We start from the raw sequence: 57,671 nt of genomic DNA, 5'->3' as shown, positions 1-57,671 counted from the left end.
ATAAAAAAAGGGCCGGAAAATCCGGCCCTTAGTGTTTAGTCCTGACGAAAAAGTTAAGCGTAACCGTAGCTCATCAGACGCTGATAACGGCGGTTCAGCAGCTCTTCTTCGCTGAGCAGATCGAGGTCTGCCAGGTCTGCCAGCAGCTGCGCCTTCAGGCTCGCTGCCATCGCTTCCGGGTTGCGGTGAGCGCCGCCCAGCGGTTCCGGAACGATAGAATCGATCAGCTTCAGCTCTTTCAGACGCGGGGCGATAATGCCCATCGCTTCCGCAGCCAGCGGCGCTTTATCCGCGCTCTTCCACAGAATGGAGGCGCAGCCTTCCGGCGAAATGACCGAATAGGTGCTGTACTGGAGCATGTTGACCTTGTCGCCCACGCCGATCGCCAGCGCGCCGCCGGAGCCGCCTTCACCGATTACGGTGCAGATAACCGGCACGCTCAGACGCGACATCTCACGCAGGTTGCGGGCGATCGCTTCCGACTGGCCACGCTCTTCCGCGCCGACGCCCGGGTAGGCACCCGGGGTGTCGATAAAGGTGATGATCGGCATTTTAAACCGCTCAGCCATCTCCATCAGGCGTAGCGCTTTGCGGTAGCCTTCCGGCGCCGGCATCCCAAAGTTGCGGCGAATTTTCTCTTTGGTTTCACGACCTTTCTGGTGGCCGATGATCATCACCGGACGACCGTCAAGACGCGCGATACCGCCGACAATCGCTTTATCGTCAGCGAAGGCGCGGTCACCGGCCAGTTCGTCAAATTCGTCGAACGCCAGGCGGACATAATCCAGGGTGTAAGGACGGCGCGGGTGGCGCGCCAGTTGCGCAACCTGCCATGCACCGAGATCGGCGAAGATTTTGCGCGTCAGCTCTACGCTTTTCTCACGCAGACGATGCACTTCTTCGTCGATGTTAATATCCAGTTTCTCATCCTGACGGCTTACCGCAGTCAGGGAATCGATTTTCGCTTCCAGCTCTGCAATCGGCTGTTCAAAATCTAGGAAATTCAGACTCATAGTATTCCTGTATTAGTCAAACTCCAGTTCCACCTGCTCCGAGCCGATAAGGCCCCGCAGATCGTTAAGTAAACGATCGCTCGGAGAGACGCGCCATGTTGCGCCGAAACGCAACCGCGCGCGTGCATCCGCCCTCTGATAGTAGAGGTGCACTGGAATGGTTCCCGAACGGTGGGGTTCCAGAGACTGACGGAGTCGGTTTAAAAGCTGGTCATCAATTTGCCTGTCCGTCAGCGAGATAGCAAGCCCGCGAGCATATTTTTCCCGGGCTTCGTCAATGTCCATGACTTCACGGGCGGTCATTTTAAGCCCCCCGCTAAAGTCATCAAAGCTGACCTGTCCGCTGACGATAAGTATGCGGTCTTTTTCCAGCAACTGCTGATATTTATCCAGCGCGTCGGTGAATAACATCACTTCCAGCCGCCCGGAACGGTCATCCAGGGTACAGATGCCGATACGATTGCCGCGCTTGGTGACCATTACCCGCGCCGCAATCACCAGCCCCGCCGCCGTGGTGACTTTCCCACGTTCGGTCGGATGCATGTCTTTGAGCCTCACGCCGCCGACGTAGCGCTCAATCTCCTTCAGATACTGGTTAATCGGGTGTCCGGTGAGGTATAGCCCCAGGGTCTCCCTTTCACCATCCAGCACCACCTGCTCAGGCCATGGCTGGCAGCTGGCGTAGGATTGCTCAATTTGCTCGGGCTCTTCCGCCAGCACGCCGAACATATCAGCCTGGCCGATGGCCTCGGCTTTCGCGTGCTGGTCGGCGGCTTTCAACGCATCGCCCAGCGAATTCATCAGCGCCGCGCGATGTGGGCCGAGACGATCGAACGCCCCGGACATAATCAGCTTTTCCAGCACCCGACGGTTGAGCTTTTTAATATCGGTTCGCGCGCAGAGGTCGAACAGCTCGCGGAAATAGCCGCCATTGTTGCGCGCCTCAATAATCGCTTCGATCGGTCCTTCGCCGACGCCCTTGATGGCGCCAATGCCGTAGACGATCTCGCCATCGTCGTTGACGTGGAAATGGTACAGGCCGGAGTTAATATCCGGGGGCAGGATTTTTAGCCCCATTCGCCAGCACTCATCCACCAGGCCAACCACTTTCTCGGTGTTGTCCATATCGGCGGTCATCACCGCCGCCATAAACTCGGCCGGGTAGTGCGCCTTAAGCCACAGCGTCTGGTAGGAGACCAACGCGTAGGCGGCGGAGTGCGATTTGTTAAATCCGTAACCGGCGAATTTCTCCACCAGGTCGAAGATTTTCATCGCCAGTTCGCCGTCAATGCCGTTTTTCTTCGCCCCATCCTCAAAGATAGAACGCTGCTTGGCCATCTCCTCCGGCTTTTTCTTACCCATCGCACGACGCAGCATGTCCGCGCCGCCGAGGGTATATCCGGACAGCACCTGGGCAATCTGCATGACCTGTTCCTGATACAGGATGATGCCGTAGGTTGGCTCCAGCACCGGTTTCAGGCTTTCATGCTGCCACTGCACGTCCGGATAAGAGATCTCCTCGCGGCCATGCTTACGGTCGATAAAGTTATCTACCATCCCCGACTGCAGCGGGCCCGGGCGGAACAGAGCCACCAGCGCGATCATATCTTCGAAGCAGTCCGGCTGCAGGCGTTTAATCAGATCTTTCATGCCGCGCGATTCAAGCTGGAAGACCGCGGTGGTTTCCGAGCGCTGCAGCATGTCGAAGCTTTTCTTGTCATCCAGGGGGATGGCGGCGATATCCAGCGGCCCTTCGCCGTTCTTCTCACGGCGCTTGTTGATCATCTCCAGCGCCCAGTTAATGATAGTGAGCGTACGCAGACCGAGGAAGTCGAATTTCACCAGCCCGGCGTATTCCACGTCGTTCTTATCAAACTGGGTAACCGGATGCAGCCCCTGCTCATCGCAATACAGTGGCGCGAAATCGGTGATTTTGGTTGGAGCGATAACTACCCCACCGGCATGTTTACCGGCGTTTCGCGTCACCCCTTCCAGCTTACGCGCCATGTCGATCAGCGCTTTCACTTCCTCGTCCGCCTCGTAGATCTCCGGCAGCTGCGGCTCGGCCTCGAAGGCTTTCGCCAGCGTCATGCCCGGATCGGGCGGCACCAGCTTGGAGATACGATCGACAAATCCGTACGGGTGACCCAGCACGCGACCGACATCGCGGATGACCGCTTTCGCCGCCATGGTACCGAAGGTGATGATCTGCGATACCGCGTCGCGGCCGTACATATCCGCCACGTGCTCGATAACCTGGTCGCGTTTCTCCATGCAGAAGTCGACGTCGAAGTCGGGCATCGAGACACGTTCCGGGTTAAGGAAACGTTCGAACAGCAGGTCGAACTCCAGCGGGTCAAGATCGGTGATCTTCAGAGCATAGGCCACCAGCGAACCGGCGCCGGAACCGCGTCCCGGGCCAACCGGCACGCCGTTATCCTTCGACCACTGGATAAACTCCATCACAATCAGGAAGTAGCCCGGGAACCCCATCTGGTTGATAACCTGGAGTTCAATATCCAGACGCTGGTCATACTCCGGGCGCCTTTCAGCACGGACGGCAGGATCCGGGAAGAGGAATTCCAGCCGCTCTTCCAGACCCTCTTTCGATTTCATGACCAGGAAATCTTCCGTGGTCATATCGCCGGTCGGGAACTGCGGCAGGAAATATTCGCCAAGCCGCACGGTGACGTTGCAGCGCTTGGCAATTTCAACGCTGTTCGCCAGCGCTTCCGGAATATCGGCGAACAGCTCGCACATCTCTTCCTCGCTGCGCATATATTGCTGCGGCGAGTAGTTGCGCGGCCGTTTCGGGTCGTCGAGCGTAAAGCCGTCGTGGATCGCGACGCGGATTTCATGGGCGTCGAAATCGCTGGTGTCGAGAAAGCGGACATCGTTGGTCGCCACCACCGGCAGGCCGCGCGCTTCCGCCAGCGCCACGGCGGCGTGGAGATAGGCCTCTTCATCCTGTCGACCGGTACGGATCAGCTCCAGAAAATAGCGGTCCGGGAAATGCTCTTCGTAGAAGGCGACGCACTGTTCAACCAGCGGCATATTGCCGCGGATCAGGCTGACGCCGACGTCACCTTTCCGGCCGCCGGAGAGCAGAATCAGCCCTTCCTGATGTTCCACCAGCCAGTCGCGATCGATCCACGGCCCCAGGGCGCCGTAGCCGCGCTGATAGGCGCGGGAAATCAACAGGGTCAGGTTCTGGTAGCCGGTGTTGTTCGCCGCCAGCACGGTCAGCTCGGTAAATTCGTCGCCGAGCAGGTCGCACTGCACGTGAAAGTCGGCGCCGACGATCGGCTTAATCCCCGCGCCGTGTCCCGTCCCGTAGAACTTCACCAGTCCGCAGAGGTTGGTGAAATCGGTGATCGCCAGCGCTGGCATGCCAAGCGAGGCCGCCTTCTTCACCAGCGGCCCGGTCTTTGCCAGCCCATCGATCATGGAATAGTCGCTGTGCACCCGCAGGTGTACGAAACGTGGTTCAGCCATCTTTAGATCCCGGTGACTTAGTTGGACGCCAGGCCCAGGGCACGCTTCACCGGGCCAAAACTGCGCCGGTGATGCTCTGTTGCGCCGTGTTCCTGCAGCTTCTGCAGGTGAACAGCGGTGGGATAGCCTTTATGCTGGGCAAATCCGTAGTGGGGAAATGCGAGGTCCAGCGTGGCCATTTCGGCGTCACGAGTGACTTTTGCCAGAATAGACGCTGCGCTGATTTCTGCCACCCGGCTGTCGCCTTTCACCACCGCCTGGGAGGGCATCGGTAGCGACGGACAGCGGTTGCCATCGATCAGGACAAACTCAGGAACAATGCTCAGGCCGGCGACGGCGCGCTGCATCGCCAGCATAGTGGCATGCAGAATATTCAGCTCGTCGATTTCGTGCGGCTCGGCGCGCCCCAGGCTCCAGCACAGCGCTTTCTCTTTAATCTCATCGAACAGCGCCAGACGACGCTTCTCGCTGAGTTTTTTGGAATCATTCAGACCCACAATCGGCTTCGCCGGATCGAGGATCACCGCCGCGGTCACCACCGCGCCAACCAGGGGGCCACGCCCGACCTCATCGACGCCGGCAACCAGATGGGTATGCGGATAGACGAACTCCATCATTATTTTGCTAACTCCAGTACGGCGTCCGCCGCCTGCTCATCGGCGTTGCAGCGGATCTGCTGATGCAGGGCGCGGAACGTCTCATGCATCTCATGGCTGGTTTTGCCATCGGCCAGCAGCGGCTGCAGAGCGGCTGCCAGCGCCTGGGGCTCGCACTCATCCTGCAGCAGCTCTTTAACCAGTTCGCGACCGGCCAGCAGGTTCGGTAACGAGACGTAGTCGGTTTTTACCAACCGCTTCGCCAGCCAGAAGGTGAACGGCTTCATCCGGTAGCCAACCACCATCGGGCATTTCGCCAGCATACACTCCAGCGCTGCCGTCCCGGAGGCCAGCAGCGCGGCGTCGCTGGCGATCATCGCATCGCGCGCCTGACCGTCCAGCATATGCACGATCATATCCGGCGCCGTCGCAGCTTTAATACGCTCAAACTGCTCCTGCCGTTTAGCATTAACCAGCGGCACCACCACCTGCAGATCGGGATAGGTGGCGCGCAGAAGCTGCGCGGTTTTCAGGAAGTCGGCGCTAAGCATTTCGACTTCCGCGCCGCGGCTGCCGGGTAGCAGAGCGAGGCAGCGCACGCTGTGCGGGATCCCTAACCGGTCGCGCGCAGCGCCTTTGTCAGGATCCAGCGGCATCGCATCCGCCATGGTATGGCCAATAAAGCGGCAGGGGACGTTAAATTTGTCATAAAACGCTTTTTCGAAAGGCAGAAAGGCCAGCACCAGATCGGTGGATCTGCCGATTTTGAAAACGCGTTTTTGTCGCCAGGCCCAGACCGACGGGCTGACGTAGTGAATGGTTTTGATGCCCTGCTTTTTCAGATTTCCTTCGAGGGTGATATTAAAGTCAGGGGCGTCGATGCCGACGAAGACATCGGGACGCAGCTCGCCGAAGCGGCGGGTCAAATCGGCGCGAATATGGAGTAAGCGACGCAGGCGACCGAGCACTTCAACAATGCCCATCACCGCCAGCTCTTCCATTTCATACCAGGCTTCGCACCCTTCCGCCTGCATTAGCGGCCCCGCCACGCCGACAAAGCGCGCATTCGAGATGCGTGCTTTAAGCGCGCGGATGAGACCAGCGCCTAGAATATCGCCGGAGGTTTCTCCGGCGACCAGGGCAATCGTCAGGGGACGCTGTTCAGCCATTAACGAATCAAGCCGCGGGTAGAACGAGCGAAGAAATCGACAAACGGCTGAACCTCAGGATGCTGAGCAGCCAGTTCGGCGATTTCCGGCTTGGCTTCTTCCAGCGTTTTGCCGCTGCGGTACAGCAGTTTATACGCGTTGCGGATCGCGGTGATTGCTTCCCGGCTGAAGCCGCGGCGTTTCAGCCCTTCGATGTTAACGCCGAACGGCGTTGCATGGTTGCCCTGGGCAATGACGAACGGCGGAACGTCCTGCGCCACGCCGGAGCAGCCGCCAACCATAACGTGTGAGCCAATGACGCAGAACTGATGCACCGCCGTCATGCCGCCGATAATGACATAATCATCCAGCGAAACATGGCCCGCGAGCGTCGCGTTATTGGCCAGAATGCAGCGATCGCCAAGCGTACAATCGTGCGCCACGTGGGCGTTGATCATCAGCAGGTTATCGTTGCCCACCTTTGTTAATCCACCGCCCTGTACTGTGCCGCGATGAATGGTGACGCTTTCGCGAATGCGGTTGCGATCGCCAATTTCCACCCGGGTCGGTTCGCCAGCATATTTCAGATCCTGGTTAACTTCGCCGATGGAAGCGAACTGATAGATCTCATTGTCACGGCCGATTTTGGTGTGGCCGTTAACGACAACGTGAGACTTCAGCACGGTGCCTTCGCCGATTTCGACGTTAGCGCCAACAATACAAAACGGACCAATGTGGACGTTAGCGCCAATCACGGCGCCTTCTTCTACAATGGCGGTAGGATGAACAAAAGCGGTTTTATCAATCACGTATCAGGCCTCCCGGCTACGCGCACACATCATCGTCGCTTCGCAAACCACTTTACCGTCAACCAGCGCAACGCCTTTGAAACGGGTCAGGCCGCGGCGGGTTTTCTCGAAAGTGACTTCCATAATCATCTGATCGCCTGGTACTACCGGGCGTTTGAAGCGTGCTTCATCGATACCCGCGAAGTAGTACAGCTCGCCTGGTTCCAGTTTTCCGACGCTTTTGAACGCCAGAATCCCGGTGGCTTGCGCCATTGCTTCCAGAATCAGGACGCCCGGCAAAATCGGCTTACCAGGGAAGTGCCCCTGGAAAAACGGCTCGTTTACAGAAACATTTTTTACTGCGCGCAGAAAACGACCTTCTTCAAAATCCAGCACACGGTCTACCAGCAGGAACGGGTAACGGTGAGGCAGAAGTTCCAGAATCTCTTCAATGTGCAGAGTATGAGTGTCAGTAGTCAAAATACTCTTCCTGTCTAAATGTACTAAAAGGCAATAATAACACGGCCTGCGGCAATCTTTTAGCGAATGCAACAGGCCGGAAATGTCATGTGACCAAATGATGAATTAGTCTTGTTGATTAACCTTGCGCTCAATCGCTTTCAGGCGCTTGCTCATCTCGTCAATATTCATCACCAGCGCAGCGGTTTTACGCCACGCCTTGTTCGGCTGCAGCGGAATACCGGAGGAATATACGCCAGGTTCGCTGATAGGACGCATCACCATCCCCATCCCCGTGACGGTGACCTTATCGCAGATTTCCATATGGCCGTTAATCACGCTGGCGCCGCCAATCATGCAGTAGCGGCCAATTTTCAGGCTGCCCGCCATGATAACGCCGCCAGCGACCGCGGTATTGTCGCCAATCACCACGTTATGCGCAATCTGGCACTGGTTATCAATGATAACCCCGTTGCCAATCACGGTATCGTCCAGCGCACCACGGTCAATCGTGGTGCAGGCGCCAATCTCCACGCGATCGCCAATAATGACGCGACCCAGCTGCGGGATCTTTACCCAGTTACCGCGATCGTTAGCGTAGCCGAAGCCATCCGCGCCAATCACCGTGCTGGACTGAATCAGGCAATTCTCGCCGATCTCAATCTCATGGTAAACGGTCACATTAGCCCACAAACGCGAGCCGGCGCCTATTTTCGTATTTTTCCCAACGAAGCAGCCTGCGCCGATAACTACGTTATCGCCCAGCACTACGCCGGATTCGATAACCGCGTTGGCGCCGATGGCAACGTTGCTACCCAGCTTCGCCGACGGATCGATGACCGCGCTCGGCGCGATATCCTGAGCCGGCTGCGGCGTGGTATCAAGAATTTGAGCCATGCGCGCGTAGGTCAGGTAGGGGTTACGCACTACCAGCGCGGCGCTATGGGCAAAAGGTAAATCATCCTGCGTCATCACAACGGCAGAAGCCTGGCAAGCGGCCAGGTGCTCACGGTACTTAGGGTTGACCATGAAAGTGATTTGGCCCGTTTTCGCGCTCTGCATGGACGCAACGCCGGTGATGACGATATCGCCATCACCGTGTAATTCTGCATCCAACTGCTGCGCGAGATCAGCCAGTCGAATTGAAGGCATTACTTATTTAACCTGTTTCAGCACATCAGCGGTGATGTCTTTTACATCGCTGCTGTTATATGCAACGGCATTCGCGTCAACCACCAGATCGATGCTCTGATCTTTCGCTACGCTCTGTACGGCAGTCTGGATACGGGTAACCAGTTTGCCACGCTCTTCGTTGGAACGACGTGCGCGATCCTGTTCAAACGCCTGCGCTTTCTGGGAGAAGGTCTGGCGCTGAGCCATCACGTCTTTTTCCAGTTTGGTACGTTCGGCGCCCGGCTTCATGGACTGCAGACGCTGCATTTTGGATTGCAGGTCGCCTTCCATACGCTGCAGTTCGCTAGCGCGGCCTTTGAACTCGTTTTCCAGCGTGTTGGAAACGCCAGTTTTCTGGGCAACCTGTTGGAACAGGCTGTTCATGTTCACCAGGGCAATTTTATCTGCCGCCTGAGCGGAAGTTACCATTGCCAAACCCAGACCTGCAGCTAATAACCACTTTTTCACAATAAACTCCTTACCATCCCATGAGTACCCAGGGGTACCGTTATTTGCGTGGCGAGGCGATAAACGCGTTATCGCCTACAGTCAGCGCTATACTGCACTTGCATTCCGTTGCCGCCAACAATTACCAGGTTTTACCAATGTTAAACTGGAACTGTTCGGCTTTGTCTCCATCGTACTTTTTGAACGGTTGGGCGTAGGAGAAGACCAACGGCCCCAACGGCGACATCCACTGCACGGCAATACCCGCAGACATACGGATGTTGCTCGGATCGCTGTAATCCGGATAACCAGCGTACGCGCTCGAATCCCAGTGAGTATCCCATACGGTACCCATATCCCAGAAGACGGAAGTACGGACCGAGTTCGCATATTTGTCACTAATAAACGGCGTCGGGGTAATCAGCTCAAGGCTGGCCACCGCCATCGCGTTACCGCCCACCGCATCATCGGATTTACACGGTGCGGATTCGGTGCTCTTACATTCATTATCGTAACTATCGTCATCATCATGACGACTGCTTGCCGGGAAGTACACCGCCTTCGGACCAATGGTGTTCGACTGGAAGCCACGCACGGTGCTGGAACCACCGGCATAGAAGTTCTCATAGAACGGCATCTCTTTGCCGCCGATACCATCGCCATAACCAAAGCGCGTACGACCCAGTACTACCCACTGATGATCGTTGTCGATCGGCACGTAGGTCGCGGTATCCAGCGTCGCTTTGTAGTACTCGTTGTCTGAGCCCGGAATGGTCACCTTACCGTTCAGGTTGACGCGCGAACCTTCCGTTGGGAAGAAGCCGCGGTCAAGCTTGTTATAGGTCCAACCGTAGTTGAAGGTGAAGTCATTCGCACTGAACGAGTTCCGGTCGTTGGTGTTGTCCGGATACTGGCCCATCGAGTTAAGGTAACGCCACATTGCCACCTGCGGCTGCATATTGGACAGGGAGTTATGCACATAACCGACGCCGGCGCGCAGCGTGTTGTATTCGTTGACCGGGAAGCCCAGCGTAATGTCTGTACCATAGCTTTTGTTGGTATAGTCAGACAGATCCGCATCGTTCGCATCAAAGTCATTATAGAAGACACGACCGCCGAGGCTTACACCGTCTACGGTGAAGTACGGGTTGGTCACCGACAGCTCGGTATAGGTCTGGTAGTCGTTTTTGGTACCGTTGATCCCGACAGCATAGCCAGTACCTAACCAGTTATCCTGCTGAACGCCCGCCTGGAAGCTGACGCCGCTCTCGGTGCCGTAGCCGATACCGAAGTTGAAGCTACCGGTGTTACGCTCTTTCACCTTGTAGACAACGTCGACCTGGTCCGGGCTGCCCGGCACGCGCTGGGTATCAGTATCCACCGTTTCAAAGAAACCTAAACGGTTGAGACGGTCTTTACCCTGATCGACGAGGTCGCTGCCCAGCCATGCGCCTTCCATCTGGCGCATTTCGCGGCGCAGTACGGCATCTTTAGAGGTGTCGTTGCCTTCGAAGCGAATTTTACGCACGTAATAACGGTTGCCTGCGTCGACGTTAACGTGCAGCTTAACGGTTTTATCGCTGTCGTTGATCTCCGGCTGCGACTGCACGCGCGGATAGGCGTAACCATAACGACCCAACAATTTCTTGATGTCGTTTTCCATCTTGGTCACTTTCGCGCCGTTGTACAGTTCGCCTGGCTCAACTTTAGTCAGCGCTTCGATTTCCGCGGAATGGCCAGCGAGGTTGCCCGTCACCTGCACTCCGGAAAACTTGTACTGATCGCCTTCGGTGATGTTGACGGTGATGTAGATCCCTTTCTTATCCGGCGTCAGGCTGACTTGGGTAGAATCGATGTTGAAACGGGCATAGCCGCGATCCAGGTAGTAGCTGCGCAGGGTTTCAAGGTCGCCCGCTAGCTTCTGCTTCTGGTATTTACGGTCGCCGACCACGTTCCACCACGGCACCTCATCGCGCAACTGGAAGTGGGAGATCAGCTCATCGGTCGAAAACGCATGGTTGCCGACGATGTTGATCTGTTGAATTTTTGCGGAGACGCCTTCCTGGAAGACCAGCTTCAAATCGACACGGTTACGCGGCAGCGGCGTAACGACTGCTTTGACGCTGGCGCTGTATTTACCGACGCTGTAGTAGAAGTCTTCAAGACCCTTCTCGATATCCGCGATGGTCGTGCGGTCAAGCGACTCGCCCACCCGAACGCCTGAGGCCTCAAGGTTCTGCTTGAGCATGTCATCTTTCACCGACTTGTTGCCGGAGAAGGTGATGCTGGCGATCGTCGGACGCTCTTTCACCTGCACCAGCAGGGTATCACCATCGCGCAGGACGCGGACGTCCTCGAAGTTGCCAGTGGCAAACAGCGCGCGAATAGTGTTACTGATATCATCGTCGGTCACCGTATCGCCAGGACGCACTGGCATACTGAGGAGGGCCGCACCAACAGCGACACGCTGCAAGCCTTCGAAATGAATGTCCTTCACCACGAACCCTTCAGCACCGTATACAGTCGCGCTGCTAAACAGCAGCGACGCTATGAGCAACTTTTTCATCGCCATCGTTATTATGCGTTCTTCCTAACAAACTCTCTTATAACCGAGAGAAATCATTGAAAAGTGCAAGCCCCATTAACAGCACCAGCAGTATTGAGCCAATGCGATAACTAAAGTCTTGAACTCGCTCGGATACCGGCCCGCCCTTCAGCTTTTCAATCGCTAAAAACAGCAGATGTCCCCCATCCAGTACGGGTAGAGGGAACAGGTTGATGATTCCGAGGTTCACGCTAATCAGCGCCAGGAACATCAGATAATAAATCAACCCAAACTCCGCTGACATTCCAGCCCCCTGAGCGATAGAGATCGGCCCACTGAGGTTGTTCAGTTTGACATCACCGGTTATCAATTTACCCAGCATCCTGACCGTCAGCGACATCAGCTGCCAGGTTTTATCCGTGGCTTCAGCGATGGCGGCAAACGGTCCGTACTGACGTACTGTCTTGTATTCTTCAGGCAGCGGGATGACCTTTGGCACCACCCCTGCGAACCCTTCCGCCTTACCTTTCACCGTTTTCGCATCCGGCGTCAGGGTTAACGGCAGCGCACTCCCCTGCCGTTCAATCTCCAGCGCCAGCGCTTTGCCCGGATTATCGCGCACCAGATTAACAAACGTCATCCACTGCGTTAACGGTTGACCATCGACTTTAACGATCCGGTCGCCCGCTTGCAAACCCGCTTTCTGGGCTGCCGATCCCGCCTGAACCTCAGCCAGCACCGTATCAATCTGCGCGCTGCGCGGCTGGATCCCCAGCGAGGTCACGGGATCTTGCTTGTCTGGCTCAAACGACCAGTGCCGCAGATCGACGATTTTATCCTGGCGCTGATTGGTCCCGAAAGGGGCGACGGTAACTATTGTTTGCGGGTTGCCGATTTTGGCCACCAGCTGCAGACGCACCGCATCCCAATCAGGCGTTTCGATACCATCTATCGCTTTAAGTTCCGTTCCTTTTGCAATTTGTGCTTGCGCGGCAACCGAATTGGGCGTTATTTCACCCACCACCGGCCGCACGCCGGGAACGCCGATGATAAAGACCAGCCAGTAAGCAAAGATAGCGAAAATGAAGTTAGCGATGGGGCCGGCGGCAATAACCGCCGCACGCTGACCGACGGTTTTATTGTTGAAGGCATAATGACGCATCTCCGGCGCCACCGCTTCAACACGCTCATCCAGCATCTTGACGTAGCCGCCCAGTGGGATCAGGGCGATGACGAACTCTGTGCCCTGCTTATCCATCCGCCGCCACAGCGCTTTGCCGAAGCCGATAGAAAAACGCTCAACCCGGATACCGCAGCGGCGCGCCACCCAAAAATGGCCAAACTCATGCACCGTAATCAGTACGCCAAGCGCAATGATAAAAGCCGCCAGATTCCAGAGCACGCTCAGCATATAACCTTCCGTCAAATCGTCCTGAAGACCAACAGTAGCAGACAGGCGAAGACCGGTACCGCCGCCGTCAGGCTGTCGATACGATCGAGAATACCACCATGTCCGGGAATCAAGTGCCCGCTATCCTTAATGCCGGCCTCGCGCTTAAACATACTTTCCGTCAGGTCGCCCAGCACCGAAGCCAGGGCCGCCACCACCGAACAAACCAGCAGCACCGTCGGCGTGACGTCAAGATGGGCCCACACGCCGTAGGCCCAGGAAATCACTGCCGCGGTCAGCAAACCGCCAAAAAAGCCCTGCCAGGTTTTACCCGGTGAGACCTTCGGCGCCAGCTTGTGCTTGCCAAACATTTTACCAAACATATAGGCGCCAGAGTCTGCGCCCCACACCAGGATCATGACGTACAGCAGCCACAGCGCGCCGCTGTAGTGGTTATCGGCATAGTGCCAGGCGCGCAGCGCCAGCATGCCCCAGAAAAACGGGACGATGGTCAGGATGCCGAAGATGAGGCGCAGCACCTTTGAGTGGCGCCAGAATGCCGCCGACGCCGGGTATGAGAGCACCAGCAGTAACGCGACGATCCACCAGGCAAAAGAGGCCCATAGCGACCCTTCAACCATCGGTTGATGAACGTCATAATGGTATTCAGGCAGCAGAAAAAGCATCGCCGCCAGCAGAAGGCCGCACAGCACCGCCAGCCAAACCCGCTGCGACGTCGAGGTAAAACCGCTCAGTTGTCCCCACTCCCAGGCGGCGAGCATACAGACCACCAGGGTGACGATAGCAAAGCCCATCGGCGGCAATAAAAACAATGCCGCAATGACGATGGGGATTAAGACGAAAGCAGATATCAGGCGATACTTCAGCAAAAGTGCCCCCCATCAGGCATGACTGCCACCCGGCTCAGTGCCGCCGAAACGACGCTCTCGATTAACAAAGGCATGGAGTGCACCTTCAAAGTCCTGTTCAGCAAAATCGGGCCAAAGAACATCCGTAAAGTAAAGTTCGGCATAGGCAATTTGCCAAATCAGAAAGTTACTTATTCGGTGCTCTCCCCCGGTCCTAATAACTAAATCAACGGGAGCCAGTTCATGCATGCAGACCTGCTGACTCAGCATGTCTTCCGTGATCTGCTCAGGCAGCAGCGTCCCGTCCTGTACCTGTTTCGCCAGCAAACGAACGCCCTGGGTAATATCCCAGCGACCGCCGTAATTGGCTGCAATATTCAGCGTTAAGCCGGTATTGTTTGCGGTTAGCGCTTCCGCTTTGCGGATCCGCTCCTGCAGGCGCGCATTGAAGCGCGTGGTGTCGCCAATAATCCGCAGACGCACATTGTGTCGGTGCAGGCTTTTGACTTCGCTATCCAGCGCCCAGACGAACAGTTCCATCAGCGCACTGACTTCCTGAGCCGGACGGTTCCAGTTTTCGCTGCTGAACGCGTATAACGTTAACGCCTCAATCCCATTATTCGCCGCGAAGGAGACCGCGCGACGCACGGATTTCGCCCCGGCCTTATGCCCGAAAGCGCGAATTTTACCTTGCCGTTTCGCCCAACGGCCGTTGCCATCCATAATAATGGCGACATGACGGCAGCCATGGGTGGGCGATATTTCGCTGACAGTTTGATTAGCAGACAACATCACGCGTTTTAAGTCCATAATAAGGATTAACTAGCCACCAAACAGAGGCCACCGGGCCGCGCTGGATACGCATTTTTATCCGGTGCCGGGGCTGCAGCCAATCGCAGAGAACAACCAAAAGCTTTACGCAAAAAAGCCGTGTTTTGTCACGGCCACCGTAATCTTTAACAACAAAATGCAACGATCGGGTGGCGCAGACTATATCACCGAAGCCTTGCGCCCACAAATATCACCGCGTTACGCCTGCGCAACCAACCGCTGCAGCTGCTGGTGAGCGATTGCGCGCGCCTCGGCGTCGATAACCAGAACATCACCAATGCTTTGCGGCTCCTGCAGGTCCATCTTATCCAGCACCGCCAGGTTAATCGCCGCAATATCGGTAAAGCGGATATCGCCATGCAGAAACGCGGCAACCGACTCTTCATTAGCCGCATTCAGCGTCGTGGTCGCGGCCTGGCCGACGTCAAACGCGTCCATCGCCAGCTTCAGGCACGGATATCGCGTATAGTCCGGCGCGGAGAAGCTCAGATTGCTCAACTGACAGAAGTCCAGCGGTTTAACGCCGGAATTCAGTCGCTGCGGCCAGCCCATGGTATGGGCGATCGGCGTGCGCATATCCGGCTCCCCAAGCTGGGCCAGCACGCTGCCATCCTGATAGCGAACCATCGAGTGGATCACCGACTGCGGATGGATCAGCACTTCCATCTGCTGGGCCGAGGCGTTAAACAGCCAGCGCGCTTCAATATATTCCAGGCCTTTGTTCATCATCGTGGCCGAATCGACGGAGATCTTGCGCCCCATCGACCAGTTGGGATGACGGCAGGCCTGATCCGGGGTCATCGCCGCCAGTTCAGCCACGGCCGTCTCGCGGAAAGGCCCACCGGAGCCGGTCAGCAGGATTGACGAGACGCCATTCCGGGCAAGATCAGCGTATCCCAGATGCTGCTGAATTGTCTCCGGCATACTCTGAAAAATAGCGTTATGCTCACTATCGACCGGTAGCAATCGCGCCCCCGACTGTTGCACCGCCTCCATGAATAAGCGACCGCAGGTCACCAGCGATTCTTTATTCGCTAACAATACCGTTTTCCCGGCGCGGATCGCCGCCAGCGTCGGCACCAGTCCCGCCGCGCCGACGATTGCCGCCATGACCTGCTCGACCTCATCCAGCGCCGCGACCTCTGCCGCCGCCTGCTGGCCGCTCAGCACCTCGGTGCGACTGCCATGCTCATGCAGACGGGTGCGCAACCGCTCAGCGCTTTGCGCATCGTCCATCACCGCGTAACGGGGGGTAAATTCCAGGCATTGTTCAACCATACGGTCAACGTTTTTCCCCGCGACCAGCGCGGCGACGGAAAAGCGACCAGGGTTATGGCGCACCACGTCCAGCGTGCTACAGCCAATGGAGCCGGTCGAACCGAGAACGGTTAATTGCTTCATGAGACGTCCAGAAGAGTGGAAACAGAATAAAAAGCAAAACGCCGCCAGCAAGCCCCTACGCAGCAACTATCGGGGATGAGACGGCGGCATTAGGCCTTCAACTAAGCGCTAAAGGCTACAAGGCCAGCGGTCGCAACGCAATCCCGAGAATTGAGCGTACAGTCTTCTGTACGGCGTTTCAGATTTTACTCAGGCCAGAGCCTGTCTGGCCTGAGTAAGGGCAGAGCATTAGAACTGCATCAGTTCCGCTTCTTTGTCTGCCAGCGCCGCGTCAACTTTTTTGATGGCGGCGTCAGTCATTTTCTGCACGTCGTCCTGAGAACGGCGATCGTCATCTTCGCTGATCTCTTTTTCTTTCAGCAGCGCTTTGACTTTATCGTTGGCGTCACGGCGAACGTTACGCACGGCAACGCGCGCCTGCTCGGCTTCACCACGCACGATCTTGGTCAGATCTTTACGACGCTCTTCGGTCAGCGGCGGCAGCGGGACACGAATATCGCTGCCGGCAGAGCTTGGGTTCAGACCGAGGTCTGACGCCATGATCGCTTTTTCAACGGCCGCGGACATAGAACGGTCAAAGACGTTGATTTTCAGGGTACGGGAGTCTTCGACGGTGACGCTGGCCAGCTGGCGCAGCGGGGTCGGAGTACCGTAGTATTCAACAACAATCCCGTCCAGCAGGCTCGGAGAAGCACGACCCGTGCGAATTTTGCTGATTTGGTTTTTGAATGCTTCGACGCATTTTTCCATGCGGATTTCAGCATCTTTTCTGATATCGCTAATCACGTTACGAATCCTTGAAAGCTTGTCTCAGTCAGACCAGACGGGGCACCCGTCGGAAAATGAGCTAAGTATAGTCAGATTTAATGAAAATCACCGGGCAATATCCCCGCGAAAGTAAAGCGGAATATTACCCGGATTTGGCGCTGACGGGAATTATTCCGTGATCAATGTGCCTTCTTTTTCGCCCATCACCACGCGACGCAGGGCGCCAGGTTTGTTCATGTTGAAGACGCGAATCGGTAATTTATGGTCACGCGCCAGGGTGAAGGCCGCCAGATCCATGACTTTCAGCTCTTTTTCCAGAACTTCGCTGTAGGTCAGCTGATCGTACATGGTGGCAGAAGGATCTTTTGCCGGGTCAGCGGTGAATACGCCGTCAACCTTGGTGGCTTTCAGCACCACATCGGCTTCAATTTCGATACCGCGCAGGCAGGCTGCGGAATCGGTGGTAAAGAACGGGTTGCCGGTACCAGCGGAGAGGATCACTACGCGGTTGTTGCGCAGCAGGCTGATTGCCTCTGCCCAGCTGTAGTTGTCGCATACGCCGTTCAGCGGGATGGCGGACATCAGACGAGCGTTCACATAGGCGCGGTGGAGCGCATCACGCATTGCCAGGCCGTTCATGACCGTTGCCAGCATGCCCATGTGGTCGCCCACAACGCGGTTCATACCCGCTTTCGCCAGACCAGCACCACGGAACAGGTTACCGCCACCAATTACTACGCCAACCTGAATACCCAGCTCAACCAGCTCTTTGATCTCCTGAGCCATGCGGTCAAGTATGCTTGCATCAATACCGAAGCCTTCTGAGCCCTGCAGCGCTTCGCCACTTAATTTCAGCAGAATACGTTTGTAGACGGGTTTTGCATTGGTAGCCATGTTTCTTTCCTGAGACTGTCAACGAATGAGATGTGTTAATTCCGGCGACATTGTATGTCGCATTTCAGCGCGGCCACTATAAGCAGTTGGCTGAATTTACAAAATGGGCGCAAAAAGAAGCCGCCCTCAGGCGGCTTCCTTTTTTTAAAAATAGACTGCTTGGACATCGCAGCAACTTCTGCTGCAAAGTCAGTCTCAACTTTCTCAATGCCTTCGCCCACTTCAAAGCGGATGAAGCCAGTCACGTCAGCGTTGTGCTCTTTCAGCAGCTGGCCAACAGATTTGCTCGGCTCCATAACGAAAGGCTGACCAGTCAGAGAAACTTCGCCGGTGAATTTCTTCATGCGGCCTTCAACCATTTTCTCTGCGATTTCTTTCGGCTTACCGGACTGCATCGCGATGTCCAGCTGAACCTGGTACTCTTTCTCTACCACTTCAGCAGACACGTCTTCCGGCTTAACGAATTCCGGCTTGCTTGCAGCAACGTGCATTGCCAGCTGCTTAACCAGCTCTTCGTCAGCGCCTTTAGCGGCAACCAGAACGCCGATACGCGCACCGTGCTGGTAGCTGCCCAGAACGTCGCCTTCCAGAACAGCGATACGACGGATGTTGATGTTCTCGCCGATTTTAGCAACCAGCGCAACACGTTCTTCTTCGAACTGCGCTTTCAGAACTTCAACGTCGGAGATTTTACCTGCAACAGCGGCGTCCAGTACTTTGTCGGCAAATGCCTGGAAACCACCATCTTTAGCAACGAAGTCAGTCTGGCAGTTAACTTCCAGAATGTAACCGTAGTTGCCTTCGATTTTGGTTTTGATCACGCCGTCAGCAGCCACGTTGCCTGCTTTCTTCGCCGCTTTGATCGCGCCGGATTTACGCATGTTTTCGATTGCCAGCTCGATGTCGCCATTCGCTTCAGTCAGCGCTTTTTTGCAATCCATCATGCCTGCGCCAGTACGTTCGCGCAGCTCTTTTACCAGGGAAGCGGTAATTTCAGCCATTCTAAAATCCTCGGGAGATGTGGATACTGCCCGGCCAACGGCCAAACAGCGTAAATTGAAAAAAGGGGCCGATAATGGGCCCCTATTCATACACGGTACTAATAAGGGCTTAAACCTTATTATTCAGCTTCTACGAAGCTTTCTTCCGCCTGAGAAGCCAGGTCCTGAGAGCGACCTTCACGAACGGTAGCAGCAACAGCGCCCAGGTACAGGCTTACTGCGCGGATTGCATCGTCGTTACCCGGGATAACGAAGTCTACGCCGTCCGGATCAGAGTTGGTATCAACGATAGCAAATACCGGGATGCCCAGGTTGTTTGCTTCTTTGATAGCGATGTGCTCGTGGTCAGCGTCGATAACGAACAGTGCGTCCGGCAGGCCGCCCATATCTTTGATACCGCCCAGGCTGTTTTCCAGCTTGTCCAGCTCACGAGTGCGCATCAGCGCTTCTTTCTTGGTCAGCTTGTCGAAAGTACCGTCCTGGGACTGAGTTTCCAGGTCTTTCAGACGTTTGATGGACTGACGAACGGTTTTCCAGTTAGTCAGCATACCGCCCAGCCAGCGATGGTTCACGAAGAACTGATCGCAGCTCAGAGCAGCGTCTTTTACCGCTTCGCTTGCAGCGCGCTTAGTACCAACGAAAAGGATTTTACCTTTACGAGCAGCGATCTTGTTCAGTTCAGCCAGAGCTTCGTTGAACATCGGTACGGTTTTCTCAAGGTTGATGATGTGAACTTTGTTACGCGCGCCGAAGATGAAAGGCTTCATTTTCGGGTTCCAGTAACGGGTCTGGTGACCGAAGTGAACACCAGCCTTGAGCATGTCGCGCATGGAAACAGTTGCCATGTTTAAAACCTCTATAGATTAAATTGGGGTTATGCCTCCACGTATCCCATATTACCGACCCCGAAGGGCACCCCGGAATATGTGCCGATACGTGTGTGTTATTACACAAAGTGAGCTATGTCGCTTACGTCCATCCTTGTGTATCTGAGATGGAACGGAAGTCCGGCGCGCTTTATACCACAAAATCCATCCAGACACCAACTCTTGTTGACGTCGCGTGCTGTTAATGATTCTCAGTTTGGCACCAGCCTGCCCGGACTGTTACCATTGACAGGACTTACTCTATTATTGTCGAAAATATCGACACTGCTGGACATACTCCATGGCTATCTCTATTAAGACATCTGAAGACATCGAAAAAATGCGCGTTGCCGGCCGCCTGGCCGCCGAAGTGCTGGAAATGATCGAACCCTACGTCAAACCGGGCGTCAGCACCGGCGAACTGGACCGCATCTGTAACGACTATATCGTTAACGAGCAGAAGGCCATTTCCGCCTGCCTCGGCTATCACGGCTATCCGAAATCCGTCTGCATTTCGGTCAATGAAGTGGTCTGTCACGGTATCCCTGATGACGGCAAGCTGCTGAAAGATGGCGATATCGTGAATATCGACGTGACCGTCATTAAAGATGATTTCCATGGCGATACCTCCAAAATGTTTATCGTCGGCAAACCGACGATTCTCGGCGAGCGCCTGTGCCGCATCACTCAGGAAAGCCTGTACCTGGCGCTGAGAATGGTGAAGCCAGGCATCAACCTGCGCACCATCGGCGCGGCGATCCAGAAATTTGTGGAAGCCGAAGGTTTCTCCGTGGTTCGCGAGTACTGCGGGCACGGTATCGGCCGCGGCTTCCATGAAGAACCTCAGGTGCTGCACTACGATTCGCCGGAGACAAACGTCGTACTCAAACCAGGCATGACCTTCACCATCGAGCCGATGGTCAACGCCGGTAAAAAAGAGATCCGCAGCATGAAAGACGGCTGGACGGTGAAAACCAAAGACCGGAGCTTGTCTGCGCAGTACGAGCATACTATTGTGGTGACAGACAACGGCTGCGAAATTCTGACGCTACGCAAGGATGACACCATCCCGGCGATAATCTCGCACGATGAATGATGAAAAGCCGGCGCCCGCCGGCTTTTTTATTAGATAGTTTTTTCTTATGGTGACGCGATGAGCAACTCATTACCTGACACAGCCTCCCCTCTCCTGCCCGTCCCGCCAGAACACCCGTTGAGTTGGCCGCAGGGCGATCTGAACTGTGCCGCAATCAAGGCGCACATCGATACCTTCCAGCACTGGCTGGGCGAGGCGTTTGACTCCGGCATCGTCGCGGAGCAGCTCATCGCGGCGCGCACCGAATTTATCGACCAGTTGCTGCAGCGATTATGGATCGCCTGCGGTTTTGAATCCGTCAGCGACCTGGCGCTGGTCGCCGTCGGCGGCTATGGCCGTGGCGAACTGCACCCGCTCTCAGACGTCGATCTGCTGATCCTCAGTCGTAAAAAACTGCCGGACGACCAGGCGCAAAAAGTCGGCGAACTGCTCACCCTGCTGTGGGACGTCAAGCTGGAGGTGGGCCACAGCGTACGCACCCTCGAAGAGTGCCTGCTGGAAGGTCTCTCGGATCTGACCGTTGCCACCAACTTAATCGAATCGCGCCTGCTGATCGGCGACGTCGCGCTGTTCCTTGAACTGCAAAAACATATTTTTAGCGACGGCTTTTGGCCATCGGAAAAGTTCTTCGCCGCCAAGGTCGAAGAGCAGAACGTCCGTCATCAGCGCTATCATGGCACCAGCTATAACCTCGAGCCGGACGTGAAAAGCAGCCCCGGCGGCTTGCGCGATATCCATACGCTACAGTGGGTGGCTCGCCGCCATTTCGGCGCCACCTCAATGGATGAGATGGTCGGCTTCGGCTTTCTGACCGAAGCCGAGCGCAATGAACTCAATGAGTGTCTGCATCAGCTGTGGCGCATCCGTTTCGCGCTGCATCTCGAACTCACGCGCTATGACAACCGTCTGCTATTCGACCGCCAGCTCAGCGTGGCCCGCCGGCTAGGCTATGAAGGCGACGGCAACCAGCCGATTGAGCATATGATGAAGGACTTCTTCCGCGTTACCCGCCGGGTGAGCGAGCTGAATCAGATGCTGCTTCAGCTGTTTGAGGAGGCTATCCTCGCCCTGACCGAGGATGAAAAACCACGCCCGATCGATGATGATTTCCAGCTGCGCGGCACCCTTATCGATCTGCGTGACGACACGCTGTTTATTCGCGAACCGCAGGCCATTCTGCGCATGTTTTATATCATGGTGCGCAATAGCACCATCACCGGCATCTACTCAACGACGTTGCGCCATCTGCGCCACGCCCGCCGTCATCTCACCCAGCCGCTGTGCTATATCCCGGAGGCGCGCACGCTCTTTCTTAGTATGCTGCGCCATCAGGGAGCGGTAAGTCGCGGGCTGCTGCCGATGCATCGCCACAGCGTACTGTGGGCCTATATGCCGCAGTGGTCGCATATCGTCGGCCAGATGCAGTTCGACCTGTTTCACGCCTACACCGTCGATGAACACACCGTCCGGGTGATGCTCAAGCTGGAAAGCTTTGCCAAAGAAGAAACCCGCAGCCGCCACCCGCTGTGCGTGGAGCTGTGGCCGCGCTTAACGCACCCGGAGCTGATCTTAATTGCTGCCCTGTTCCACGACATCGCCAAAGGGCGCGGCGGCGACCACTCGATCCTCGGCGCGCAGGATGTGCTGAAGTTTGCCGAGCTGCACGGGCTGAACTCGCGCGAAACGCAGCTGGTCGCCTGGCTGGTGCGTCACCACCTGCTGATGTCGGTCACCGCCCAGCGGCGCGATATTCAGGATCCGGAGGTGATTAAGCAGTTCGCCGAGGAGGTGCAAACGGAAAATCGTCTGCGCTATCTGGTGTGTCTGACCGTCGCCGATATCTGCGCCACCAACGAAACCTTGTGGAACAGCTGGAAGCAGAGCCTGCTGCGTGAACTCTATTTCGCCACCGAGAAGCAGCTGCGTCGCGGCATGCAAAGCACCCCGGACATGCGCGAACGAGTGCGTCACCATCAGCTGCAGGCGCTGGCCCTGCTGCGGATGGACAATATTAATGAAGAGGCGCTGCATCAGATCTGGAACCGCTGCCGCGCCAACTATTTCGTGCGACATACGCCGACGCAGCTCGCCTGGCACGCCCGCAACCTGCTGCGCCACGATCTGAATAAGCCGATGATCCTGCTGAGCTCGCAGGCCACCCGCGGCGGTACGGAGATTTTTATCTGGAGCCCGGATCGCCCTTACCTGTTCGCCGCAGTGTGTGGCGAACTTGACCGTCGCAACCTCAGCGTCCACGACGCGCAGATCTTCACCACCCGCGACGGTATGGCGATGGATACCTTTATCGTCCTTGAGCCCGACGGCAGCCCCCTTTCCGCCGACCGCCACGAGGCGATCCGCCAGGGGCTGGAGCAGACCATCACTCAGCGCAGCTGGCAGCCTCCGGCCCCGCGTCGTCAGGCGGCAAAGCTACGCCATTTTTCCGTGGACACCGAGGTGAATTTCCTGCCGACCCATACCGACCGAAAATCGTTTCTGGAGCTGATAGCGCTCGACCAGCCCGGGCTGCTCGCCCGCGTCGGGCAGGTGTTCGCCGACCTCGGGATATCGCTTCACGGGGCGCGAATTACGACAATTGGTGAGCGAGTAGAAGATTTATTTATAATCGCCACCGCCGACCGGCGTGCCCTTAATAATGAGCTGCAACAAGAAGTGCAACAACGGTTGACAGCGGCCCTCAATCCAAACGATAAAGGGTGACGTATTTTTTTTAGTGAATGGAAAGAAACAATGCAGCAGTTACAGAACGTTATTGAGTCCGCTTTCGAGCGTCGCGCCGACATTACGCCGGCTAATGTGGATACAGTGACCCGCGAAGCGGTTAACCAGGTTATCGCCCTTCTTGATTCCGGCGCGCTGCGCGTCGCTGAGAAGATCGACGGTCAGTGGGTGACGCATCAGTGGCTGAAGAAGGCGGTACTGCTCTCTTTCCGTATTAACGATAACCAGGTTATCGATGGTGCGGAAAGCCGCTACTTCGATAAAGTGCCGATGAAATTCGCTGACTACGACGAAGCGCGTTTCCAGAAAGAAGGTTTCCGCGTGGTGCCGCCGGCCGCCGTGCGCCAGGGCGCGTTCATCGCCCGCAACACTGTGCTGATGCCGTCCTACGTTAACATCGGCGCCTACGTTGACGAAGGCACCATGGTTGATACCTGGGCCACCGTCGGCTCCTGCGCACAGATCGGTAAAAACGTGCATCTGTCCGGCGGTGTCGGCATCGGTGGCGTACTGGAGCCGCTGCAGGCGAACCCGACCATCATCGAAGATAACTGCTTCATCGGCGCGCGCTCTGAAGTGGTTGAAGGGGTGATTGTCGAAGAAGGCTCCGTCATCTCCATGGGCGTTTACCTCGGTCAGAGCACCAAAATCTACGATCGCGAAACCGGCGAAGTCTTCTACGGCCGCGTACCGGCTGGCTCGGTGGTGGTCTCAGGCAACCTGCCGTCGAAAAATGGTAAATACAGCCTGTACTGCGCGGTGATTGTGAAGAAAGTCGATGCCAAAACCCGCGGCAAGGTCGGCATTAACGAGCTGCTGCGCACCATCGACTAAAGCAAATAAAAAGCGGGAGATATCCCGCTTTTTTTATATTTGATGCTGGCGAAAATGGATTTTTTCGTTAATTATTCAATGGTTATGATGCTATCAAAGGTACCGTTATGTACGATAATCTGAAAAGTCTTGGCATTACCAACCCTGATGAGATCGATCGCTATAGCCTGCGGCAGGAAGCTAACAACGACATTCTGAAAATCTATTTTCAGAAAGACAAAGGCGAATTCTTCGCCAAGAGCGTGAAGTTCAAATATCCGCGTCAGCGCAAAACCGTCGTCGCCGACGGCGTCGGCCAGGGCTACAAAGAGGTCCAGGAGATCAGCCCCAATCTGCGCTACGTTATCGACGAGCTGGATCAGATCTGCCAGCGCGATCGCACTGAAATCGATCTCAAGCGTAAAATCCTCGACGATTTACGCCATCTGGAAAGCGTGGTCACCAATAAGATCAGCGAAATCGAAGCCGATCTGGAAAAGCTCACCCGTAAGTAAGAGCATCCCGGCGGCGCGTTGCCTGGCCGGGCTGGTGGTCTCTATCCACTCCAGACAGCATGCATCGTCCAGGCCGGGTATGGCGCGTCGCTACCCGGCATTTTTTTGCCTCCACGTCTTAGCGTTGTTCGTCCAGCTGCAGCGCGATATACAGCAGCAGCCTGTCGTCAAAGCTACCGAGATCCAGGCCGGTCAGCTCCGAGATACGGTTCAACCGGTACTCCAGCGTATTGCGATGAATAAACAGCGCCTTTGACGTCGCCAGCGGCTGCACGTTATGGCGAAACCACGCCTGCAGCGTCCGCCGCAGCAGCCCGTTGTTGTCCATGGCCTTCAAACGCGCCAGCGGACGGGCCAGCTCATTGGCCTGCCAGCCGCCGCGCAGGCTGTCGAGCAGCACCGGCAGCATCAGATCCTGATAGAAATAACTGCGGCTCTCCGGCATCCGCTGCTTGCCAACCATCATCGTCGTCCGTGCGGTACGGTAAGAGCGGGCTATACTTCCTGGGCCGGTGAAGAAGTTGCCCAGCGCCACGCGAAAGCGCAGCTGGCCATTCTCTTTCATCCTGGCGATAAGCTGCTCGACGCGCCGGACGTGATCGTCAGCGTCCCAGCGGCCAAAGCTGTTCAGCGCCGGTTTCAGCACCACCATTTCCGTGAGCGAGACAATGGCCACCAGATTATTGCGATCGGGGGTAGTCAGCGCGTTCTGTAACTGTTGCAGTTCCGCCATCGCGCTGTCCACGCCGAGCTGACCGCTGTCTACCTCAATCATCGCCACCACGCGCGGCTGATTGAGATCGATGCCTAAACGCTGAGCCCATTCATTCAGCGCCGGGGTATGCTCTTCCGCCTGAATCAGGTTCATCACCAGCTCTTCGCGCAGACGGCTGTCCTGGGCCAGGAGATGCATCAGCCGCGACTGCTCCAGCATCATCTCTGCTGTCATGCACACCAGCTCGCCATATTTTCGCAGCGACTCCGGCTCGCCGGTCAGGCCGATCACCCCGACGATCTCCCCCTCCAGGCGCAGCGGCAGGTTAATCCCCTGGCGAACCCCGTGCAGATGGCGAGCGACCGCGTCGTCGATATCCACCACCCGCCCCTGGGAGAGGACCAGCAGCGCGCCTTCGTGCAATTCACCAATCCTTTCCCGATCGCCGCTGCCGATGATCCGCCCGCGGGCATCCATCACGTTGATATTGGTATCGATGATGCGCATGGTCCGCGCCACAATATCCTGCGCCATTTTGGTATCAAGATGCCAGCCAGCCATGTAGTCCTCCCCTTTGCTGGGCACCAGCATAAAAGAGTCATCGTCGCGCTGCATTGTGCATTTGCACTAAGCCGGGGTGAGATATGTGGAGTTGTGGGGGCGGTCACAGAACGAAAAAAGCCCCTGCCCTCGGCGAGGGAAGGGGCTGGGAAGCGAGCGCTGGCGGTTACTGCAACAGCAGATAGATAGAGGCGTCGCCGCGCTGAATGTTCAGCGCCAGTACGGACGGTTTGGCGTCGAAGATTTTCCGCAGATCGGCGATGTTTTTCACCGGCTGCTGATTCGCCCCGACGATGACGTCGCCTTTCTTGAGGCCAATCTGTGCCGCCGGGGTACCGGCTTTCACATTATTGACCACCACGCCCTTATCCTGACCCTTATTGCTCATTTCCGCCCCTTCAATCCCGTTGAAGATGGTGCTGGAGTCAACCTGGGTCTGGTTGCTCTGCTGCAGTTCGACGGTCACGGTCACCGGTTTGCCGTCGCGCAGCAGACCAAGCTCAACTTTGCTGCCGATAGGCATGGTGCCGACCTGGGCACGCAGCGCGGCGAAGCTGCTGATCGCTTTCCCGTTGAGGGAGGTGATGACATCGCCGGCTTTAATGCCCGCTTTCGCGGCCGCCGAACCTGGCATTACCTGGCTGACGAAGGCCCCGCGCTGGGCATCGACTTTCATCGCTTTCGCCAGCTCAGAGTTCAGTTCGGTGCCCATAATGCCGAGCTCACCGCGTTTCACCTGGCCATATTTCACCATCTGCTCGGTCAGGTTTTTCACCATGTTGCTCGGGATAGCAAAACCGATACCGATGTTGCCGCCGTCCGGCGCCAGAATGGCGGTGTTGATACCGATCAGCTCGCCGTTGAGGTTCACCAGCGCGCCGCCGGAGTTCCCGCGGTTAATCGCCGCATCGGTCTGGATAAAGTTTTCGTAGTTTTCCACGTTGAGGCCGCTACGGCCCAGCGCGGAGACAATCCCGGAGGTCACGGTTTCGCCCAGACCGAACGGGTTGCCGATAGCCACGGTGTAATCACCGACGCGCAGCGCATCGGAGTCGGCAAGCTTAATCGCCGTCAGGTTTTTTGGCTCCTGAATCTGAATCAGCGCGATATCAGAGCGCGGATCTTTGCCGACGACTTTGGCATCAAACTTACGGCCATCGCTCAGCTGAACCTTAATCGTGGTGGCGTTGTCCACGACGTGGTTGTTGGTCACCACATACCCTTTGGCGGCATCAATGATGACGCCGGAGCCCAGCGCCATAAATTTCTGCTGCTGGCCGCCGTCAGGCTGACCGCCCTGTCCGCCGCCCTGGCAAAACGGCGAACTCTGGAAAGGAGAACCATCCTGGCAGAACGGCGAATTATCGCCAAAGAACTGCTGGAAGTTACGTGGCATCCGTGGGGTATTAACGGTGGTGCTACCTTCAACGTTAATGCTCACCACCGACGGCATCACCTTCTCCAGCATCGGGGCCAGGCTTGGCATCTGCTGTGCATTAGTGGCCGAAGATGCCGTTTCTGCCGCGCTCGCAGAGAGCGGGGACAACGCCAGACCTAAACTCAGAGCCAGTGCACTCATTGCTAACGTGGTTTTTTTCATCAGTTTCAATCTCAATATCAGGTAACGAAAGTTGCTGTGTACGTGACTATCAGAGTCATTTTATAACGCTAAGTTCCGGAATTAAGTTTCTGGAAAAAGTAAAAATTTATTGTCCATCTTTACAAAACTCCAGCCTATTCCACCGCCATGAGTCGCCGATATTCATCCCACGCATACAAATCCGTCATCCCGCTGATATAGTCCTGAATCAGACGGCAGCGATAATAGTATTCCATCAGCGCAAATTCGGGCGCCGTACGCGCCAGTTTATTTACCGCTTCAACATAGGCCAGCCGGTGACGGGTCGAAAGTTTCTGATACAGCCGGGAGGCAATGGGTAAACGTCGTACCCGCTCCTGCGCTACTAATTCGCTGAAATCCTCCAGCGATAATTTCAGCAGCGGCTGATAAATATCCAACAGGCCGCTGATCACCCGGTAGCCCTGCAATTCCAGCTGCTCAACATCCGGATGGCTAAAGACCTGTTTCATCGCCACATTTTTATAGAGCTCCAGTAGCTGACTGCAATCGCTGTCGTCCTCCAGCAATGCATGATTAAAGTCCCCGGTGAAGATTGCCGGCAGGTTGTCAATAAATCGGCGCGCCGCGTAGGGCACCAGCTTATTCAGCGTATTCACCCGCAAATACATAAAAAACTGATCTTCCGCGCTCTGCTTCAGATAATTGGCTCGCGATTTCTCCCAGGCATTTTCTACTACCTGCGAAAATAACGAGCCTTTTTCATGACTGCCCCAGGCGTCGTAAAGATGCTGATAGAGCTGTTCTGCGCTAAAAATACGTTTTTCCACCGCGTCCTCGAGATCCGCGACGCAATATGAAATGTCATCCGCAGCCTCCATAATCCAGGTTAATGGAAACCGATTGTAAGGCGCGAGATCCAGTTCTTTACGCAAACGCGCGACATACTCTTCTTCGGCTAAATAATAGCCAGGTTTCTTCATTAAATAACTGTGGCTGGCCGGCGTCTCCTCAGACCACCACGCCGGACGAGTATATTTCAGGATACATCCCACCTGCGCCCAGGTCAGGTTCATACGCATTAGCGTATGGACCAGACGAATGCCCTGCGCGTTGCCCTCAAAGCTGCAGAGATCCTGGCGCACTTTACGGCGCAGCGCATTAAGCGATGTCTCTCCGTCATGCAGGCGTAAGGCCTGCACTTCGCAGCGATCGTCGGTCAGCGGCTGCCCGAGCGCATCGCCGGGCGCCAGGCGCTGACGGAACCAGTCGTTAATCGCCGCTTCGCCAAAATGGCCAAACGGGGGATTGCCGATATCGTGCATCAGGCAGGCCATCTCCACCACGCTCTCGAATGGCCCGGTCAGCTCTTCCAGGCCATACTCTTCCAGCAGCCTCAGCTCTTTCAGCCGGCTCAGCACCTCTTTGGCGATATAGCGCCCCACCTGCTGCACCTCCAGCGAGTGGGTCAGGCGAGTGCGCACCGCCGCGTTGCGCTCGAGCGGGAAGACCTGAGTTTTTTGCTGCAGGCGGCGGATTGCCGGCGAGTTGACGATCCGTCCCCGATCGCTTTCAAAGATCCGCAGGATGTCGCGCTCCGTCTCCACCCGCGGCGGCGAACGGAAGCGTCGACGCCAGTTTATCTTGTTGCGAAAATCAATCTTTGCCATAGCCTCTCCCGCGCGAGCAATACGCTTCCCCTTAAGCGCATGATAGACTATGCAACTAAACCTGACACATCGCGAGTAAATCTATGAAAATTGGCATTATTGGCGCTATGGAAGAGGAAGTTACCCTTCTGCGCGACAAAATCGAAAACCGCCAGACCATCACCATTGGCGGAAGCGAAATCTATACCGGCCAACTTCACGGCGTTGACGTCGCTCTGCTGAAGTCTGGTATCGGAAAAGTAGCGGCGGCGATGGGCGCGACCCTGCTGCTGGAGCGCTGCCAGCCTGACGTGATCATTAATACCGGTTCTGCCGGCGGCCTGGCGTCGACGCTGAAGGTCGGCGATATCGTCGTCTCCGATGAAGCGCGCTACCACGACGCCGACGTCACCGCCTTCGGCTATGAATACGGCCAGCTCCCTGGCTGCCCGGCGGGTTTTAAGGCGGATGAAAAACTGGTGGCCGCCGCAGAGAGCTGCATTAAAGCGTTAGATCTCAACGCCGTTCGCGGCCTCATCGTTAGCGGGGATGCCTTCATTAACGGCTCTGTCGGTCTGGCGAAGATCCGCCATAATTTCCCGCAGGCGATCGCCGTGGAAATGGAAGCGACCGCCATCGCCCACGTCTGCCATAACTTTAAGGTTCCCTTCGTGGTGGTTCGCGCTATCTCCGACGTGGCCGACCAGCAGTCCCACCTCAGCTTTGAGGAGTTCCTTGCGGTCGCCGCCAGACAGTCCACCCTGATGGTGGAGAATCTGGTACAGAACCTGGCACGTGGCTAAGTCGCTATCCTTCGCGCTTGCCGCGCTGCTGTTACTCGCCCCGGCGTGGCTGCTGGCCGCGCCGCGGGTGATCACCCTCTCCCCCGCCAATACCGAACTGGCCTTTGCCGCCGGGATCACGCCGGTCGGCGTCAGCAGCTATTCCGATTATCCTTCGCAGGCCAAAACGATCGAACAGGTTGCCAGCTGGCAGGGAATGAACCTGGAACGCATCGTGGCGCTCAAGCCAGACGTGGTGCTGGCCTGGCGCGGGGGCAATGCCGAACGCCAGGTTAACCAGCTGCAGTCTCTGGGTATTCACGTCCTGTGGGTACAGACCTCGACCATAGAAGAGATCATCGCTACCCTGCGTGAGCTGGCGCAGTGGAGCCCGCAGCCGGAAAAAGCACAGCAGGCGGCGCAAGCGATGCAGCAGGAATACGATGCGTTGAAAGCGCGCTATGCCAACGCGCCGAAGAAACGCGTCTTCCTGCAGTTCGGCTCCGCACCGCTGTTCACCAGCGGCCCCGGTTCGATTCAGGATCAGGTGCTAAGGCTTTGCGGCGGCGAGAATATCTTCGCCACCAGCCGCGTTCCCTGGCCGCAGGTGAGCCGCGAACAGGTGCTGGCCCGCCAGCCGCAGGCGATCGTGGTGACCGGGGATGCCAGCCGCATTGCCGAAGCGCAGCGCTTTTGGCAACATCAGCTCACCATTTCGTTGATTGCGTTACACAGCGACTGGTTTGAACGCGCCGGCCCACGTATTATCCTCGCCGCCAAACAACTTTGTGCGGCGCTTGACCAGGTAAAATAATCATCCGGCACACCGGATGTTCAGTGGGAATCAACGATGCTTGTCTATTGGCTGGATATTATTGGCACAGCTGTCTTCGCGATCTCCGGCGTACTGCTGGCCGGAAAACTGCGTATGGACCCATTCGGCGTGCTGGTGTTAGGGGTAGTGACGGCGGTAGGCGGCGGGACCATCCGCGACATGGCGCTGGCGAATGGCCCGGTATTCTGGGTCAAAGATCCCACCGATCTGGTGGTGGCGATGGTCACCAGCATGCTGACCATCCTGCTGGTCCGCCAGCCTCGCCGGCTGCCGAAATGGATCCTGCCCGTTCTTGATGCCGTCGGTCTGGCGGTGTTTGTCGGCATTGGCGTCAATAAAGCTTTTCTCGCTGGCAGCGGCCCGCTGGTCGCGGTGTGCATGGGGGTGGTGACCGGCGTCGGCGGCGGGATTATTCGCGACGTGCTGGCGCGGGAAATTCCTATGATTCTGCGTACCGAAATCTACGCCACCGCCTGTATCGTCGGCGGTATTGTCCACGCCACGGCACACGACACCTTTCATCTCCCGCTGGAGAATTCGGCAATGATGGGGATGGTGGTCACCCTGGTAATTCGTCTGGCGGCTATTCGCTGGCATCTGAAGCTGCCGACGTTTGCCCTGGACGATAACGGTCGGTAGTAAAAGCAAAACGGTAACCTTAAGGTTACCGTTTTTAGGGTTTGCTCCCTCCCGCTGGGGGAGAACTCGCTTAAACGCTGAACGAGGAGCCGCAGCCGCAGGTGCTTTTCGCGTTCGGATTGGTCACGATAAAGCGCGAACCTTCCAGCCCTTCGGTATAGTCGACCGAGCCGCCGACCAGATACTGCAGGCTCATCGGGTCAACCACCAGGCCGACGCCCTGTTTCTCAATGGTCATATCCCCTTCGTTCACCTGATCGTCAAAGGTGAAGCCATACTGGAAACCGCTGCAACCGCCGCCGGTGATATACACGCGCAGTTTCAGGTTCGGATTATCTTCATCCGCAATCAGGTGTTTTACTTTATTGGCTGCGGCTTCGGTAAACTCCAGCGGCAACGCTACGTCATCACTCATTTTCTGCTCCCATTGATACTTCCGGCCGGTTAAAGAATAACCGGACCTTTTGAGCCATTATCTAATACCCTGGTAAATCGTTCAAGTATTCTCCCGGGGAGCCTGCTGCGCTTTTGCCGCCTGCTCGGCTTCCTGCTTCGCCAGAGTACGCTGCAGAATGGTCGAATACAAAGGCTTACCGCCGAGGAATTGCGCCAGTAGTGTTGCGCCAAGGCAGGTAATAATCATTGGCAAAATGAGCTGATAGTTATCGGTCATCTCCAGCACCAGCACGATCCCGGTCAGCGGCGCACGCACCGAGGCGGCGAGCAGCGCCCCCATACCGGCAATCGCGAAGGTGCCGGCATCGAGATGGTAGGCCGGAAACAGCGGAATAGCCGCCATGCCGAACGCCGTGCCCAGCAGCGTGCCGAGCGCCAACATAGGCGCGAAAATGCCCCCTGGCGCGCCGGAAGAGAAGCAGATCAGCGTGGTCACCACGCGGGCAATAAAGATAAACAGCAGCAGTCCGACGGAGAAGTTACCGGCAGCGGCGATAGGGATCAAGTTAAAGCCACCGCCCACCGCGGAGGGCTGCATCAGCCCCAGCAGACCGCAGAGCCCGCCGATTAATCCGCCAATAAACACCCATTTTTTGATGTTGCCGCCGTGGATGCGCTGGAACAGATCCTGAGTGCGCAGCACCAGAAAATTAAACAGCGGGCCAAAGCAGCCAAACAGCATGCCCAGCACCAGATACAGCCATAGGGTATTTACCGGGGCGTTGCTTAGTTTACCCACCTCAATGATCGCCGCTTCGCCGTTGAAAATGCGAAACACAATGCTCGACATGATCACGCCGGTAAACACCGCTTTAATGGAGATCAGATTGTAGCGGAACTGCGGGCGCATCTCTTCGATGATAAACAGAATACCGGCCAGCGGCGCATTAAAGGCCGCCGAAAGCCCCGACGCCGCACCGGTCGCCAACAGCGTATGCCGCGCTTCCGGACTGCGCATGCGGAAAACGTCCAGCACCATGCGCCCAATGTTGCCGCCAAGCTGTACCATCGGTCCTTCACGACCCAGCACCATCCCGGCGCCAAGGGTCCCCATGCCGCCAACGAATTTCACCGGCAGCACGCGCCACCAGCGCACCGGCCGCAGCTCCTCCAGCGCGCCCTCAATTTCCGGAATCCCGGAGCCGCCGGCCTCCGGCGCAAAGCGACGCACCAGAAAATAGCCGACCATCGCCAGCAGCGCCGACAGGATAAACGCCAGCGGCCAGACCAGATACCAGTGGTCCGCCACCTGCGCCAGCGCGCCGATCCGCTGGTTCTGCACCCAGTTCACGCTCTTTTCAAAGGCGACGCCCACCAGCCCCGCCAGCGTGCCGACCACTGCCGCCATAAACAGCACCGCCAGCGGCGTTTTATCGCGTTGAATCAGACGGCGCACCGCATCGCCGCGACGCACCCGCACAAACTGATGTGCTTCAAAAGAGGGAGTTTCTGCTTTCATGCCGTTATCAATTATTGGTAATACAAATGAAGAGAGCGGCATTTTAGCCGTCCCGGCGCGCTGCGTCGTCAAAAAAATGCCCTTGCGGCACATTGTTTCAATTGGGCAAAACTTTCATAACCATCCTGGAATAACTTAGAATAGCCGATAAAACATTTTTCACGAACCAGGACCCTGGCCATGAGCAAATCTGAAAATCTGTACCACGCTGCGCGCGAACTGATCCCCGGCGGCGTTAACTCGCCGGTGCGCGCTTTCACCGGCGTCGGCGGCACACCGCTGTTTATCGAACGCGCGGATGGCGCTTACCTCTATGACGTGGATGGGAAAGCCTATATCGATTATGTCGGTTCCTGGGGTCCGATGGTGCTGGGCCACAACCACCCGGCTATCCGCAATGCGGTGATCGAGGCGGCATCCCGCGGCCTGAGCTTTGGCGCGCCGACCGAAATGGAAGTGAAAATGGCGGCCCTGGTGACCGAGCTGGTGCCGACCATGGATATGGTGCGGATGGTGAACTCCGGTACCGAAGCCACCATGAGCGCCATTCGCCTGGCGCGCGGCTTCACCGGACGCGACAAAATCATTAAGTTCGAAGGCTGCTACCACGGCCATGCCGACTGCCTGCTGGTGAAAGCCGGTTCCGGCGCGTTGACCCTCGGCCAGCCGAACTCGCCGGGCGTCCCGGCCGATTTCGCCAAACATACCCTGACCTGCACTTATAACGACCTCGCCTCGGTGCGCGCGGCGTTCGAGCAGTATCCGCAGGAGATCGCCTGCATCATCGTCGAGCCGGTGGCCGGAAATATGAACTGCATTCCGCCGCAGCCGGAATTCCTGCCGGGCCTGCGCGCCCTGTGCGACGAATTTGGCGCCCTGCTGATTATCGACGAAGTGATGACCGGCTTCCGCGTGGCGCTGGCAGGCGCTCAGGCTTACTACGGCGTGGAGCCGGATCTGACCTGTCTGGGGAAAATCATCGGCGGCGGGATGCCGGTAGGCGCCTTCGGCGGCCGCCGTGAGGTGATGGACGCTCTGGCGCCCACCGGTCCGGTCTATCAGGCGGGCACCCTCTCCGGCAACCCGATCGCCATGGCGGCTGGCTTCGCCTGCCTGAACGAAGTGGCGCAGCCGGGGGTCCATGAAACCCTGACTGAACTGACTAACCAGCTGGCGCAAGGCCTGCTGGACGCGGCGCGTGACGCCGGGATCCCGCTGGTGGTCAATAACGTCGGCGGCATGTTCGGCATCTTCTTTACCGATGCCGAAACCGTCACCTGCTATCAGGACGTGGTGAAGTGCGACGTTGAACGCTTCAAGCGCTTCTTCCATCTGATGCTGGAGGAAGGCGTGTACCTGGCGCCGTCAGCGTTTGAGGCCGGCTTTATGTCCGTGGCCCACAGCGAAGAAGATATCGACAACACCATCGACGCCGCGCGCCGGGTATTTGCCAAGCTGTAAGGTGCTTGAATGCCTGGTGGCGCAGGGATTTTCCCGGAGGAGGCGCATTGCGCCTTATCCGGGCTACCAAATCGCACAGCGCTGTAGCCCCGGTAAGCGATAGCGCCACCGGGGATGTTGAAGCCATCCAGGACCGTTAGCGACTCTGCTTTCTCAGCAAATAAATAAAGTAAGGCGCGCCGATAAAGGTCGACAGTAGCCCCGCCGGGATCTGATACGGGAACATCATCATCCGTCCGCACCAGTCGGCGAAGACCAGCAGCAGCCCGCCAGTCAGCCCTGAAATCACCATATGCGGTAGGGTTCGCCGGAAGCCCATCATCCGCGCGATATGCGGCGCCATCAGCCCGACAAAGCTCAGCGGGCCGATGGTCAGCGTCGCCGCCGCCGTCAGGCAGGCCGCCAGCAGCAGCAGAACAATCCGCGATGACGTCAGCGCCATGCCCACCGCTCGCGCCGCCTCCCCGCCCCAGCGGCAGGATGGTTAACCAGCGACGACAGAGCGGCGCCAGCGCCAGCAGCGCCAGCATTACCGCGCCGCTACGCACCACCCTCTCCGGCGTCGCGCTATATGTCGACCCCGAGATCCACGTCAGGATCTGCGCCATACGCGGATCGCCGCTGGCCTGCAGCATCATCAGCAGCATAGTGAAGGCGGTGCTCAGCGCCATCCCCGCCAGCAGCATCCGATGCGGCGAGAAGCCGCCGCGCCCGGCGGCAAGCATAATGATCAGCAAGGTGGCCGCCGCGCCAAGGCTGCCGGCCGGCAGCAGCCAGCCAAAGGCGTCGCCAGGCACGAAGAACAGCATCAGCACCACGCCAAAAGCCGCGCCGGAGCTGATGCCCAGCACTTCCGGGCTGGCCATCGGGTTGCCGGTCAGGCGCTGGATAATACAGCCGGCGACCGCCAGCATGACCCCGGCGAACAGCGCCGACAGCACCCGCGGCCAGCGCCAGGGCAGCAGTTGCTCCAGCAGATCGCCGTGGGCCCACAGCCAGCCGTGGGCATCGCGACCAAAGGCCAGCGCCACGCTCACCGCCAGCAGCAGCAACGCGACGCCTGCGAGAACAAACCATTGCACATGATAGCGCTCAGGCTGCACATTATCGCCGCCGTTCATCACCGGGGCGCTGATGCTGCGCAACCGCGGCAGCAGCCACAGCAGCAGCGGCGCGCCAATCAGGGCGGTGACCGAGCCGGTGGAGACTTCCCGCCATACCCGGCTCAGCCAGAGGATCACCTGATCGGAAAGCCACAGGAGCAGCGCGCCGATCAGCGCCGCCAGCAGCAGCCGCGCCAGCAGCCGACGGGCGCCAAGCATTTTCGCCAGCAGCGGCGCGAACAGGCCGATAAAGCCGATAATCCCTACCGCGTTCACCAGCAGCGCGCTGATGACGATCGCCAGCGTCAGGGCGCCGAGGCGCGCCAGGGAAAGCGCCAGCCCGAGGTTACGCGCCACCCCGTCATCGAGCCCCATCAGGGTCAGCGGCCGCAGCAGCAGCAAGGTGAGTATTGCCCCGCCAAGCAGCTGCGGCCACAGGCGCTGCGCCACGCTCCAGTCGGTCTGCGTCAGCGTCCCGGTGCTCCACAGGAACATGCTTTGCAGCTGGTCGTGATGGAAAATCACCATCAGCTGGTTAAGCGCGCCACAGTAAAGGCTGACCACCAGCCCCGCCAGGATCAGCGTTACCGGCGACAGGCGCTTGCCCCACGAGACGCCAAACACCAGCGCGCCCACCAGACAGGCCCCGGCCAGCGCGGCGAATTGCGACGCCAGCACGCCGGGAATAGCCCATAACGTGGTGACCGTTAACCCCAGCTGCGCGCCGGTGGCGACGCCAAGGGTGGTCGGTTCCGCCAGCGGATTACGCAGCACCTGCTGGAACAGGACGCCAACCAGTCCCAGCCCGGCGCCCACCAGCAGCGCAACAGCCAGCCTCGGTAACAAACTGTAATGAAACAGCATTTGGGCGATATCATCGACATCCGGCTGCCACAGCGCCTGCCGCCACTGCGCATAGGGCAAGGCGACATTGAGGTTGACGATGCTCAGCGCGAAGGCGACGCCCAGCAGCCCGGCCAGCAGGATAATAGCTAACGGCGAGAGACGCGTATTCATGCCGGTCTCCCCTGGGCATCAGCCAGCACGCGGGCAAAATGCATCGCTGACAGCGTCGCGCCGTAGAACCAAACCGCCGGAACGCGCTGGAAGCGGCCCGCGCGCACGAAGGGCATCGCCTGCCATAGCGGCGTCGCCAGCAGTTGAGCCATATCTCGCTCATTGCCATGGTCGAAACAGATGACATCGGCTTCGTTAAATGCCGCCAGCCTGTCGATGCCAACGCTAACGCTTCCCCAGAATGCCGCTTCGCCGTGCCAGGCGTTTTTAATACCAAAGCGATCAAGCACCTCCTGGAACAGGCAGTTTTCGCCAAACACCAGCACGTGGCGGGGATCGAGCAGAGAGATCATCAGCAGCGGACGATCGCCGCGCCCGGCAAAACGCGGACGCAGGCTCTCCATCAGCGCGTCGAACTCCGCCAGATGGCGCTTCGCCTGCTGCGTTTTGCCCAGCAGATCGGCCATTTCCAGTAGCGAACGCTGGGCCATCGCCAGCGGCCGTTTGCCGTCGCTGAAGGTGAAACCGCGGCCGGGCGCGATACGCGCCAGCTTCTCCGGCGACGGGCCGTAGCCCGCCGACCAGACGATAAACGACGGTTTCATCTGCGTCAGCAGTTCAAGGTTGGGTTCGGTACGCAGACCAACATCGATCACCGAGTCGGGCAGCGCGGGTTCGTTCACCCACAAGCGATAGTTGGGAATATCGGCCACGCCATAGGGCGTCACGCCGAGCGCCAGCAGCAGCTCCGCGGGCAGCCACTCCAGGGCGACCACGCGCTGCGGGTCGACGTCGGCCGCCTGCGCGCCGCGCATCTGCCACAGCAGCGGCGAGAGCGCCATCGCGATCAGCAGGCGGCGTCGGGTTATCAGAGTTGGGTTCATCATCAATAGACAAAGCTTACCGGCGCCGCACCGGCCGGGTGTGGCAGGATCCCCATCGGGATGCCGTAGATCTGTTCCAGAGTGTCGCTGCGCATCAGTTCCGCCGGCGTCCCCTGAGCAATCATTTCTCCGCCGCGCAGGGCCACCAGATAGTCGCAATAGCGGGCCGCCATATTAATATCGTGCAGGACGGCGATCACCGTCAGGCCGCGCTGCTGGCTGAGACGATGCACCAGCGCCAGAACATCGACTTGATGAGCAATATCCAGCGCCGAGGTGGGTTCATCGAGCAGCAGGCAGCGACTGTCCTGCGCCACCAGCATGGCGATCCACGCCCGCTGGCGTTCACCGCCGGAGAGGCTGTCCACCAGACGATGAGCGAGCGGCTTCAGCCCCACCAGCGCAATCGCCTCTTCTACTTTCTCACGGTCCGCTGCGCCAAAGCGACCCAGCGCGCCGTGCCATGGATAGCGGCCGATCGCCACCAGCTCGCGCACCGTCATACCTTCGGCCGGCGGCAGCTGCTGCGGCAGATAGGCCACTTTGCGGGCAAAGGCTTTGCTGCCCCAGCTCTCCAGCGGCTGCCCGTCCAGCAGCACTTCGCCTGCGGAGGGCGGCTGATGACGGCCAAGCATTTTCAGTAACGTCGATTTGCCGGAGCCATTATGGCCGATCAGGCCTGTGACTTTTCCGGTCGGGAAGGTGAGCGAGAGCGGATGGAGCAATGTGCGGCCAGGCACACGGAAAGTGACGCGATCCAGCGCGAAGGTGGTTTCTGCGTGCGGAGTCTGTTCCTGCATAGCGATAACCTGATAGAGGGCGCGGCGAACCGCGCCCGTAGGTGGTTAGAAACGGAAGGTGGCGGTGGCGACGACCTGACGTCCGGCGCCCCAGTAGCAGGCGTATTCGCTGTAGCAACTGGAGACATATTCGCGGTCGAACAGGTTGTTGACGTTGACGCCGACCGACGATCCCGGCAGGCCAAAGCGCGCCAGATCGTATTTCACCGTCGCATCCATCAGCGCATAACCGGCCACACTAAAGGCATCATTTTTCTTACCGGTGCTGGTGTCATTTTTGTAGTAGCTGACCGTTGAACCGATATAGCGCGCCCCGGCCCCAATCGTCAGACCGCTCAGCGCGGTTTCGTGGAAGGTATAATCCGCCCACAGGGAGGCCATGTTACGCGGCACTTCCGCCGGACGTTTGCCGTTGAACACCGTATCGTGAGTGTACTCCGCATCGGTGTAGCTGTAGGCTGCGGTGACGTTAATATTGGCGTTCACCGCCGCCTTCGCCTCCAGCTCAAGGCCGCGGGAGCGGATCTCGCCGGTCTGGATGCTGAACGCCTGGTTAGCCGGATCAGCCGTCAGGTTCTTGTCTTTGGTCAGCTGATAGACCGCCGCGGTGACCACCACCGGCATATCTTTCGGCACGTATTTCACGCCGGCTTCATACTGCTTACCGCGCGACGGATCGAACGGCTGGCCGCGGCTGTTGGAACCCGATACCGGTTCAAACGATTCGCTGTAGCTGAAGTACGGAGAGATGCCGTTATCGAACAGGTAGTTGATGCCGCCGCGCCAGCTGAACTGCTGGTCGTGATTCTCCGCCAGGCTGTTGGTGGCGCGGGTTAACGTTGAGGTCGTGGCGTAATCGTAACGGCCGCCCAGGGTCATCACCCATTTATCCCACTCCATCTGATCCTGCGCGTACAGGCCGGTCTGCTCCATCCGGTTGAGGACCGCGTACGGGAAGGTGACCAGAATATTCGGATTGCCGTACTGCGGATTGCTCATGCTGATAGGATCCGCCGTCCCGTAGTCGGCATCCACATCGTTACGCATCCGCGAGTAGTCCACGCCGGTCAGCAGCGTATGGCTGACCGCGCCGGTGGCGAAATCAGACTGCAGCTGGGTATCGACGGTGAAGGTGTTCAGGTGCTCGTCGGAGCGCACGTAGGCGCGATTCATGTAGCCCGGCGCGACATAGCCGTTGCCGTATACGGAACGATAGAGCGTATGCACATCGGCATAGCGCAGGTTCTGCCGCACGGTAAAGGTGTCATCGAACTGATGGGAGAAGCTGTAGCCCACCATCTTCTGGCGGCGGGAGATTTTATTATCGGACTCGCCTTCGTTGAAATCGGTCGGCAGCTTGTGCGCCTTACCGTTGGCGTCGTAATACGGCACCACGGTGCCTTCGCGCGGCAGCCAGCCGTAGTAGCCCGCATCCGGGTCATTCTGGAAGTTGCTCAGGAAGGTGAAGTCGGTTTTATCGTCCGGACGCCAGCTAAAGGAGGGCGCCACCGCGTAGCGAGTCGATTTCGCCATCTGCTGCTGGGCATCCTGACTGCGGCCAAGGCCGGTCAGGCGATACGACCAAACGCCGGCATCATCAATGGCGTCGCTAAAGTCAAACCCGGTCTGCCACAGATTGTCGGTGCCCATCTTAAACTGCACTTCTTTCAGCGGCTCGGTAGTCGGGCGCTTGCTGACCATGCTGACGATACCGCCCGGGTTGCTGTTGCCGTACAGCACCGAGGTTGGCCCGCGCATCACTTCCACACGCTCGAGGAAGTAAGGATCCATGGAGACTTCAGAGTAGTTATTCCCCTGCAGCTTCATGCCGTCCAGATACTGGTTGGTGTTGACGGTCGTCGAGGTGGTGAAGCCGCAATGGTGACCACGTCATAGGTGGTCGAACTGCCGCGAGTGGAGAAGACGCTTGGCGTATAGGAGAGCGCCTCTTTTACCGTCGTCGGCTGGCGCATCTCCATCTCCTGGCGCGTGACCACCGACACAGACTGCGGCGTTTTTTCAATCGGGGTATCGGTTTTGGTCGCCGTGGCGGAGCGTTTTGCCGCGATAGTCGGCGCCGGTCCCCAGGCGCTTTCCTGGGCGGCCGGGGCGGCAACGACGGTGATGGTTTCTTCTTGCTTCGGTTGTTCTGCTGCCTGTGCGTAGACAGACATGCCGCTAACCGCCGTGGCTACTACAGCTGCGACTTTACGCAGCGAGTGATTTGGCTGAGCAGTTTTTGGACGCGCCATGGGTATATCTCTGATGAAAGTGAATGATAACGTAAACGAGAATTATTATTATTACGGGCGATATAATAGGCGAAACGTCGAAGGCAAGGCAAGCGATATGCCTGTCGCCGCCGGTCGAAGGCTGAATTAATAACCAGATAGTTATTATGGAGTTAAAGAGCCGTTAACTTTTTTACAGGCATAAAAAACCCCTTAATACTTTCGTATTAAGGGGTCTGGTCGTGCGGTCAAAATCAGTTACTGCCGAACATATCCTTGATCCAGCCCGCGACGCCGTCGCTCTTTTCCTGCTGCTTCGGCGGCTGTTGCTGCTGTTGCTGCTGCGGCGGCTGCTGCTGCCCGGACTGATTAAACGGATTTTTCGCTTCCTGTTGCTGCAACTGCTGCTGTTGCATCATTTCGCCCTGACGGCACAGCGCATCCGGTTGCGTGGTCCAGACCGGCAGCGAACGCATACCTCCGCTGCAGACGAAGTTGCCGTTGCTGTCCACGCCCATATCAACCACGTCTTCCGGCACCGTCAGCACCAGCGGCGTTGGCGTCTGGTTCGCCAGATAGCGCTGGTAAATCGACATCGCGCCGCTGGCGCCGTACAGTTTGGTCGGCTGGTTATTGTCGCGCCCCACCCAGGTGATGGTCACCTGACTACCGTCGATGCCGGCGAACCAGGTATCGACGTTATTGTTGGTGGTCCCGGTTTTCCCCGCCAGATGCAGGCCCGGATACTTCGCCCCCAGCTGACGCCCCGTACCGCGCTGCACCACCTGCTGCATAGTCCACAGCGTCATGTAGGCCGCCTGGGCAGGCACCGCGCGCTCCGCCTGCGGATAGCTCTGGTAGAGCACAGTGCCATCTTCGGCAATCACTGACCGCAGCGCGGAAAGCGGCGCACGGTTCCCACCGCTGGCGATGGTCTGGAAGGCCTGGGCCACTTCAATCGGCGTCAGGTTCAGCGCGCCAAGCAGCATCGACGGCACCGCGTTGAGCTGATTCTTCGGCGCCCCCAGTTTAGTCCAGGTATCGACTACCGCCGGCAAGCCCAGCGCCATCCCGAGGTTAACCGTCGGGACGTTCATCGAGCGAGTCAGGGCATCCACCAGCATCACCTGACCGCTGAAACGACGATCGTCGTTCTGCGGGGACCACGTCTGACCGTTGGAAAGGCGAATCGTCACCGGCGCATCGGCGATCCAGGTATTCAGGCGATACTGATTCGGCTGGCTCAGCGCGGTCAGGTAGGTCGCCGGCTTGGCCAGAGAACCAATCGATCGGCGGGCCTGCATCGCGCGGTTATAACCGGCGAACTGCGGCTCCGCGCCGCCGACCATCGCCCGCACTTCGCCGGTGAAGCGGTCAACCACCACCATGGCGGTTTCCAGGTCCGCCAGCTTACGCTGTTTCTTCAGAACCGGGATCCCTTCGGAGGCCGCTTTTTCCGCCGCATCCTGCGCCACCGAGTCGAAAGTGGTGAAGATCTTCACGCCGGAGAGATCTTTCACTTTATCGCCCAGCTTCGCCTGCAGTTCCTGACGAACCATCTGCATAAACGCCGGCTGCGGTGAAATCACCCCGCCGCGCGGCTGCACGCCCAGCGGACGGGCGCTGAGCATGTCGTACAGCTCCTGGTCGATAACCTGCTGCTGCTGCAGCAGACGCAGCACCAGATTGCGTCGTTCAAGGGCCAGTTTCGGGTTACGCCACGGGTTATAGACCGACGCCCCTTTCACCATCCCCACCAGCAGCGCCTGCTGGTCGAGGCTCAGCTCTTCCACCGGACGGCCGAAGTAATACAGGCTGGCCAGCGGGAAGCCGCGAATTTCGTTATCGCCGCTCTGGCCGAGGTACACCTCGTTCATATACAGCTCAAGGATGCGATCCTTGCTGTAGCGGGCGTCGACGATCAGCGCCATATACGCTTCGTTGGCTTTACGCCAGTAGGAGCGTTCGCTGGAGAGGAACAGGTTTTTCACCAGCTGTTGGGTCAGGGTACTCGCCCCCTGCACCGTTCGGCCTGCCGTCAGGTTCGCCAGCACCGCGCGGCCGATGGAGTAGAGACTGATCCCATCGTGCTCATAGAAGTGGCGGTCTTCGGTCGCCAGCAGGGTATCCACCAGCAGATCGGGGAAGCCGCTGCGCTTCACGAACAGGCGCTGCTCGCCGTTCGGCGACTGCAGCATGGTGATAAGACGCGGATCGAGGCGGAAGAAACCGAACTGGCGGTTATTATCCATATTCTCGATGGTCTCAAGATGGTCGCCGTCGAAGGTAAGACGCGCGCGCACCTGCCCTTCCTTACTGTCCGGGAAATCGAACGGACGACGGATCATCTCGATGCTGTTAGCCTGCACGGTATATTCGCCGGGGCGCGTCATCGCGCTGACCTGGCGATACTGCGTGGCGTTGAGCAGACGCACCATCTCGTTTTTGCTGATCTGCATGTCCGGCTCAAGGTTGACCATCCGGCCATAGACCGCGGCCGGCAGCTCCCAGACTTTACCGTCAATGCGGCTGCGGATTTTCTGGTCGAGGTAGACGCCATAGGCGGCAATCAGCACCGCGAAGACAATCCCCAGCTTGACCAGCAGCCACAGCCAGCTGCGCTTCCGACGAGGCTTGCCACCTTTGCCTTTGGCTTTTCTCGGCACCGGTTTCTCATCCTCATAATCATCGTCATCATACTCGTCGTCGTAGTCCTCTTCCCGGACCCGGCGACGGGTGACTTTCTGTTTAGTCGGACGTGAGGGTCTTCCCTTACGTCCGATAGGCTCGCGGTCATCTCCCGCCATGCTTTTTCTCCGCAACGTTCAGGCGCAAAGGCCTGATTCTCAATACTTCCCCTGTTCAGAGGAAGAAGAAATCTCTCAAATTAACGTCCAGGCTGCTTATCCTTCGGACGACAACCTGCTGGCAGGCAGGACGCGCCGCCAGCCTTTCAGAGGGTTGGTTTGCTTCATGTTACATGATACTAACAATAAAAATTCACCATAAAATCATTGTGTTAAACGCATCATCGGCAGAATAAGTCAGAACATAGCACGTAATGTTCAGGGCATACAGGATAGCACTAAAATGCGACATTCTTAACCAGCATTTTACCTCCTGCGCACGTAACAAGATGGGAAAGAGTATGTTTTTTAATAACATAAAAAACGGCGCGCTTCCTGCCGGTCAACGCAGTGGCATCATCCGCGGATGAAAATATATTTTCCCAGCGCCAACGTTTATTATTGATAAAAGTAAAGTCGATTTAGCGCCTTTCCGTTGATAAAAATGAGAGCCTGTTAACATTTATGCAGAATAATATTTTATGATGACACCAGGTAAATATTTGTTAAACTAGCGGCCAGTGATTCATTATTTTGATTACTCTATGATGCGTATTCCGCTTATATTTCCGCTTTGCATGGTAGCCCTTCTCTCTGGCTGCCAACAAAAACCCGCCTCAACGCTCAGCCCGGCTATCAGCAGCCAGGCGCAGCTCGAGCAGCTCTCGTCCGTGGCGGCCGGGACGCGCTATCTCAAGAATAAATGTAATCGTAGCGATCTCCCCGCTGATGAAACGATATATCGGGCAGCGGTGAATGTCGGTAAAGCGCGCGGATGGGGAAATATTGACGTGGCGACGTTAAGCCCAAATAGCGACCGGCTTTACCAACAGCTATTACAGGACAGTACCCCGGAAGCCACACAGTGCAGTCAATTTAATCGTCAGCTCGCGCCATTTATTGCCAGCTTGCGCAGCGACTAAGCGAAATATCCTCAGCGCGCCGGTTATTGTGCGCGCTTTTATTCCTCTTTCGGCTCCTCGTCAATTTTTCCGCCCGGCCAGTCCTCCAGCGCCGCGAGGGTAAAGGTCGTGCCGTTGAAGCTGAAGATCGTCACATCCTGCTGGATCTGCTCCACCACCAGGTTCGGCAGGGGTGAATCGCCCTCCGTCCACGCTTTGCCGTTTAACACAATGCTGCGCTTTTCCGGTCGCGAGGCGTAGACATGGGCGCTGTAGCGCAGAGGCGGCAGCGTATCGCTGTCCACTTCCGGCGCCGCGGGCGCGCTGGCTTTTGCCGCCGGCGGCGGCGTCTTTGGCGCGGCCTCTCCGGCAGCGGTTAACGGCAGAAGCGCCGCATGCGCCACCGGCAAGGGCAGCGTTTGCGGCGGTGCCGGGTGACGCCACTGCTCGCCGCCAAACCAGCCGAGCGCGATAAATAATCCGGCGTACAGCGGGATAATCCAGCCGGGGATCTGCACCATCCGACCGCGGCTCACCGGCGCATCATCCAGCGAGGACGGCGGCTGATGCGCCACCAGAGGCGGGATGCCTCTTTCACTGTCATCACGAACAATCATAACCGTCTCCTGTTCCCTCACGATAACGAGAAGGCGCCCTTACGGATGCCCCAGACTGCTGACAAAGTGCAATCTTCAGGAAGTGCCCGGCGGCGCTACGCTTGCGCGGGCCTACAGATAACTGCATAACTGTTTGAAATTGCAATCTTTCGTAGGCCGGGTAAGGCGAAAGCCGCCACCCGACAGAAAGGCGAGCACAATAACGAAACAGGTTTGTCATCAGCCAGAGGCGCCCTTACGGGCGCCCTACGTTATGTTATTTACTGCTCACCGGCAGGCCAGCGCCCTGCGACTCGCCCTGCGGCAACTCGAGAACGGCAACCGACCAGGCCGGCAGCGTGACCGAACCGTCAGCGGCAACCTGCACGCCGCTCGCCAGCGACCGGTCGCCCGCCGCCTGCTGAATAGCGCTCAGCTGGAGCGATGTGCCGGCGAAGTCCTGCAGCGTCCGGCTTTCCGGCGCGGCGTTGATCGCCACCACGATGCCGTCGACACGGCTGTCCAGACTGGCGCCAGCCTGCATCCCGTCATCGATGGTCATCACCAGCAGACCCGTCTGCTGATCGGCGCCAGTATTGCGGAAGTCCACGCGCTTCATCACCGTCGCGCCGTCGCCGAGGGTAAACAGCGGAGACGATTTACGCAGCGCGGTCAGCTCCTGATAAAACGCGGTCATCTGCTTGAGCTCCGTTTCACCCGGAGTAGCCACCGCGTCTTTCACCCGGGCGATAATGTCATAATTGCTGCCATCATCGCTGCTGCGCGGCATACCGACGTTGTAGTTGTTGTCCTGCAGGGAGTAGTCCACGCGGTTAAACCAGTCGCCGGAATCATACGAATCGCGGGTAAAGGATTTAGAGCGCAGCAGCTCCGAGCCCTGCTGGTCAAAGGCGATCCCCTGGCCGAGCATCACCGTCGCCAGCGACACCGCCTGCATCCGGACGCGGGTATCGAGATCCGCCTCCTGAGCGGCTTTATAGCTGATCATGTCCCACAGCGTCTGGTTATCGTGTTTTGACACATAGTTCACGACTTCCGTCGGATCAGCCGCATAGCCGCCTGGCGCGCCGTTATAATCAATCTCGCTGCCTCTCTTCACCGCGCCGTCTTTGTCGATCAGCACAAAGTCCGCAAGGTTACCGGCCATGCCGAGACGGGTCAGATCGGCGAGGTGACGCGCCTGATCGTCGGTCAGGGTGGTCAGCTCATTCGGCAGAACGCCGGCCCCGCTGCCCACGCCCTGGTTCTGGCGTAATGCGTCACCGGAGTCGAACGGCCCGCCGCCGCGCACGGCGTCGCGCAGACGATCGGAGAACGTGCCGATCCCGGTGCCTTTGAGATTGATTTGCGAGGCAATTTCAAAGCGATCGCTCTGGTTGGAATCCCAGCCTTCGCCAAAGAAGTAGATATCCGGGTTCAGCGCTTTAATGCGTTCCCAGGCCGAGAGGATCTGCGCTTTCGGGTGGTAGCCCATCAGGTCGAAGCGGAAGCCATCGATCTTATAATCGGTGGTCCATACCGCCAGTGAATCGGCGATAAGCTTGGCGAACATCCGGTGCTCTGGCGCCGAGTCGGAGCAACAGGTAGCCGATTCCACGCTGCCGGTGGTTTCGTTCAGACGCTGGTAGTACCAGGGGACGATCTTATCCAGTACCGAGGTGCGATCGGTCGGGCCGGCGGCGTTGGTGTGGTTGTACACCACGTCCATAATGACGTTCATTCCCAGATCCTGCTTGATCGCCTGAATCATGGTGCGGAACTCTTTAATACGCGCCGTGCCTTCCGGATCGGTGGCGTAGGATCCTTCCGGTACCGTGTAGTGGAACGGATCGTAGCCCCAGTTATAGGAGTCGGTCTGCGCCACCAGCGTATTCAACGCCTGCACCTGCGGGTTATCCTTGCTGTCGTTCTGCTTCAGCTGGGTCAGCACCTCTTCGACCGTCGAACCGCTGTCGCAATAGCCCGCGAACTCGCTGCTCTTCACCGCGCTATTGACCTCGCACAGGCGGCTGAACGGCTGCTGAATATCGGCGACCTTGTCGTTGAACTCATTGACCGTCGCCAGATCGAAGACCGGCAGCAGCTCAATATGGGTCACGCCCGAGGCCGACAGCTGTTTCAGATGCTGGACCATATTGCTTTCCTGGGCGGTGAGCGCCAGATACTTACCGCGCAGCTCCGCAGGCACGGTTTGATCCCAGGCGGAGAGATCGCGAATATGCGATTCGTGAATCGTCATTTTCGCCAGATCGGCTTTGGTTTTCTGCGCGTGCGGCATCGTCAGCCCGTCCCAGCCTTCCGGCTTCAGCGCGCTGTCGTTGAGATCGACCACCTGGCTGTACTCCGAGTTGGTCGACAAACTGTGGGCGTAGGGATCGGTCACTTCGTACTGCTCGACTTTACGCGACTGCGGGTGGTAGACCGTCATCGCGTAGCGGTAGAAGGCGCCCTTCAGGTCGCTTCCCCCCTGCCAGGACCAGGCGCCGGAGGCGCTGTCGCGGGTCATCGGGTGACTGGCTATCACTTTCTTGTCCGCGCTATAGATCACTAGCTCGACCTGCTGCGCCGTGGGCGCCCAGACGCGGAAGGTCACGCCGCTATCGGTTAGCTGGGCGCCATAGCTCAGCGCCTCGGCGGCGGCGGCATAGGTATCGTCCAGCACGCCGGCGGTCTGCACCTGGGTGGCTGAGCTCAGGATCCCATCGCTTTCCGCGGCTATCGCCACCGTCTCGCCCTGCAGCAATTCATCGACGTTAACATCATCCGGCAGTTTAAAGGCTGGATAGCTGGCGAGATGCGGGAAGCGCATGCTTACCTGCTGGCTGACGGTGGTGGGGGTCAGCTTGACATATTTATCGCTAAATTCGCCGTTACTGTCGGCGGCCACCTTACTGCTGTGGCTGTAATAGAGGCGCACAATGGGTTTATTTTCCCCACCCGGCCACAGCAGAGTAGTCTTATCGACCCAGTGCGCATCGGCCAGCGCCACGCCAAAGGCGGCGCGGAAGGCGTCGGCGCGGGAGTCATAGACCGCGCTGTTGCCGGCGATGACCGATACCGTCCGATCGGTGAAATCACTGAAAGAGACGCGCAGGTCGCTGTCGATAAGCTTATTGGTGCCATCGCGGACGATAACGTTGATGCATCCGCTCTCTTTAGTCAGCGGGATCACCCAGTAAGGGCCATATTTGTCGCTGCCGGTCGGCGTGGTGCTGACATCATTCCAGTCCGCCACCGGCGCGCTCAGCGCGTCACAGGTTTCGTTGTTCCATAAATAGAGGTTTTTCGTCGCATAGTCGGCCGGCGTGCTGCTGGTGATGCCGGCGATATCGACGAGATGAATGACAGCCTGCCTGGCGGAAGCCTGCACCGCTTCGCCTGGGACGGCAACGTCCGGTAAGCGGACGACGACATCCTGCGGGTCGGGCGTGCCGGGAGTGCCTGGGTTGCCAGGATTGCCTGGTGAACCCGGTGAGCCAGAGGTAGAAGAGGAAGAGCTGTTATCACAGCCACTCAATAATACTAACGATCCAAGAAATAGGGCATGACAGGTATATCTGAGCATTCGATAGTCCCTAATATGCTTATTAAATTATAAAAGGTAAGAAAGGATGAATATCTTTACAGCGCGCTAATTAGATATTTTTGCTTTCCCAGGCGCAATCATCCCCCACAAATGAGCGGGGGGCGTAGGAAGCCGGGGGAGTAAATCAATAAAGGGAATGACGACCCGAAACCGCAAACTGATTATGATTCGCCACGCTTATCGCCACTCTCCGGCAATAAATAATTCAAAAGCCAATAATCACCTACCTGTTTCGGTAGGGTATTACGCCAACGTGCAGAAAAATAAATTAGCAAAGGAATTAAAATGCCAGTTTCTGTGATGAGGTTAACAAATATAAATAAAGGGATAATTAAATTATTACCACAAATTGTGACGCTCATCATATTAATAACCGCTATCCCACAGCTGGCGAAATTAACCTGGCGCGTGGTATTCCCTGTGAGTCCTGAGGATATTTCCGCCCTACCGTTAACCATGCCTCCGCCGGCAGATCCGGAATTAAAAAATGTGCGGCCCGCATTTACCCTGTTTGGCCTGGCGGTGAAAATTAGCCCCACGCCAACGGATGCTGCCAGTCTCAATCAGGTGCCGGTTTCCAGCCTGAAGCTACGCCTGGCCGGGCTACTCGCCAGCAGCAACCCGGCGCGCTCCATCGCTATTATCGAAAAGGGAAATCAGCAGGTTAGCCTTAGCACGGGCGATCCTCTCCCAGGGTATGATGCGCGGATCGCCGCCATTCTGCCTGACCGGATCATCGTCAACTATCAGGGGCGCAAAGAGGCCATTTTATTATTTAACGACAGTCGCGCGCCGTCGCCGCCGCCCACCGCCGCGGGCAACCCGCCCCTCGTGAAGCGACTCCGCGAACAGTCGCAAAATATCCTCACTTATTTATCTATTTCGCCGGTACTCAGCGGCGACAAACTGCTGGGTTATCGGCTGAACCCAGGCAAAGACGCCTCGCTGTTTCGCCAGTCCGGCCTGCAGGCAAATGATTTGGCGATTGCCTTAAACGGCATCGATTTACGCGACCAGGAGCAAGCGCAACAGGCGCTGCAAAATCTGGCCGACATGACCGAAATAACGCTAACCGTTGAGCGGGAAGGCCAACGACACGATATTGCTTTCGCGCTGGGGGATGAATAATTGCCAACCATGAAACGCCTGCGAAAAATGCTGCCTGCGCTGCTGATATTAACCCCGCTGCTATTTTCTCCGGCCGCCGCGGAGGAATTTTCCGCCAGTTTTAAAGGCACCGATATCCAGGAATTTATCAATACCGTCAGCAAAAACCTGAATAAAACGGTGATTATCGATCCCAGCGTACGCGGCACTATCACCGTGCGCAGTTACGATATGCTCAATGAAGAACAATATTATCAATTCTTCCTCAGCGTGCTGGATGTATATGGCTTCGCCGTGATCAATATGAATAACGGCGTGCTAAAAGTGGTCCGCGCCAAAGACGCCAAGACCTCGGCCGTGCCGGTCGCCAGCGCGGCCGCACCGGGCGAAGGCGATGAAGTGGTCACCCGGGTGGTGCCCCTGACCAACGTCGCCGCCCGCGATCTCGCCCCGCTGCTCCGCCAGCTGAACGATAACGCTGGCGCCGGCAGCGTGGTCCATTATGAGCCCTCCAACGTACTGCTGATGACCGGCCGCGCGGCGGTTATCAAACGCCTGCTGACCATTGTCGAGCGCGTCGACAACGCCGGGGATCGCAGCGTGGTGACCGTGCCCCTCTCCTGGGCCTCCGCCGCGGAAGTGGTCAAACTGGTTACCGAGCTTAATAAAGATACCAGCAAGTCGGCGCTGCCGGGCTCGATGGTGGCGAACGTGGTGGCCGATGAGCGCACCAACGCGGTACTGGTGAGCGGCGAACCAAACTCGCGCCAGCGCATCATCGCCATGATCAAACAGCTCGACCGCCAGCAGGCGGTACAGGGTAACACCAAAGTGATCTACCTGAAGTACGCCAAAGCCGCCGATCTGGTGGAGGTTCTGACCGGGATCAGCAGCTCGCTGCAGAGCGACAAGCAAAGCGCCAGGCCAGTGGCCGCGATCGACAAAAATATTATTATCAAAGCCCACGGCCAGACCAACGCCCTGATCGTCACCGCGGCGCCGGACGTGATGAACGATCTTGAGCGGGTGATCGCCCAGCTCGATATCCGCCGCCCGCAGGTGCTGGTGGAGGCGATTATTGCCGAAGTGCAGGATGCCGATGGCCTTAATCTCGGTATCCAGTGGGCAAACAAGAACGCCGGCATGACGCAGTTCACCAACAGCGGTTTGCCGATATCGACGGCTATCGCCGGCGCCAACCAGTACAACAAAGACGGTACCATCAGCAGCTCGCTGGCCAGCGCCCTCGGCTCGTTTAATGGTATCGCCGCCGGCTTCTATCAGGGGAACTGGGCGATGCTGCTCACCGCCCTCTCCAGCAGTACCAAGAACGATATTCTGGCCACCCCCAGCATCGTCACCCTCGATAACATGCAAGCCACCTTTAACGTCGGCCAGGAAGTTCCGGTATTAACCGGCTCGCAAACCACCTCCGGCGACAACATCTTCAATACCGTCGAGCGCAAAACCGTCGGCATTAAACTGAAGGTGAAGCCGCAGATTAACGAAGGCGATGCGGTGCTGCTGGAGATTGAGCAGGAGGTATCGAGCGTTGCCGACTCGGCCTCCAGCACCAGCAGCGATCTCGGGGCGACCTTCAATACCCGGACGGTGAATAACGCCGTGCTGGTCGGCAGCGGCGAAACGGTGGTGGTTGGCGGGCTGCTGGATAAAACCGTCACCGATACCGCTGACAAAGTGCCGCTGCTCGGGGATATCCCGGTGATCGGCGCCCTGTTCCGCTCCGACAGCAAGAAAGTGTCGAAACGCAACCTGATGCTGTTTATCCGCCCGACCATCATTCGCGATCGCGATGAGTACCGCCAGGCTTCTTCCGGCCAGTACACCGCATTCAACAATGCGCAAACTAAACAGCGGGGTAAAGAAAGCAGCGAAGCGTCGCTCAGCAACGACCTGCTGCATATCTATCCGCAGCAGGAGACCCAGGCTTTCCGCCAGGTCAGCGCCGCCATTGACGCCTTCAATCTCGGAGGCCGCCCATGACGCCAGCCGCCGAACGCCGTCCGCTGTTGCCCTTCGCCTGGGCCCGCGCGCACCATCTTGTGCTGCTCAGCGACGGTGAACGCTGCGAAGCGCTGTGCCGCCCCGATACCGCCGCCCGGGCGCTGCTGGAAGCGCGCCGCCTGGCGGACGGGCCGATGCGCGTCAGCCGTCTGGCGCCGGACGCGTTCGAGAAAGTGCTGGTGCTCAGCTATCAGCGTGATTCGGCGGAGGCGCACCGCATGATGGCCGACATCGGCAACGAGCTCGACCTCTATACCCTCGCCGAAGAGCTGCCGGACACCGACGATCTGCTCGACAGCGAGGACGACGCGCCGATCATCCGCCTGATCAACGCCATGCTCACCGAGGCCATCAAAGAGAAAGCCTCGGATATTCATATCGAAACCTACGAGCGCCATCTGCAGATCCGCTTTCGCGTCGACGGCGTGCTGCGGGAAATTCTGCGCCCGCAGCGGCGGCTGGCCGCCCTGTTAATTTCGCGCATCAAGGTGATGGCCAGTCTGGACATTGCCGAAAAGCGGGTCCCTCAGGATGGCCGCATGGCGCTGCGCATCGGCGGGCGAGCAATCGACGTGCGCGTCTCCACCCTGCCCTCCAGCCACGGCGAACGCGTCGTCCTGCGTCTGCTGGACAAAAACAGCGTCAACCTGGATCTGCTGACGCTGGGCATGCCGCCCGCCCTACTCGATCGGGTCGATGCGCTGATCGCCCGCCCGCACGGCATCATCCTGGTCACCGGTCCGACCGGCTCCGGGAAAAGCACGACGCTCTACGCCGCCCTCAGCCGCCTCGACGCCCGGGAGCGCAACATCATGACCATTGAAGATCCGGTGGAGTATGAGCTGGAGGGCATAGGCCAGACCCAGGTCAACGCCAAAGTCGAGATGACCTTCGCCCGCGGCCTGCGCGCCATCCTGCGCCAGGATCCGGACGTAGTGCTGGTGGGCGAAATCCGCGATGGCGAAACCGCCCAGATCGCCGTTCAGGCCTCGCTGACCGGGCACCTGGTGCTGTCGACCCTGCACACCAACAGCGCGCTGGGCGCCATTTCCCGTCTACAGGATATGGGCGTGGAGCCTTTTTTACTCTCCACCTCGCTGCTGGCGGTGATGTCGCAGCGGCTGGTGCGCCAACTGTGCCCGCACTGCCGTCAGCCCTGGCAGGCGGATGCCAACACCGCCCGGCAGATGGCGGTCCCGGTCGGCGCGCGGCTGTGGCAGCCCAAAGGCTGTCCGGAGTGTAATTTCATCGGCTATCGCGGGCGTACCGGGATCCATGAACTGCTGCTAATCGACGATCGCGTGCGCGCCGCCATCCACCGCGGCGAGAACGAGATCACCCTGATCCAGCAGCTGGGGCCAGCCTGGCAAACCCTGCGTCATGCCGGACGCGACAAAGCGCTGGCGGGGATCACCAGCTGGGAGGAGGTGATGCGGGTCACCGAACAGCAAACGACGGAAAGCGTCTAAGATGGCCCTGTTTCGCTATCAGGCGCTGGACGCGCAGGGCAAAACCCGCCGCGGCCTTCAGCAGGCCGACTCCGCCCGCCACGCCCGCCAGCTGCTGCGGGACAAGGGCTGGCTGGCGCTGGAAGTGACAACTGCCGACCCGGCGCGGCGACTGTGGGCCGGCGGATCCCTTACCCGGCGTACCAGCGCCGGTGATTTAGCCCTGCTCACCCGCCAGCTGGCGACTCTGGTTGCCGCCGGGATCCCGCTGGAAAAGGCGCTCGATGCCGTCGCCCAGCAGTGCGAAAAGCCGTCGCTAAGAACGTTAATGGCCGGGGTGCGCAGCAAAGTGCTCGAAGGCCACTCGCTGGCGGAGGCGATGCGCGGCTATCCCGCCTGCTTCGACGGGCTGTTCTGCGCCATGGTGGCGGCCGGCGAAACCTCCGGCCATCTCGACGGCGTACTGAACCGGCTTGCTGACTATACCGAGCAGCGCCAGCAGCTCCGCGCCCGCCTGCTGCAGGCGATGATCTACCCCATCGTACTGACGCTGGTCGCTATCAGCGTGATCGCCATTCTGCTCTCCACCGTAGTCCCGAAAGTCGTTGAGCAGTTTGTCCATCTTAAACAGGCCCTGCCCTTCTCTACCCGGCTGCTAATGAGCCTGAGCGACATCGTGCGCAGCGCGGGCCCCTGGCTGGCGCTGCTGTCGTTACTGGCGCTGCTGGCGCTGCGCTATCTGCTGCGCCAGCCCGCCCGGCGGCTCGCCTGGGACCGGGCGCTGCTGCGCCTGCCGGTCATCGGCCGCGTGGCCCGCAGCGTCAACAGCGCGCGCTACGCCCGCACCTTAAGCATTCTCAATGCCAGCGCGGTGCCGCTGCTGCTGTCGATGCGCATCAGCGCCGACGTCCTCAGCAACGCCTGGGCGCGCAGCCAGCTGGCGGCGGCCAGCGAATCGGTACGCGAAGGCGTCAGTCTGCATCGGGCGCTGGAATCCACCGCCCTGTTTCCGCCGATGATGCGCTACATGATCGCCAGCGGCGAACAGAGCGGAGAACTGACCGCCATGCTGGAGCGCGCGGCGGAGAACCAGGACCGGGAGCTGAGCGCGCAGATCCAGATGGCCCTCAGCCTGTTTGAGCCTCTGCTGGTGGTCACCATGGCCGGCATGGTGCTGTTTATCGTGCTGGCCATCCTGCAGCCGATCCTGCAACTGAACACACTTATGAGTATGTAACTGTATTAATGGAGAAAACTATGCAACGGCAACGCGGTTTCACGTTACTGGAAATTATGGTGGTGATCGTCATTCTCGGCATTCTCGCCAGCCTGGTGGTGCCTAACCTGATGGGCAACAAGGAGAAAGCGGACCGCCAGAAGGTGGTCAGCGATCTGGTGGCGCTCGAGGGAGCGCTGGACATGTATAAACTCGACAATAGCCGCTACCCCAACACCGAACAAGGACTGCAGGCGCTGGTGACCGCTCCGGCCGCCGAGCCGCATGCCCGCAACTACCCGGAAGGCGGCTATATCCGCCGTCTGCCGCAGGACCCGTGGGGGAATGAGTATCAGCTGTTAAGCCCGGGTCAGCATGGCGCCATCGACGTCTTCAGCGTCGGCCCGGACGGGATGCCCGACACCAATGACGATATCGGCAACTGGACCCTCGGGAAGAAATAGTGTCTCAGCGCGGTTTCACCCTCCTGGAGATGATGCTGGTCCTGCTGCTGATCGGCGTCAGCGCCAGCATGGTGCTGCTGGCGTTTCCCTCCGCCCGCACCCAGGAGGCCACACAGATCCTGGCGCGCTTTCAGGCGCAACTGGATTTTGTCCGCGAGCGCGGGCAGCAAACCGGTCAGCTCTTCGGCATTATCATCCACCCTGAGCGCTGGCAGTTTATGCGCCTGCAGCCTGCCGACGATAGCGCCCCGGCGGCGGCTGACGACCGGTGGGGCAACGCGCAGTGGCTGCCGCTGCAGGCCGGACGCGTCACCACGGCGGAAACCCTCCCGCGGGCCAGGCTGACGCTGCGCTTTCCCGACGGCCAGGCGTGGACGCCGGGCGAGCAGCCCGACGTGCTTATTTTTCCCGGCGGTGAAGTCACGCCGTTTCAGCTGCGGATTGACGCCGCGACGGGCATCAACGTCGACGCCCAGGGCGACAGCCAGCCGCTGGCTGCGCGGGAGCAGCCATGAAGCGTGAAGCCGGAATGACGCTTATCGAAGTGATGGTCGCGCTGGTGATTTTCGCCCTCGCTGGCCTGGCGGTGATGCAGTCCACCCTGCAGCAGACGCGCCAGCTCGGGCGTATGGAAGAGAAAATCCTCGCCAGCTGGCTGGCGGATAACCAGCTGGTGCAGCTGCGGCTGGAGAAACGCTGGCCTGCCCTCAGCTGGTCTGAAACCACCGTGGAGGCCGCCGGGACGCGCTGGTTCGTTCGCTGGCAGGGAGTGGAAACCGCGCTGCCGCAGCTGCGGGCGCTGGACGTGGAGGTCCGGCGGCAAAAAAGCGATCCCGCGCCGCTGGCCACCCTGCGCACCTGGGTGACGCCGCCATGATAACGAAAATGCGCGGTTTCACTCTGATCGAAACGCTGCTGGCGCTGGCTATCCTCGCCGTCCTCAGCGCCGCCGCCGTGATGGTGCTGCAGAACGTCATCCGCGCCGATGGCCTGACCCGCGAGAAAAGCCTGCAGATCGCGGCCCTCCAGCGCGCCTTTCGCCAGATAGCCGACGATGTCACCCACATCATTCCCCGTCGCGCCAGAAACAGCGACACGTTTTTCTTCGCCGGACGTTTCCAGTTGCAGAGCGACGACTGGGGACTGGCCTTCAGCCGCAGCGGCTGGCCAAACCCGCTGGGGATCCTCCCGCGCTCGGAGATCCAGAACGTCAGCTACCGTCTGCGCCAGCAGCAGTTTGAACGTCTGAGCTTCGATCAGCAGGATCCGCTGACCGGCAGCCAGCCGACGGTCCGGGTGCTGCTGCGCGAGGTCACGGCGTTTCGCCTGCGGTTTTACGCCGACAGGCGCTGGCAGGAAACCTGGGACCGCCCGCAGACGCTGCCGCAGGGGCTGGAGATCACCCTGACGCTGGCGAACAGCGGGGAGATAACCCGCCTGTTTTTACTCACCCCGGGAGGCGGCCAGTGATAAATCGGCAACGCGGCGTCGCGCTCCTGATGGTGCTTTTCATCCTCGCCCTGATGATGATCCTCGCCAGCGCCATGACCGAGCGCACCGCGGTCATGTATCAGCATACCGCCGTGACCCTCGATAATTTGCAGGCCAGATGGTACGCCCTGGCGGCGGAAAACATGGCCGCCGCGCTGCTGCAACGCGATGCGCTGGACTCGCCCAGTCAAACGAACCTGGCGCAAACCTGGGCGCAGGAGGGGCGCCGCTTTACCCTCGACGATGGCGAAATCCGCGCCACGATCCGCGACGGGCACGCCTGCTTCAACCTCAATGCCATCAACCATCGCGCGGATGAGGCAGGCGACGGAACGCCCTACCCGACCGACGTCTTCGTTCGGCTGCTGGCGCTGCTCGGCGAGCCGCCGCTGCGCGCCAGCCAGATCGCCGCCGCCCTTGGCGACTGGACGGACAGCGACGGCCAGCCGCGGCTGAACGGGGCGGAGGACGAGGTCTATATGGCGCAAACCCCGGGCTATCTCGCCGCCAACCAGCCGATGCAGGATGTCAGCGAGTTGCGCCTGCTGGCCGGGATGGACGCCGCGCTCTATCAGCGCCTGCTCCCCTTCGTCTGCGTCCAGCCGGATGACGCGCTGCAGGTCAATGTCAACACCCTGCGCCCCTCCCAGGCCGCCCTGCTGGTGGCCCTCTTTCCCGGCGATCTGACGCTGCAAGAGGCGCAACAGCTGCTGCACAACCGCCCGCGAACCGGGTGGAGCAGCGTCGCCGCCTTTCTCGCGCAGCCGACGCTGCAGAAAACCGATACCACGCTTGCCCGTCCCTGGCTGACGGTGCACAGCGCACGCTTTATCGCCGCTTTTACCGTGGTGACTGGCAATCTCCGCTTTCAGCTGCACAGCGTCCTGCAACAGGAGGGGCGCACGTTTACCGTCGTCCAGCGGCGATATGGACTCTCTATGGTGGTCG

General features: G+C 58.5%; 45 protein-coding genes and 4 pseudogenes. 20 read left to right on the top strand and 29 right to left on the bottom strand.

The window, feature by feature from the left end; all coding sequences use genetic code 11:
* Positions 1-53: 53 nt before the first annotated feature.
* The 17 genes and pseudogenes from accA to rpsB form a co-directional block, all read right to left on the bottom strand.
* The gene (accA, locus tag HMPREF1024_RS06765; protein WP_004145855.1) at positions 54-1,013 is read right to left on the bottom strand and encodes an acetyl-CoA carboxylase carboxyl transferase subunit alpha; all 960 of its coding nucleotides are present in this window, start codon (positions 1,011-1,013) and stop codon (positions 54-56) included.
* 12 nt (positions 1,014-1,025) lie between these two features.
* On the bottom strand, positions 1,026-4,508 hold the full coding sequence (dnaE, locus tag HMPREF1024_RS06770) for a DNA polymerase III subunit alpha (protein WP_009309278.1): 3,483 nt from the start codon (positions 4,506-4,508) through the stop codon (positions 1,026-1,028).
* 17 nt (positions 4,509-4,525) lie between these two features.
* Positions 4,526-5,125 carry a ribonuclease HII gene (gene rnhB / locus HMPREF1024_RS06775; RefSeq protein ID WP_002889376.1) on the bottom strand — a complete coding sequence of 200 codons (600 nt, stop codon included), beginning with the start codon at positions 5,123-5,125 and terminating at the stop codon, positions 4,526-4,528.
* Positions 5,125-6,273 carry a lipid-A-disaccharide synthase gene (gene lpxB / locus HMPREF1024_RS06780; protein WP_009309277.1) on the bottom strand — a complete coding sequence of 383 codons (1,149 nt, stop codon included), beginning with the start codon at positions 6,271-6,273 and terminating at the stop codon, positions 5,125-5,127. The genes rnhB and lpxB overlap by 1 nt, the downstream gene beginning before the upstream one ends.
* The gene (lpxA, locus tag HMPREF1024_RS06785) at positions 6,273-7,061 is read right to left on the bottom strand and encodes an acyl-ACP--UDP-N-acetylglucosamine O-acyltransferase (RefSeq protein WP_004178647.1); all 789 of its coding nucleotides are present in this window, start codon (positions 7,059-7,061) and stop codon (positions 6,273-6,275) included. The genes lpxB and lpxA overlap by 1 nt, the downstream gene beginning before the upstream one ends.
* 3 nt (positions 7,062-7,064) lie before the next feature.
* Positions 7,065-7,520, bottom strand: a complete 456-nt coding sequence (fabZ, locus tag HMPREF1024_RS06790) for a 3-hydroxyacyl-ACP dehydratase FabZ (RefSeq protein ID WP_004145858.1) — start codon at positions 7,518-7,520, stop codon at positions 7,065-7,067.
* A 105-nt stretch (positions 7,521-7,625) separates the two neighbouring features.
* Positions 7,626-8,651, bottom strand: a complete 1,026-nt coding sequence (gene lpxD, locus HMPREF1024_RS06795) for a UDP-3-O-(3-hydroxymyristoyl)glucosamine N-acyltransferase (RefSeq protein WP_002889327.1) — start codon at positions 8,649-8,651, stop codon at positions 7,626-7,628.
* A gap of 3 nt (positions 8,652-8,654) precedes the next feature.
* Positions 8,655-9,140 carry a molecular chaperone Skp gene (gene skp / locus HMPREF1024_RS06800; protein WP_004178645.1) on the bottom strand — a complete coding sequence of 162 codons (486 nt, stop codon included), beginning with the start codon at positions 9,138-9,140 and terminating at the stop codon, positions 8,655-8,657.
* 121 nt (positions 9,141-9,261) lie between these two features.
* Positions 9,262-11,691 carry an outer membrane protein assembly factor BamA gene (gene bamA / locus HMPREF1024_RS06805; protein ID WP_004145860.1) on the bottom strand — a complete coding sequence of 810 codons (2,430 nt, stop codon included), beginning with the start codon at positions 11,689-11,691 and terminating at the stop codon, positions 9,262-9,264.
* Between the two features lie 31 nt (positions 11,692-11,722).
* The gene (rseP, locus tag HMPREF1024_RS06810) at positions 11,723-13,075 is read right to left on the bottom strand and encodes a sigma E protease regulator RseP (protein WP_004177358.1); all 1,353 of its coding nucleotides are present in this window, start codon (positions 13,073-13,075) and stop codon (positions 11,723-11,725) included.
* A gap of 11 nt (positions 13,076-13,086) precedes the next feature.
* Positions 13,087-13,944 (bottom strand): phosphatidate cytidylyltransferase, encoded by an 858-nt coding sequence (gene cdsA / locus HMPREF1024_RS06815; protein WP_002889318.1) that lies wholly within the window; start codon positions 13,942-13,944, stop codon positions 13,087-13,089.
* 12 nt (positions 13,945-13,956) lie between these two features.
* The gene (ispU, locus tag HMPREF1024_RS06820) at positions 13,957-14,715 is read right to left on the bottom strand and encodes a (2E,6E)-farnesyl-diphosphate-specific ditrans,polycis-undecaprenyl-diphosphate synthase (protein ID WP_002889316.1); all 759 of its coding nucleotides are present in this window, start codon (positions 14,713-14,715) and stop codon (positions 13,957-13,959) included.
* A 237-nt stretch (positions 14,716-14,952) separates the two neighbouring features.
* Entirely contained in the window at positions 14,953-16,155 is a 1,203-nt protein-coding gene (ispC, locus tag HMPREF1024_RS06825; RefSeq protein ID WP_009309276.1) for a 1-deoxy-D-xylulose-5-phosphate reductoisomerase, read from the bottom strand.
* 228 nt (positions 16,156-16,383) lie between these two features.
* A complete protein-coding gene (frr, locus tag HMPREF1024_RS06830) occupies positions 16,384-16,941 on the bottom strand; it encodes a ribosome recycling factor (RefSeq protein ID WP_002889308.1) in 558 nt (185 codons plus the stop codon).
* A 150-nt stretch (positions 16,942-17,091) separates the two neighbouring features.
* Positions 17,092-17,817 carry a UMP kinase gene (gene pyrH / locus HMPREF1024_RS06835; RefSeq protein ID WP_002889306.1) on the bottom strand — a complete coding sequence of 242 codons (726 nt, stop codon included), beginning with the start codon at positions 17,815-17,817 and terminating at the stop codon, positions 17,092-17,094.
* Between the two features lie 152 nt (positions 17,818-17,969).
* Positions 17,970-18,818 (bottom strand): annotated as a pseudogene (gene tsf, locus HMPREF1024_RS06840) (translation elongation factor Ts); the annotation flags it as partial.
* Positions 18,819-18,937: 119 nt separating this feature from the next.
* Positions 18,938-19,663, bottom strand: coding sequence for a 30S ribosomal protein S2 (gene rpsB, locus HMPREF1024_RS06845; protein WP_002889299.1), 726 nt, complete (start codon positions 19,661-19,663; stop codon positions 18,938-18,940).
* A gap of 322 nt (positions 19,664-19,985) precedes the next feature.
* Between rpsB and map the strand changes: the two genes are divergently transcribed.
* The 4 genes from map to HMPREF1024_RS06865 all read left to right on the top strand — a co-directional run bounded on the left by map (position 19,986) and on the right by HMPREF1024_RS06865 (position 24,850).
* Positions 19,986-20,780, top strand: coding sequence for a type I methionyl aminopeptidase (gene map / locus HMPREF1024_RS06850; RefSeq protein ID WP_002889297.1), 795 nt, complete (start codon positions 19,986-19,988; stop codon positions 20,778-20,780).
* Positions 20,781-20,837: 57 nt separating this feature from the next.
* Positions 20,838-23,501 (top strand): bifunctional uridylyltransferase/uridylyl-removing protein GlnD, encoded by a 2,664-nt coding sequence (gene glnD, locus HMPREF1024_RS06855; RefSeq protein WP_009309274.1) that lies wholly within the window; start codon positions 20,838-20,840, stop codon positions 23,499-23,501.
* 30 nt (positions 23,502-23,531) lie between these two features.
* On the top strand, positions 23,532-24,356 hold the full coding sequence (gene dapD / locus HMPREF1024_RS06860) for a 2,3,4,5-tetrahydropyridine-2,6-dicarboxylate N-succinyltransferase (RefSeq protein ID WP_009309273.1): 825 nt from the start codon (positions 23,532-23,534) through the stop codon (positions 24,354-24,356).
* 107 nt (positions 24,357-24,463) lie between these two features.
* Positions 24,464-24,850 (top strand): DUF3461 family protein, encoded by a 387-nt coding sequence (locus HMPREF1024_RS06865; RefSeq protein WP_002889292.1) that lies wholly within the window; start codon positions 24,464-24,466, stop codon positions 24,848-24,850.
* A 118-nt stretch (positions 24,851-24,968) separates the two neighbouring features.
* Here the strand turns inward: HMPREF1024_RS06865 and cdaR are convergent, their stop codons facing one another.
* The 3 genes from cdaR to dgt all read right to left on the bottom strand — a co-directional run bounded on the left by cdaR (position 24,969) and on the right by dgt (position 29,375).
* The gene (cdaR, locus tag HMPREF1024_RS06870; RefSeq protein ID WP_002889289.1) at positions 24,969-26,126 is read right to left on the bottom strand and encodes a DNA-binding transcriptional regulator CdaR; all 1,158 of its coding nucleotides are present in this window, start codon (positions 26,124-26,126) and stop codon (positions 24,969-24,971) included.
* Between the two features lie 166 nt (positions 26,127-26,292).
* Entirely contained in the window at positions 26,293-27,726 is a 1,434-nt protein-coding gene (gene degP / locus HMPREF1024_RS06875) for a serine endoprotease DegP (RefSeq protein WP_004177363.1), read from the bottom strand.
* A 134-nt stretch (positions 27,727-27,860) separates the two neighbouring features.
* Positions 27,861-29,375 carry a dGTPase gene (gene dgt / locus HMPREF1024_RS06880; protein ID WP_004145871.1) on the bottom strand — a complete coding sequence of 505 codons (1,515 nt, stop codon included), beginning with the start codon at positions 29,373-29,375 and terminating at the stop codon, positions 27,861-27,863.
* 83 nt (positions 29,376-29,458) lie between these two features.
* Between dgt and mtnN the strand changes: the two genes are divergently transcribed.
* From mtnN to HMPREF1024_RS06895, 3 genes are read left to right on the top strand one after another with little or no spacing between them, the layout of a single operon-like run.
* A complete protein-coding gene (gene mtnN / locus HMPREF1024_RS06885; protein ID WP_002889282.1) occupies positions 29,459-30,157 on the top strand; it encodes a 5'-methylthioadenosine/S-adenosylhomocysteine nucleosidase in 699 nt (232 codons plus the stop codon).
* On the top strand, positions 30,150-30,950 hold the full coding sequence (btuF, locus tag HMPREF1024_RS06890) for a vitamin B12 ABC transporter substrate-binding protein BtuF (RefSeq protein WP_002889279.1): 801 nt from the start codon (positions 30,150-30,152) through the stop codon (positions 30,948-30,950). Before mtnN ends, btuF begins: the two co-directional genes overlap by 8 nt.
* 36 nt (positions 30,951-30,986) lie before the next feature.
* Positions 30,987-31,610: a TRIC cation channel family protein gene (locus HMPREF1024_RS06895; protein WP_002889277.1), complete on the top strand. Its 624-nt coding sequence runs from the start codon at positions 30,987-30,989 to the stop codon at positions 31,608-31,610.
* 70 nt (positions 31,611-31,680) lie between these two features.
* On the opposite strand, the gene erpA is transcribed toward HMPREF1024_RS06895, so the two are convergent.
* Together erpA and clcA are read right to left on the bottom strand one after the other, a co-directional pair.
* Entirely contained in the window at positions 31,681-32,025 is a 345-nt protein-coding gene (gene erpA / locus HMPREF1024_RS06900; protein ID WP_002889275.1) for an iron-sulfur cluster insertion protein ErpA, read from the bottom strand.
* An 81-nt stretch (positions 32,026-32,106) separates the two neighbouring features.
* Positions 32,107-33,525, bottom strand: coding sequence for a H(+)/Cl(-) exchange transporter ClcA (gene clcA, locus HMPREF1024_RS06905; RefSeq protein WP_004191940.1), 1,419 nt, complete (start codon positions 33,523-33,525; stop codon positions 32,107-32,109).
* 180 nt (positions 33,526-33,705) lie between these two features.
* On the opposite strand from clcA, the gene hemL reads away from it, so the two are divergent.
* Positions 33,706-34,986, top strand: a complete 1,281-nt coding sequence (gene hemL, locus HMPREF1024_RS06910; RefSeq protein WP_002889272.1) for a glutamate-1-semialdehyde 2,1-aminomutase — start codon at positions 33,706-33,708, stop codon at positions 34,984-34,986.
* 136 nt (positions 34,987-35,122) lie between these two features.
* Here hemL and fhuB read toward each other — a convergent pair.
* From fhuB to mrcB, 5 genes and pseudogenes are all read right to left on the bottom strand, one after another.
* A pseudogene (fhuB, locus tag HMPREF1024_RS06915) lies at positions 35,123-37,106 on the bottom strand (Fe(3+)-hydroxamate ABC transporter permease FhuB).
* Positions 37,103-37,993, bottom strand: coding sequence for a Fe(3+)-hydroxamate ABC transporter substrate-binding protein FhuD (gene fhuD / locus HMPREF1024_RS06920; RefSeq protein WP_004178627.1), 891 nt, complete (start codon positions 37,991-37,993; stop codon positions 37,103-37,105). The pseudogene fhuB and the gene fhuD overlap by 4 nt, the downstream one beginning before the upstream one ends.
* Complete coding sequence (gene fhuC / locus HMPREF1024_RS06925) at positions 37,993-38,790, bottom strand: Fe3+-hydroxamate ABC transporter ATP-binding protein FhuC (RefSeq protein WP_002889212.1); 798 nt, start codon at positions 38,788-38,790, stop codon at positions 37,993-37,995. The genes fhuD and fhuC overlap by 1 nt, the downstream gene beginning before the upstream one ends.
* Before the next feature lie 45 nt (positions 38,791-38,835).
* A pseudogene (fhuA, locus tag HMPREF1024_RS06930) lies at positions 38,836-41,042 on the bottom strand (ferrichrome porin FhuA).
* Between the two features lie 233 nt (positions 41,043-41,275).
* A complete protein-coding gene (mrcB, locus tag HMPREF1024_RS06935; RefSeq protein ID WP_004213431.1) occupies positions 41,276-43,828 on the bottom strand; it encodes a bifunctional glycosyl transferase/transpeptidase in 2,553 nt (850 codons plus the stop codon).
* Between the two features lie 390 nt (positions 43,829-44,218).
* Between mrcB and HMPREF1024_RS31820 the strand changes: the two are divergent.
* A pseudogene (locus HMPREF1024_RS31820) lies at positions 44,219-44,290 on the top strand (hypothetical protein); the annotation flags it as partial.
* Positions 44,291-44,415: 125 nt separating this feature from the next.
* Positions 44,416-44,790, top strand: a complete 375-nt coding sequence (gene gspS, locus HMPREF1024_RS0127160; protein ID WP_032409075.1) for a type II secretion system pilot lipoprotein GspS — start codon at positions 44,416-44,418, stop codon at positions 44,788-44,790.
* 38 nt (positions 44,791-44,828) lie between these two features.
* Here gspS and gspB read toward each other — a convergent pair whose 3' ends face one another.
* Positions 44,829-45,386 (bottom strand): type II secretion system assembly factor GspB, encoded by a 558-nt coding sequence (gspB, locus tag HMPREF1024_RS06940; protein ID WP_004183054.1) that lies wholly within the window; start codon positions 45,384-45,386, stop codon positions 44,829-44,831.
* A gap of 256 nt (positions 45,387-45,642) precedes the next feature.
* Positions 45,643-48,951, bottom strand: coding sequence for a pullulanase-type alpha-1,6-glucosidase (gene pulA, locus HMPREF1024_RS06945; protein WP_009309268.1), 3,309 nt, complete (start codon positions 48,949-48,951; stop codon positions 45,643-45,645).
* A gap of 184 nt (positions 48,952-49,135) precedes the next feature.
* Here pulA and HMPREF1024_RS31410 point away from each other — a divergent pair, with 184 nt between their 5' ends.
* The 10 genes from HMPREF1024_RS31410 to gspK all read left to right on the top strand — a co-directional run.
* Positions 49,136-49,273, top strand: a complete 138-nt coding sequence (locus HMPREF1024_RS31410; RefSeq protein ID WP_004219434.1) for a hypothetical protein — start codon at positions 49,136-49,138, stop codon at positions 49,271-49,273.
* Positions 49,258-50,100 (top strand): type II secretion system protein GspC, encoded by an 843-nt coding sequence (gspC, locus tag HMPREF1024_RS06950; RefSeq protein ID WP_009309267.1) that lies wholly within the window; start codon positions 49,258-49,260, stop codon positions 50,098-50,100. Before HMPREF1024_RS31410 ends, gspC begins: the two co-directional genes overlap by 16 nt.
* 9 nt (positions 50,101-50,109) lie before the next feature.
* A complete protein-coding gene (pulD, locus tag HMPREF1024_RS06955) occupies positions 50,110-52,083 on the top strand; it encodes a GspD family T2SS secretin variant PulD (RefSeq protein WP_004194880.1) in 1,974 nt (657 codons plus the stop codon).
* Positions 52,080-53,573 (top strand): type II secretion system ATPase GspE, encoded by a 1,494-nt coding sequence (gene gspE / locus HMPREF1024_RS06960; RefSeq protein WP_004145888.1) that lies wholly within the window; start codon positions 52,080-52,082, stop codon positions 53,571-53,573. Before pulD ends, gspE begins: the two co-directional genes overlap by 4 nt.
* A 1-nt stretch (position 53,574) precedes the next feature.
* A complete protein-coding gene (gene gspF / locus HMPREF1024_RS06965) occupies positions 53,575-54,789 on the top strand; it encodes a type II secretion system inner membrane protein GspF (protein WP_004177382.1) in 1,215 nt (404 codons plus the stop codon).
* Positions 54,790-54,809: 20 nt separating this feature from the next.
* The gene (gspG, locus tag HMPREF1024_RS06970; protein WP_002889054.1) at positions 54,810-55,232 is read left to right on the top strand and encodes a type II secretion system major pseudopilin GspG; all 423 of its coding nucleotides are present in this window, start codon (positions 54,810-54,812) and stop codon (positions 55,230-55,232) included.
* A complete protein-coding gene (gene gspH, locus HMPREF1024_RS06975; RefSeq protein WP_004191951.1) occupies positions 55,232-55,747 on the top strand; it encodes a type II secretion system minor pseudopilin GspH in 516 nt (171 codons plus the stop codon). Before gspG ends, gspH begins: the two co-directional genes overlap by 1 nt.
* Positions 55,744-56,109, top strand: coding sequence for a type II secretion system minor pseudopilin GspI (gene gspI, locus HMPREF1024_RS06980; protein ID WP_002889025.1), 366 nt, complete (start codon positions 55,744-55,746; stop codon positions 56,107-56,109). Before gspH ends, gspI begins: the two co-directional genes overlap by 4 nt.
* On the top strand, positions 56,106-56,702 hold the full coding sequence (gene gspJ, locus HMPREF1024_RS06985) for a type II secretion system minor pseudopilin GspJ (protein WP_009309266.1): 597 nt from the start codon (positions 56,106-56,108) through the stop codon (positions 56,700-56,702). Before gspI ends, gspJ begins: the two co-directional genes overlap by 4 nt.
* Positions 56,699-57,671 (top strand): type II secretion system minor pseudopilin GspK (gene gspK / locus HMPREF1024_RS06990; protein WP_009309265.1); only part of this gene is annotated, 973 nt, incomplete at its 3' end. The genes gspJ and gspK, both read left to right, overlap by 4 nt.

Origin of the sequence: Klebsiella sp. 4_1_44FAA (genome assembly GCF_000238715.1) — a bacterium.
GTDB lineage: Bacteria > Pseudomonadota > Gammaproteobacteria > Enterobacterales > Enterobacteriaceae > Klebsiella > Klebsiella pneumoniae.
This window is presented reverse-complemented; position numbering and strand designations above follow the sequence as displayed.

Bases quoted from the DNA above. Each gene is read 5' to 3' on its own strand.
- accA (WP_004145855.1), bottom strand. From the start codon at position 1,013: ATGAGTCTGAATTTCCTAGATTTTGAACAGCCGATTGCAGAGCTGGAA.
- dnaE (WP_009309278.1), bottom strand. From the start codon at position 4,508: ATGGCTGAACCACGTTTCGTACACCTGCGGGTGCACAGCGACTATTCC.
- rnhB (WP_002889376.1), bottom strand. From the start codon at position 5,125: ATGATGGAGTTCGTCTATCCGCATACCCATCTGGTTGCCGGCGTCGAT.
- lpxB (WP_009309277.1), bottom strand. From the start codon at position 6,273: ATGGCTGAACAGCGTCCCCTGACGATTGCCCTGGTCGCCGGAGAAACC.
- lpxD (WP_002889327.1), bottom strand. From the start codon at position 8,651: ATGCCTTCAATTCGACTGGCTGATCTCGCGCAGCAGTTGGATGCAGAA.
- bamA (WP_004145860.1), bottom strand. From the start codon at position 11,691: ATGGCGATGAAAAAGTTGCTCATAGCGTCGCTGCTGTTTAGCAGCGCG.
- rseP (WP_004177358.1), bottom strand. From the start codon at position 13,075: ATGCTGAGCGTGCTCTGGAATCTGGCGGCTTTTATCATTGCGCTTGGC.
- ispU (WP_002889316.1), bottom strand. From the start codon at position 14,715: ATGTTGTCTGCTAATCAAACTGTCAGCGAAATATCGCCCACCCATGGC.
- ispC (WP_009309276.1), bottom strand. From the start codon at position 16,155: ATGAAGCAATTAACCGTTCTCGGTTCGACCGGCTCCATTGGCTGTAGC.
- pyrH (WP_002889306.1), bottom strand. From the start codon at position 17,817: ATGGCTACCAATGCAAAACCCGTCTACAAACGTATTCTGCTGAAATTA.
- rpsB (WP_002889299.1), bottom strand. From the start codon at position 19,663: ATGGCAACTGTTTCCATGCGCGACATGCTCAAGGCTGGTGTTCACTTC.
- map (WP_002889297.1), top strand. From the start codon at position 19,986: ATGGCTATCTCTATTAAGACATCTGAAGACATCGAAAAAATGCGCGTT.
- glnD (WP_009309274.1), top strand. From the start codon at position 20,838: ATGAGCAACTCATTACCTGACACAGCCTCCCCTCTCCTGCCCGTCCCG.
- dapD (WP_009309273.1), top strand. From the start codon at position 23,532: ATGCAGCAGTTACAGAACGTTATTGAGTCCGCTTTCGAGCGTCGCGCC.
- HMPREF1024_RS06865 (WP_002889292.1), top strand. From the start codon at position 24,464: ATGTACGATAATCTGAAAAGTCTTGGCATTACCAACCCTGATGAGATC.
- cdaR (WP_002889289.1), bottom strand. From the start codon at position 26,126: ATGGCTGGCTGGCATCTTGATACCAAAATGGCGCAGGATATTGTGGCG.
- degP (WP_004177363.1), bottom strand. From the start codon at position 27,726: ATGAAAAAAACCACGTTAGCAATGAGTGCACTGGCTCTGAGTTTAGGT.
- dgt (WP_004145871.1), bottom strand. From the start codon at position 29,375: ATGGCAAAGATTGATTTTCGCAACAAGATAAACTGGCGTCGACGCTTC.
- mtnN (WP_002889282.1), top strand. From the start codon at position 29,459: ATGAAAATTGGCATTATTGGCGCTATGGAAGAGGAAGTTACCCTTCTG.
- HMPREF1024_RS06895 (WP_002889277.1), top strand. From the start codon at position 30,987: ATGCTTGTCTATTGGCTGGATATTATTGGCACAGCTGTCTTCGCGATC.
- erpA (WP_002889275.1), bottom strand. From the start codon at position 32,025: ATGAGTGATGACGTAGCGTTGCCGCTGGAGTTTACCGAAGCCGCAGCC.
- clcA (WP_004191940.1), bottom strand. From the start codon at position 33,525: ATGAAAGCAGAAACTCCCTCTTTTGAAGCACATCAGTTTGTGCGGGTG.
- hemL (WP_002889272.1), top strand. From the start codon at position 33,706: ATGAGCAAATCTGAAAATCTGTACCACGCTGCGCGCGAACTGATCCCC.
- fhuD (WP_004178627.1), bottom strand. From the start codon at position 37,993: ATGATGAACCCAACTCTGATAACCCGACGCCGCCTGCTGATCGCGATG.
- fhuC (WP_002889212.1), bottom strand. From the start codon at position 38,790: ATGCAGGAACAGACTCCGCACGCAGAAACCACCTTCGCGCTGGATCGC.
- mrcB (WP_004213431.1), bottom strand. From the start codon at position 43,828: ATGGCGGGAGATGACCGCGAGCCTATCGGACGTAAGGGAAGACCCTCA.
- gspS (WP_032409075.1), top strand. From the start codon at position 44,416: ATGCGTATTCCGCTTATATTTCCGCTTTGCATGGTAGCCCTTCTCTCT.
- gspB (WP_004183054.1), bottom strand. From the start codon at position 45,386: ATGATTGTTCGTGATGACAGTGAAAGAGGCATCCCGCCTCTGGTGGCG.
- pulA (WP_009309268.1), bottom strand. From the start codon at position 48,951: ATGCTCAGATATACCTGTCATGCCCTATTTCTTGGATCGTTAGTATTA.
- HMPREF1024_RS31410 (WP_004219434.1), top strand. From the start codon at position 49,136: ATGATTCGCCACGCTTATCGCCACTCTCCGGCAATAAATAATTCAAAA.
- gspC (WP_009309267.1), top strand. From the start codon at position 49,258: ATGCCAGTTTCTGTGATGAGGTTAACAAATATAAATAAAGGGATAATT.
- pulD (WP_004194880.1), top strand. From the start codon at position 50,110: ATGAAACGCCTGCGAAAAATGCTGCCTGCGCTGCTGATATTAACCCCG.
- gspE (WP_004145888.1), top strand. From the start codon at position 52,080: ATGACGCCAGCCGCCGAACGCCGTCCGCTGTTGCCCTTCGCCTGGGCC.
- gspF (WP_004177382.1), top strand. From the start codon at position 53,575: ATGGCCCTGTTTCGCTATCAGGCGCTGGACGCGCAGGGCAAAACCCGC.
- gspG (WP_002889054.1), top strand. From the start codon at position 54,810: ATGCAACGGCAACGCGGTTTCACGTTACTGGAAATTATGGTGGTGATC.
- gspI (WP_002889025.1), top strand. From the start codon at position 55,744: ATGAAGCGTGAAGCCGGAATGACGCTTATCGAAGTGATGGTCGCGCTG.
- gspJ (WP_009309266.1), top strand. From the start codon at position 56,106: ATGATAACGAAAATGCGCGGTTTCACTCTGATCGAAACGCTGCTGGCG.